The organism is Neobacillus sp. MER 74 (assembly GCF_023714155.1).
On record NZ_JAMAUV010000005.1, the window covers coordinates 1 to 57,671 of the forward strand.

56 protein-coding genes, 1 rRNA gene and 1 riboswitch are annotated in these 57,671 nt (G+C 37.9%); of the genes, 13 read left to right on the plus strand and 44 right to left on the minus strand.

All coding sequences use genetic code 11. The features are described from left to right. A 16S ribosomal RNA gene (locus M3610_RS10570) occupies positions 1-96 on the minus strand; the annotation flags it as partial. A gap of 264 nt (positions 97-360) precedes the next feature. Further along, positions 361-1,236: a nucleotidyltransferase-like protein gene (locus M3610_RS10575; protein ID WP_251459024.1), complete on the minus strand. Its 876-nt coding sequence runs from the start codon at positions 1,234-1,236 to the stop codon at positions 361-363. 151 nt (positions 1,237-1,387) lie between these two features. Between M3610_RS10575 and M3610_RS10580 the strand changes: the two genes are divergently transcribed. Then, positions 1,388-1,729: a YgzB family protein gene (locus tag M3610_RS10580; protein ID WP_098576222.1), complete on the plus strand. Its 342-nt coding sequence runs from the start codon at positions 1,388-1,390 to the stop codon at positions 1,727-1,729. 91 nt (positions 1,730-1,820) lie between these two features. Here the strand turns inward: M3610_RS10580 and perR are convergent, their stop codons facing one another. The 7 genes from perR to M3610_RS10615 form a co-directional block, all read right to left on the minus strand. After that, positions 1,821-2,258: a peroxide-responsive transcriptional repressor PerR gene (gene perR / locus M3610_RS10585; protein ID WP_026564336.1), complete on the minus strand. Its 438-nt coding sequence runs from the start codon at positions 2,256-2,258 to the stop codon at positions 1,821-1,823. A gap of 107 nt (positions 2,259-2,365) precedes the next feature. Next, complete coding sequence (locus tag M3610_RS10590; RefSeq protein ID WP_251459025.1) at positions 2,366-2,920, minus strand: cob(I)yrinic acid a,c-diamide adenosyltransferase; 555 nt, start codon at positions 2,918-2,920, stop codon at positions 2,366-2,368. Between the two features lie 249 nt (positions 2,921-3,169). Then, a complete protein-coding gene (bcp, locus tag M3610_RS10595) occupies positions 3,170-3,640 on the minus strand; it encodes a thioredoxin-dependent thiol peroxidase (RefSeq protein ID WP_251459405.1) in 471 nt (156 codons plus the stop codon). A 79-nt stretch (positions 3,641-3,719) separates the two neighbouring features. Continuing rightward, complete coding sequence (locus M3610_RS10600; protein ID WP_306460612.1) at positions 3,720-4,115, minus strand: ion channel; 396 nt, start codon at positions 4,113-4,115, stop codon at positions 3,720-3,722. Positions 4,116-4,189: 74 nt separating this feature from the next. Further along, entirely contained in the window at positions 4,190-4,975 is a 786-nt protein-coding gene (locus M3610_RS10605) for an ABC transporter permease (RefSeq protein ID WP_251459026.1), read from the minus strand. Positions 4,976-4,984: 9 nt separating this feature from the next. After that, positions 4,985-5,776 (minus strand): ABC transporter permease, encoded by a 792-nt coding sequence (locus M3610_RS10610; protein ID WP_251459027.1) that lies wholly within the window; start codon positions 5,774-5,776, stop codon positions 4,985-4,987. Further along, a complete protein-coding gene (locus tag M3610_RS10615; protein WP_251459028.1) occupies positions 5,777-6,784 on the minus strand; it encodes an ABC transporter ATP-binding protein in 1,008 nt (335 codons plus the stop codon). 158 nt (positions 6,785-6,942) lie between these two features. Here M3610_RS10615 and M3610_RS10620 point away from each other — a divergent pair, with 158 nt between their 5' ends. The 3 genes from M3610_RS10620 (at position 6,943) to M3610_RS10630 (ending at position 14,268) form a co-directional block, all read left to right on the plus strand. Then, positions 6,943-8,238, plus strand: a complete 1,296-nt coding sequence (locus M3610_RS10620) for a glutamate-1-semialdehyde 2,1-aminomutase (protein WP_251459029.1) — start codon at positions 6,943-6,945, stop codon at positions 8,236-8,238. Positions 8,239-8,556: 318 nt separating this feature from the next. Then, positions 8,557-13,026 carry a glutamate synthase-related protein gene (locus M3610_RS10625; RefSeq protein ID WP_251459409.1) on the plus strand — a complete coding sequence of 1,490 codons (4,470 nt, stop codon included), beginning with the start codon at positions 8,557-8,559 and terminating at the stop codon, positions 13,024-13,026. A 168-nt stretch (positions 13,027-13,194) separates the two neighbouring features. Continuing rightward, entirely contained in the window at positions 13,195-14,268 is a 1,074-nt protein-coding gene (locus M3610_RS10630) for an FUSC family protein (RefSeq protein ID WP_251459030.1), read from the plus strand. A gap of 16 nt (positions 14,269-14,284) precedes the next feature. Here M3610_RS10630 and M3610_RS10635 read toward each other — a convergent pair whose 3' ends face one another. From M3610_RS10635 to fabL, 5 genes are all read right to left on the minus strand, one after another. Then, positions 14,285-16,051, minus strand: a complete 1,767-nt coding sequence (locus tag M3610_RS10635) for an ABC transporter ATP-binding protein (RefSeq protein ID WP_251459031.1) — start codon at positions 16,049-16,051, stop codon at positions 14,285-14,287. A 149-nt stretch (positions 16,052-16,200) separates the two neighbouring features. Continuing rightward, complete coding sequence (gene ntdP / locus M3610_RS10640) at positions 16,201-16,731, minus strand: nucleoside tri-diphosphate phosphatase (protein ID WP_098576231.1); 531 nt, start codon at positions 16,729-16,731, stop codon at positions 16,201-16,203. A 203-nt stretch (positions 16,732-16,934) separates the two neighbouring features. After that, the gene (locus M3610_RS10645; RefSeq protein WP_098576232.1) at positions 16,935-17,192 is read right to left on the minus strand and encodes a YgaB family protein; all 258 of its coding nucleotides are present in this window, start codon (positions 17,190-17,192) and stop codon (positions 16,935-16,937) included. Positions 17,193-17,396: 204 nt separating this feature from the next. Further along, positions 17,397-17,723: a gamma-type small acid-soluble spore protein gene (locus M3610_RS10650; RefSeq protein ID WP_251459033.1), complete on the minus strand. Its 327-nt coding sequence runs from the start codon at positions 17,721-17,723 to the stop codon at positions 17,397-17,399. A 74-nt stretch (positions 17,724-17,797) separates the two neighbouring features. After that, a complete protein-coding gene (fabL, locus tag M3610_RS10655; RefSeq protein ID WP_098576234.1) occupies positions 17,798-18,547 on the minus strand; it encodes an enoyl-[acyl-carrier-protein] reductase FabL in 750 nt (249 codons plus the stop codon). Positions 18,548-18,659: 112 nt separating this feature from the next. Between fabL and M3610_RS10660 the strand changes: the two genes are divergently transcribed. Further along, the gene (locus M3610_RS10660; RefSeq protein WP_251459035.1) at positions 18,660-18,884 is read left to right on the plus strand and encodes a hypothetical protein; all 225 of its coding nucleotides are present in this window, start codon (positions 18,660-18,662) and stop codon (positions 18,882-18,884) included. Between the two features lie 23 nt (positions 18,885-18,907). On the opposite strand, the gene mutY is transcribed toward M3610_RS10660, so the two are convergent. Further along, positions 18,908-20,008, minus strand: coding sequence for an A/G-specific adenine glycosylase (gene mutY, locus M3610_RS10665; protein WP_251459037.1), 1,101 nt, complete (start codon positions 20,006-20,008; stop codon positions 18,908-18,910). Between the two features lie 126 nt (positions 20,009-20,134). On the opposite strand from mutY, the gene M3610_RS10670 reads away from it, so the two are divergent. Beyond that, a complete protein-coding gene (locus M3610_RS10670; protein ID WP_251459039.1) occupies positions 20,135-21,115 on the plus strand; it encodes a metal-dependent hydrolase in 981 nt (326 codons plus the stop codon). Positions 21,116-21,212: 97 nt separating this feature from the next. Here M3610_RS10670 and M3610_RS10675 read toward each other — a convergent pair whose 3' ends face one another. Beyond that, complete coding sequence (locus M3610_RS10675; protein WP_026564354.1) at positions 21,213-21,482, minus strand: YfhJ family protein; 270 nt, start codon at positions 21,480-21,482, stop codon at positions 21,213-21,215. 126 nt (positions 21,483-21,608) lie between these two features. On the opposite strand from M3610_RS10675, the gene M3610_RS10680 reads away from it, so the two are divergent. Further along, positions 21,609-21,785, plus strand: a complete 177-nt coding sequence (locus M3610_RS10680) for a small, acid-soluble spore protein K (RefSeq protein WP_098576239.1) — start codon at positions 21,609-21,611, stop codon at positions 21,783-21,785. Between the two features lie 67 nt (positions 21,786-21,852). Here M3610_RS10680 and M3610_RS10685 read toward each other — a convergent pair whose 3' ends face one another. Beyond that, positions 21,853-22,170: a YfhH family protein gene (locus M3610_RS10685; protein WP_251459041.1), complete on the minus strand. Its 318-nt coding sequence runs from the start codon at positions 22,168-22,170 to the stop codon at positions 21,853-21,855. An 89-nt stretch (positions 22,171-22,259) separates the two neighbouring features. Here M3610_RS10685 and M3610_RS10690 point away from each other — a divergent pair, with 89 nt between their 5' ends. Further along, on the plus strand, positions 22,260-22,937 hold the full coding sequence (locus tag M3610_RS10690) for an SDR family NAD(P)-dependent oxidoreductase (protein ID WP_251459043.1): 678 nt from the start codon (positions 22,260-22,262) through the stop codon (positions 22,935-22,937). Here the strand turns inward: M3610_RS10690 and recX are convergent. Continuing rightward, a complete protein-coding gene (recX, locus tag M3610_RS10695) occupies positions 22,932-23,762 on the minus strand; it encodes a recombination regulator RecX (protein WP_251459045.1) in 831 nt (276 codons plus the stop codon). The genes M3610_RS10690 and recX overlap by 6 nt on opposite strands. 76 nt (positions 23,763-23,838) lie before the next feature. On the opposite strand from recX, the gene M3610_RS10700 reads away from it, so the two are divergent. From M3610_RS10700 to M3610_RS10710, 3 genes are all read left to right on the plus strand, one after another. Further along, complete coding sequence (locus M3610_RS10700; protein ID WP_251459047.1) at positions 23,839-24,747, plus strand: TIGR01777 family oxidoreductase; 909 nt, start codon at positions 23,839-23,841, stop codon at positions 24,745-24,747. A 120-nt stretch (positions 24,748-24,867) separates the two neighbouring features. Beyond that, the gene (locus M3610_RS10705; protein WP_081825373.1) at positions 24,868-25,002 is read left to right on the plus strand and encodes a YfhE family protein; all 135 of its coding nucleotides are present in this window, start codon (positions 24,868-24,870) and stop codon (positions 25,000-25,002) included. Positions 25,003-25,118: 116 nt separating this feature from the next. Further along, on the plus strand, positions 25,119-25,307 hold the full coding sequence (locus M3610_RS10710; RefSeq protein WP_251459048.1) for a YfhD family protein: 189 nt from the start codon (positions 25,119-25,121) through the stop codon (positions 25,305-25,307). A gap of 73 nt (positions 25,308-25,380) precedes the next feature. Here M3610_RS10710 and M3610_RS10715 read toward each other — a convergent pair whose 3' ends face one another. The 25 genes from M3610_RS10715 to M3610_RS10835 form a co-directional block, all read right to left on the minus strand. Next, the gene (locus M3610_RS10715; protein WP_251459051.1) at positions 25,381-26,079 is read right to left on the minus strand and encodes a glycosyltransferase family 2 protein; all 699 of its coding nucleotides are present in this window, start codon (positions 26,077-26,079) and stop codon (positions 25,381-25,383) included. A gap of 30 nt (positions 26,080-26,109) precedes the next feature. Then, positions 26,110-27,957, minus strand: coding sequence for a glycosyltransferase (locus M3610_RS10720; protein WP_251459053.1), 1,848 nt, complete (start codon positions 27,955-27,957; stop codon positions 26,110-26,112). A gap of 227 nt (positions 27,958-28,184) precedes the next feature. Beyond that, a complete protein-coding gene (locus M3610_RS10725; RefSeq protein WP_251459055.1) occupies positions 28,185-29,423 on the minus strand; it encodes a homoserine dehydrogenase in 1,239 nt (412 codons plus the stop codon). A gap of 78 nt (positions 29,424-29,501) precedes the next feature. After that, positions 29,502-29,610: riboswitch (SAM riboswitch) on the minus strand. Positions 29,611-29,703: 93 nt separating this feature from the next. Continuing rightward, positions 29,704-30,375, minus strand: coding sequence for a GNAT family N-acetyltransferase (locus M3610_RS10730; RefSeq protein ID WP_251459057.1), 672 nt, complete (start codon positions 30,373-30,375; stop codon positions 29,704-29,706). A gap of 15 nt (positions 30,376-30,390) precedes the next feature. Beyond that, entirely contained in the window at positions 30,391-31,053 is a 663-nt protein-coding gene (locus tag M3610_RS10735; protein ID WP_251459059.1) for a GNAT family N-acetyltransferase, read from the minus strand. Positions 31,054-31,073: 20 nt separating this feature from the next. After that, positions 31,074-31,934, minus strand: coding sequence for a carbon-nitrogen hydrolase family protein (locus M3610_RS10740; protein ID WP_251459061.1), 861 nt, complete (start codon positions 31,932-31,934; stop codon positions 31,074-31,076). A gap of 119 nt (positions 31,935-32,053) precedes the next feature. Then, on the minus strand, positions 32,054-33,430 hold the full coding sequence (gene argH / locus M3610_RS10745; RefSeq protein ID WP_251459063.1) for an argininosuccinate lyase: 1,377 nt from the start codon (positions 33,428-33,430) through the stop codon (positions 32,054-32,056). 60 nt (positions 33,431-33,490) lie between these two features. Beyond that, entirely contained in the window at positions 33,491-34,702 is a 1,212-nt protein-coding gene (locus tag M3610_RS10750; RefSeq protein WP_251459065.1) for an argininosuccinate synthase, read from the minus strand. An 84-nt stretch (positions 34,703-34,786) separates the two neighbouring features. Continuing rightward, positions 34,787-35,764 (minus strand): ornithine carbamoyltransferase, encoded by a 978-nt coding sequence (argF, locus tag M3610_RS10755; RefSeq protein ID WP_251459067.1) that lies wholly within the window; start codon positions 35,762-35,764, stop codon positions 34,787-34,789. Beyond that, positions 35,757-38,984 (minus strand): carbamoyl-phosphate synthase (glutamine-hydrolyzing) large subunit, encoded by a 3,228-nt coding sequence (gene carB / locus M3610_RS10760; RefSeq protein ID WP_251459089.1) that lies wholly within the window; start codon positions 38,982-38,984, stop codon positions 35,757-35,759. Before carB ends, argF begins: the two co-directional genes overlap by 8 nt. Then, on the minus strand, positions 38,971-40,047 hold the full coding sequence (locus tag M3610_RS10765; protein WP_251459411.1) for a carbamoyl phosphate synthase small subunit: 1,077 nt from the start codon (positions 40,045-40,047) through the stop codon (positions 38,971-38,973). The genes carB and M3610_RS10765 overlap by 14 nt, the downstream gene beginning before the upstream one ends. Before the next feature lie 5 nt (positions 40,048-40,052). Further along, positions 40,053-41,252 carry an acetylornithine transaminase gene (locus M3610_RS10770; protein ID WP_251459091.1) on the minus strand — a complete coding sequence of 400 codons (1,200 nt, stop codon included), beginning with the start codon at positions 41,250-41,252 and terminating at the stop codon, positions 40,053-40,055. Continuing rightward, entirely contained in the window at positions 41,252-42,049 is a 798-nt protein-coding gene (argB, locus tag M3610_RS10775; protein WP_251459093.1) for an acetylglutamate kinase, read from the minus strand. Before argB ends, M3610_RS10770 begins: the two co-directional genes overlap by 1 nt. Positions 42,050-42,064: 15 nt before the next feature. Then, complete coding sequence (gene argJ, locus M3610_RS10780; protein ID WP_251459095.1) at positions 42,065-43,294, minus strand: bifunctional ornithine acetyltransferase/N-acetylglutamate synthase; 1,230 nt, start codon at positions 43,292-43,294, stop codon at positions 42,065-42,067. Between the two features lie 57 nt (positions 43,295-43,351). Beyond that, a complete protein-coding gene (gene argC / locus M3610_RS10785; protein ID WP_251459097.1) occupies positions 43,352-44,389 on the minus strand; it encodes an N-acetyl-gamma-glutamyl-phosphate reductase in 1,038 nt (345 codons plus the stop codon). A 236-nt stretch (positions 44,390-44,625) separates the two neighbouring features. Further along, positions 44,626-45,060 carry a DUF4395 domain-containing protein gene (locus tag M3610_RS10790; RefSeq protein ID WP_251459099.1) on the minus strand — a complete coding sequence of 145 codons (435 nt, stop codon included), beginning with the start codon at positions 45,058-45,060 and terminating at the stop codon, positions 44,626-44,628. Positions 45,061-45,190: 130 nt separating this feature from the next. Continuing rightward, positions 45,191-45,955 (minus strand): type I 3-dehydroquinate dehydratase, encoded by a 765-nt coding sequence (gene aroD / locus M3610_RS10795; protein WP_251459101.1) that lies wholly within the window; start codon positions 45,953-45,955, stop codon positions 45,191-45,193. Between the two features lie 33 nt (positions 45,956-45,988). Then, the gene (locus M3610_RS10800; RefSeq protein WP_251459103.1) at positions 45,989-46,507 is read right to left on the minus strand and encodes a shikimate kinase; all 519 of its coding nucleotides are present in this window, start codon (positions 46,505-46,507) and stop codon (positions 45,989-45,991) included. Between the two features lie 146 nt (positions 46,508-46,653). Then, positions 46,654-47,553, minus strand: a complete 900-nt coding sequence (gene nikC, locus M3610_RS10805) for a nickel transporter permease (RefSeq protein ID WP_251459105.1) — start codon at positions 47,551-47,553, stop codon at positions 46,654-46,656. Between the two features lie 16 nt (positions 47,554-47,569). Continuing rightward, positions 47,570-48,577, minus strand: coding sequence for an ABC transporter permease (locus tag M3610_RS10810; protein WP_098576260.1), 1,008 nt, complete (start codon positions 48,575-48,577; stop codon positions 47,570-47,572). A 128-nt stretch (positions 48,578-48,705) separates the two neighbouring features. Continuing rightward, positions 48,706-50,322, minus strand: a complete 1,617-nt coding sequence (locus M3610_RS10815; protein ID WP_251459107.1) for an ABC transporter substrate-binding protein — start codon at positions 50,320-50,322, stop codon at positions 48,706-48,708. Between the two features lie 52 nt (positions 50,323-50,374). After that, entirely contained in the window at positions 50,375-51,343 is a 969-nt protein-coding gene (locus M3610_RS10820) for an ABC transporter ATP-binding protein (RefSeq protein WP_251459109.1), read from the minus strand. Then, complete coding sequence (locus tag M3610_RS10825; protein WP_098576263.1) at positions 51,324-52,337, minus strand: ABC transporter ATP-binding protein; 1,014 nt, start codon at positions 52,335-52,337, stop codon at positions 51,324-51,326. Before M3610_RS10825 ends, M3610_RS10820 begins: the two co-directional genes overlap by 20 nt. A gap of 268 nt (positions 52,338-52,605) precedes the next feature. Further along, complete coding sequence (locus M3610_RS10830) at positions 52,606-53,229, minus strand: GyrI-like domain-containing protein (protein ID WP_251459111.1); 624 nt, start codon at positions 53,227-53,229, stop codon at positions 52,606-52,608. Between the two features lie 32 nt (positions 53,230-53,261). Continuing rightward, positions 53,262-54,026 carry a MerR family transcriptional regulator gene (locus M3610_RS10835; RefSeq protein WP_251459113.1) on the minus strand — a complete coding sequence of 255 codons (765 nt, stop codon included), beginning with the start codon at positions 54,024-54,026 and terminating at the stop codon, positions 53,262-53,264. A gap of 410 nt (positions 54,027-54,436) precedes the next feature. On the opposite strand from M3610_RS10835, the gene M3610_RS10840 reads away from it, so the two are divergent. Further along, the gene (locus tag M3610_RS10840) at positions 54,437-55,921 is read left to right on the plus strand and encodes a peptide MFS transporter (protein ID WP_251459115.1); all 1,485 of its coding nucleotides are present in this window, start codon (positions 54,437-54,439) and stop codon (positions 55,919-55,921) included. A 69-nt stretch (positions 55,922-55,990) separates the two neighbouring features. Next, positions 55,991-57,073 (plus strand): GIY-YIG nuclease family protein, encoded by a 1,083-nt coding sequence (locus tag M3610_RS10845; protein WP_251459117.1) that lies wholly within the window; start codon positions 55,991-55,993, stop codon positions 57,071-57,073. Here the strand turns inward: M3610_RS10845 and M3610_RS10850 are convergent. After that, the gene (locus M3610_RS10850; RefSeq protein WP_098576266.1) at positions 57,055-57,663 is read right to left on the minus strand and encodes a methyltransferase; all 609 of its coding nucleotides are present in this window, start codon (positions 57,661-57,663) and stop codon (positions 57,055-57,057) included. The two genes, M3610_RS10845 and M3610_RS10850, sit on opposite strands and share 19 nt — an antisense overlap. Between the last annotated feature and the right edge of the window lie 8 nt (positions 57,664-57,671).

The window sequence follows — 57,671 nt, forward strand, 5'->3', positions numbered from 1 at the left end:
CCGTCCGCCGCTAGACTCCGAAGAGTCTCGCTCGACTTGCATGTATTAGGCACGCCGCCAGCGTTCGTCCTGAGCCAGGATCAAACTCTCCAAGAAAGTTGATTAGCTCATTTGTTACGTTGGCTTAACTTCTTAAAAGAAGCTAAAATTTATTGTTTGTTTGCACGATTTTGTTTGTTTAGTTTTCAAAGAACAATTTTATCATCGCTCAGAAGCGACTTTATTAATATAACATAAGTTATTAAAAACTGTCAATAACTTTTTAACCGCCACTTACGAAAACATTTTTTCAATGTCTTGCAGCGACGGTTATTAATATACCAAGTATTCCTTATTAGGTCAATACGTTTTTATTCTTTTTTACAATAATTTTTTATTAAGACGATAACCTCTATGAAAAACACCCTGGCCTTTTGTCTCTATATTCACTACATCGATTAAATGTTTATCAATTAAATATTCAAGTAATACTCCCAGGTCAACAGAGTAAGGAATTAATTCCTGTTCACTCATAATTTCATTGAATAACCAAACTTCCCTGCTGCTAAGTACTTCTAAAAAATGACCTGTCCCCATTTTAGTTCTTGAATGAATCATAAACTCACTTGCAAGGAATAATAGTTCGAGTCTTTTTTCAAGCGTTTCTTCACTATACACAAGTTCCTCGTATAATTTATAAATTTCAGGCTCTATCTGTTTTACTTGATTCCAAACCGTTAACTCTGGATGAAGCCCATTTTCTAACACAGCTAACCTTGCAAGATGATGCAAGGAATGAACAACATAATTGTAGGCATCTAAAAACTGATGACTTTCAAATAAAGCTTTTCCATCCACATAGCGTCGAATCAATTTTGCAAATTCTAAACCTATTTTTATTTTGCGCCCATTAAAAGGAAAATCACGCAATTCTGTTTTTAAATTGGCTACATATTCGTTCCGATCAAAAATGATTTTGGCCTCATAAAGCCATTCAAATATTTTCCGATTCGATCCTAATAAAATCCATTCATTCAACTGCTCTTCCGTGATGATATGCATGGCTGCCTTTTTATCGTGGTAGGTATAATGCTTAATAAATAGGGGCTGCTCTGCTTCTTTGACAAGGACTAACAAGATTACATCAAATGAATCTGTTATATGACTTAACTTTTGTTTTTTTTCTACCATCAATACTCCAAGAGTATTCAATTGGCTCGCCCGTTCTTGATAAATAGGCCGAAGGATATCTTCCATCTATTATTCCTCCATTTTTTTCAGGTAGCAATATAACTTCGACAATGATAACAAATCTCCTTCTTTCTTCGGAGACAAATTTCGACATTTCTCATCCTTGCTTTTTCCTTCTTACCATAATTATGGTATAGTTTCTCTAGGAGGGAGTAACATGGCAAGATATTCGAGTAAAATAAATAAAATTCGTACCTTTGCATTATCATTAATTTTTATAGGTTTCATTGTTATGTATGGCGGGATCTTTTTTCGAACTTCTCCACTTATTATGACCATTTTTATGATTTTGGGCCTTCTTTTTATTATCGCAAGTACTATTGTTTATTTTTGGATTGGTATGCTATCAACAAAAACTATCCAAGTAACATGCCCTAACTGCGGAAAGCATACGAAAATGCTTGGTCGAGTGGATATGTGTATGTATTGTCGTGAACCATTAACCCTTGATCCTAATCTAGTAGGCAAGGAATTTGACGAGTCATATAATAAAAAATAAGAAAATAAAAGAGGAAGACTAAACCATTTTGCTAAAAAGCTACTGTGGTTAAGTCTTCCTTCTTTATTCACAAAAATCTGCTACTTTAAGGTTAATGAACCTCTTTACTTGCACATTCCGGACAGGAACCATAGATTTCCATACGGTGGTTTTCAACTTTGAAACCTGTTACATGGGAAGCTAGGTGCTCCACTTCATCTAAGCCTGGATATAGAAAATCAACTATTTTTCCACACTTTTCACAGATGACATGATAATGATGAGATGTAACGAAATCAAATCGGCTTGAAGCATCCCCAAATGTCAGTTCCTTCACAAGACCTACTTCACGAAATACTCGCAAATTATTGTAAACCGTCGCCACACTCATATTCGGAAATTTTCCTTCAAGGGCTTTATAAATATCATCTGCAGTAGGATGTGACATCGAGTTTATTAAATATTCAAGTATCGCATGACGTTGTGGAGTAATGCGTACCCCTGTTTCCTTTAAGGTATCCAACGCTTCTTTTAACTGATTCATCGCCATGCACCTTCTTTCTAAAAAATATTCTTACTTTATAATTGTTATAATTAATTTTACTAAGTAAAATGTACTTTTGTCAATATTGTTATCTTATTAACAAATAATGTTTATTATCCTTTTCCATGTAATGTTTGTTCAGATGCACTTAATTGAAAATTTACATAGCGTGCAGTTACAAACAATAAGTCGGAAAGTCGATTTAAATAAGCTAATACAAGTGGATTAACCTCTTCACCTAATCCAACAGCGCATCTTTCTGCCCTCCTTGCTGTTGTTCGCGCCACATGGAAAGCAGCACCTGCAGGATGTCCCCCTGGCAAGATAAAATTTGTTAACACTGGAATTGCCTCATTCCATTCATCAATCTGTTTTTCCAATTCTTCAACATCTGATAAAGCAAGTGCCCACTTCACTTCCATTCCTTTTGGGGTGGCCAGTTCTGCACCTACATGAAAGAGATTTGTTTGTATTTTATGATATATAGTATCAATTATTTCTTTCCCTTGAAAATTTTCCTTATTTAAATAGCTAAGAGCAAGACCAATCATTGAATTGGTTTCATCACAAGTGCCATATGCTTCCACACGTAAATCGTTTTTCGCCACTCTTTTTCCGTATATTAGTGAAGTTGTTCCTTTATCACCAGTTTTAGAGTAAATTTTCATTTATTAAACCCCCTGTTAATAAGAGCGCCTACAAGGCATTATTATGCGAGCATTTTTTTCATCATAACACCTGTCACTATATTTAGAAAACTCAAAATATAAAAACCCTTTGTATCTCCATAAAAAAAAGGGCCACTATGGACCCAAAATTTATCTGAGGAGGTATGCCCTAATAAAAGGATATTCAATCTGACGTAACTTGCATTGGACAAATGCCTTCCCTTAACAAAATAGGCTTCTGTTAAGGAATTAGCTGAGCTGCTCCCTTATGTATGATAAAGCCTCATCAACATGACCCTTGACTTTGACATTTCTCCATTCTTTCACGAGCTTGCCTTCCTTATCAATAATAAATGTAGACCTTTCAATTCCCATATATTCTTTACCAAAGTTTTTCTTTAACTTCCACACTCCGAAATTTTCTGCTAATTGATGTTCTGTATCTGCTAGAAGAAGAAAAGGCAATCCATATTTCTCGACAAATTTTTGATGACGGTCAACTGGGTCTGGACTTACCCCCAAAATAACTGCATCCACTTCAGTAAATTTTTGAATTTGATCTCGAAAATCGCATGCTTCTGTAGTACATCCTGGCGTCATATCCTTTGGATAAAAATACAAAACGATATTTGTGCCTCGGAAATTTGATAGATTTACTGTCTCGCCATTATTGGCCTCTAACTCAAAATTTGGTACTTGCATTCCAATTTTAACCGTCATCATTTACCACTCCCATATAATAATTCCTTTAGGTAAGCGTAACAAAATTCACCCATATAAAACAACTATCCTGCATCACTTATAATGTTTCCCGGTCAAACATAACTCGAGCTACAAAAGCTGCCGGTAATGTATATCCAATCAACGCCTCTGTTACTGTAATAATCCTGCCTATCCCCTGTGGAATGACATCACCATTTCCGACTGAAAATAAGGTCATCGCACTAAAATAAAAACTAGTCTCAAAAATATTCCTGTTATCTTGATTATTAACTTCCATTAGTAAGGACATGCCAATTAACTCAAAAAGTAAATAAATAAGTCCAAAGCCAAGAATAACCGTCAAATAAACTGAGCCTAAATACAAAAAATTATCAATGGATACTAACTTATCTTTAACTGTATTAGGAATAAAAAGCGTTCTTAAACTCATGAAGATGCAAAAAATAACAATTGGAAGCAAGAAAAAAAACACAATAAACCACCTCAAAATTTTACTTTTTGTAGTTTATTTCTATGCTAGCTTGGACAATAAAATATCTGTTAAAACTAATTCCCTGCTCCTCTATATTTCTTTACACCTTGATTCCAAATCATTACAGCAATGAGGAAGAAAACAACACCAATAACAGGTGTTAAAAATGAATACCAAAACCATTCCTTTTTGCCAAGGAAAAAGGCAGCGGGGTAAACACCAACAAAGGCAAATGGCAGCACCCATGTTAAGACAAATCGAATGAGTTTATTGTAAATATTTACTGGGTACCTGCCATAATTGCTAATGTTGTACATCATGGGCATTAGCGACGTACGAGCGTCTGCCCAAAAACTAATGCAGGCAATCATGATGAAAACTCCTCCATAAACAAGTGCCCCACCAATGACAAAAAGGATAAATAGAAATGGATCAAACCAATGCAATGAAAGATCCAGTCGGTTTCCGGCATAAAACATCACAGCAATTCCTGTAAGAGCTCCTAATAAGGACTCTAGTTCAAGCCTCTCAAGGATGATTTGAAAGAGACTATGGATAGGTCTGGTTAAGATTCGATCCAATTCCCCCTTCACGATATACCGTTCATTAAAATCCCAAATGTTAAAAAATGCAGAAAAAACAGCAGATGGGACGAGAAAAAATCCATAAATAAAGATGATTTCATCCCTGCTCCAGCCATTGAGTAAATTGGTATGACCAAATACAACTAATATAAAAATTAAATTTATCACTTGTGATAATAGATCTGAGAAAAATTCAACAATAATATCGGCTCGATATTGAAGTCTCGTTTTTAAATACTGTGATAGGTATTGAAAAAACATCGAAATATAGAACAACTCTAACTCTTACCCCCCTTGAATAATCAATTGTTTCTTTGCCAAGGACCAAAGAATTTGGATTGGAAAAAATAACAGTATTACCCAAACAAATTGTTGAGTGATTGCATCAATGGCCTGTGCTTGAGAAAAACCTTTGGTCACAATCATACTCGGAAAATAACTAATTCCTTGAAAGGGAAGATATTTCATCACAGCCTGGGCCCAGCCCGGAAAAAAACTAATCGGCAGTAACAGCCCAGAGAACAAATCAATGACAACACGTTTGGCTCGAATCAGCCCAGAATTATTATATATGAAGAAAGTAGTAATTCCTGTTAGTAAATTCAACTCCGTATTTATAAAGAAACTCAACAAAATGGAAATGGCAAACAATCCCCACACACTTAGATCCCACGTAAATTTAACTGGAAAGACAAAATAAACGATGATCAACCCCGGTGCCGAAAAAAAGAATAGCCTGAAAATCCCTTCCCCTAACCCTTGCATAACTTTCATCCCCAAGTAGTTGTAGGGTCTAATTAATTCAACTGCTACTTTACCCTCCATAATTTCCAGGGCCATTTCACGATCAAGGTTGTTAAAGTAAAAGGCACGGGCCATCCAGGAAACAGCAACATATGTGGTCATCTGCGTAACTGAAAGACCAACAATTTGCTCTTTATTCCCGTAAATCGCAGACCATAGAAAATAATAGGCACCAATATTAATACTATAGATTAAAATTCCCGTGTAATAATTGGTCCGGTATGCAAGCATCATTAAAAAGCGGATTCTAATCATCTCAAGGTATTTATCCACTTATACCGCACCCTTTTCATAAATATTTCGAATAATTTCTTCCGTCGACGTTTCATTTATTTTGATATCTTTTATTTTAATAGCAGCTACCAACTTGGCTATGACTTGAGAAATAACTTCATCATTATCTTCCAGCGTAGCCGTAAAGATTTGCTCTTTTTCGTCCAGGTCCCACTTTACAGGAATTTCACTGGTGAGGTGATGTACAGCAGACAGTTCGACATGTTCAAGAAACTGAAATTGAATCTCTTTCCCTTCCCCCCATTTCTCCTGAAGATTCTTTAATGCCCCATCATATATGACCTTACCTTCATCTAACATGATTACTCGCTCGCACAATGCCTCAATATCTGTTAAATCGTGTGTAGTTAAAAGGATCGTAGTCTGATATTTCTCGTTAATCTCTTTTAAAAATTCACGAATTTTCAGCTTTACAAGCACATCTAATCCAATCGTTGGTTCATCCAAAAATAATAATGGCGGATTGTGAATGAGTGCAGCAGCAAGTTCGCATCTCATTCTCTGACCTAGCGATAATTTTCTTACTGGTTTATCTAGCAGCGGTTCGATATCTAACGTGCGAATCACATGACTCATGTGGCTGTTATAATCTTCATCGGACACCTTGTACACTTTTTTCAAGAGGCGAAAGGATTCTTGAACGGCGATATCCCACCACAATTGAGACCGTTGTCCGAACACAACCCCAATTGTCTGGACAAATTTTTCTCGTTCTTTATGCGGGTTCATCCCGTTTACCACGATTTCTCCTGATGACGGAGTTAAAATTCCGGTCAGCATTTTAATGGTGGTTGATTTTCCTGCGCCATTCTCACCGATATAACCTACCATTTCACCTTTTTTCACAGAGAAATTAATATCATTAACGGCAGGAACAATTTTATAATTTCTTGTTAATAAATCCCTAAATGCTCCTTTTAAACCAGTTCGGCTGGAATATGCCTTAAATTCTTTTCGCAAATTATTAACTTCTATTACATTATTCATTTTCTCCCCCCAAAACAATGACCTAGAAATTTAGTTTAGCCAAATAAGATTGATAAAACAACAAGCACGCATTCATGAAATATCCGAATAGTTAAACAGACAAAAATTAGCTGAAAAAGTGCTAAAATGGGATAGAAGTAATTGAAGGAGGGAAATATATGAAATTTATTAATTCAGAAAGATTACATAATGAAGCACTTGAACATATTGTGGGCGGAGTAAACAGTCCATCACGTTCCTATAAAGCCGTAGGCGGCGGAGCACCCGTTGTAATGGAACGGGCTCAAGGGGCATACTTTTGGGATGTGGACGGAAACCAATATATTGACTATCTAGCTGCCTATGGGCCAATTATCACTGGTCATGCCCATCCCCACATTACTGAAGCAATCAAACACGCCGCAGAAAGTGGTGTATTATATGGAACACCCACACCACATGAAGTTAAATTTGCAAAAATGTTGAAAGAAGCCATTCCTTCGATGGAAAAAGTTCGGTTTGTAAACTCTGGGACAGAAGCTGTCATGACAACAATACGCGTTGCCCGGGCTTATACTGGAAGGGATAAAATCATTAAATTCGCAGGCTGTTATCATGGTCACTCTGACCTTGTCCTGGTTGCGGCAGGCTCCGGTCCATCTACATTAGGTACACCAGATTCTGCAGGTGTCCCAAAAAGTATTGCACAAGAAGTAATAACAGTACCTTTTAATGATATTGAACCATTTAAAGAAGCATTAGAGAAATGGGGGGACCAAATTGCTGCTGTATTAGTGGAGCCCATCGTCGGAAACTTCGGGATCGTCGAACCAAAACCTGGATTTCTACAGCAGGTCAATGACTTAACCCACGAAACAGGTGCGCTTGTGATTTATGATGAGGTCATTACAGCGTTTCGGTTTATGTACGGTGGTGCCCAAAATTTATTAGGAATCGAACCTGATTTAACCGTCCTTGGAAAAATCATTGGCGGCGGTCTTCCAATTGGCGCGTATGGTGGACGGAAGGAAATTATGGAAACAGTTGCCCCGCTGGGCCCCGCCTATCAAGCAGGAACAATGGCAGGAAATCCAGCATCCATCCTATCTGGAATTGCCTGTCTCGAAGTCCTAAAACAAGAAGGAATTTATGATTATCTAGACCGTTTAGGTGCCTTTCTTGAGAATGGGATTTTAGAGGCTGCGAAAGAATATAATATCGACATAACAATCAATCGATTGAAAGGTGCTCTAACTATTTATTTTACAAAGGAAAAAATTGAAAACTATGTTCAAGCAGAAAATACAGACGGAGAAACATTTGCAAAGTTCTTTAAGCATATGCTCCATCAAGGCATAAATCTTGCTCCATCCAAATATGAGGCATGGTTTTTAACAATCGCACATACAGTTGAGGATATTGAGGCTACTTTACATGCAGTAAGAAATGCATTTTCTTTACTCTCGAACGAATAAATATACAATTTTTATGCACAAAAGGAAGTGGAAATCACTTCCTTTTATTCTTTTAAACCCTTTGAAAACGTTTACATTAACATATTCACTAATCAAATCAGTGCCTTTTATCCACTATTTTCTTATCCAAAATAATGTATATTTATTTGATTTCTGAAAATTCTTATGATACTATTAAATTACTAATTTTTTAATTTATCCTTTAACTATATACCCCGTTAAAGTGACAAACGAATACACAACCACGAATTTATACTTAAACTTTTAGTTTCATAGGAGGTGAATGGCCTTAGTAGATTACTGCTAAAGCCTAATATGATGACACAAAAATGGACCCCTTCCCTATTTAAAGATTTCCACAATCAAGAACATGATGCTTGCGGAATCGTTGCATGTCTTGAAAAATCTAAGCGTCCAACTAGAAAAAATATATTTGATTGTATAGACGCGCTTGTGACCATGAATCATCGCGCTGGATTTATAAATGGTGAAGGCGACGGTGTCGGCATTCATACCGATATCCCAGTGGAGCTTTGGAAAGAAAAATTGCTTCAAGCAGGTCAAGAACCAACACTTGCTGAAAAAGAAGAATTTGCTGTTGGGCATGTTTTTATTAGTCAAAAAGTAAACTGGAAAACTACCAAACAGGAATTACTTAATAAGCTAGAGAAATACGGCTTTGATGTAGTATTTGAATCAGATCAAGTAACGGATTCTTCTGCACTTGGCCCAATCGCCATCCAGGAAAACCCTATTTTCTGGCAATTTGCCTGTCTTTCTTCAATAACTGGCCAAGAATTAACCAAGAGCCTTTTCGAAGTATTAATTGATTTTGAATCAAATGATCAAGTTCATGTTGCTTCATTAAGTCACAACCATGTCGTATACAAGGTAATGGGTGCAGGAGATATTCTCCCACGTTTCTACCATGACCTTGCGAATCCACTTGTGGCTTCAACCATGACACTTGGACATAATCGTTATTCTACAAATACTTTATCAAGCTTCTTCAGAGTACAGCCATTTAGTGTTCTTGGACATAATGGAGAAATTAATACCATTGCCAAACTTCGAGATGAAGCAAGAATGATTGGTGTACCCCTTGTCAAAGATGGCAGTGACTCTCAAGATTTAAGCCGGACAATGGAAACATTAATTTGCCGCGAAGGTTTTTCATTATTTGAAGCAATCGATGTATTATTCCCGCCAATTATCAATGAAATTAAGGCATATCCTGAAAATCTTCAAGATTTATATACTTACCTAAGAGAAGCATGGGGGCATTTTGCTCAAGGTCCTGCAGGGATTATTTCAAGATATGGTGATGAAGCCGTATTTAGTGTTGATGCACTAGGACTCCGTCCGCTGTGGATGCTCGAGACAGAAAGCTCTTATTTATTTTCCTCTGAACCAGGAATCATTTCTTCGAGCGAATATGTTAACGAACCAAAGCCTTTAGCACCAGGTGAAAAGGTTGGCTTTAAATGGAATGGTGAAACGCTGGAGGTTTTTGAGCAAGATCGTTTTCAAACTGAAGTCTATTCCCGTTTTTCTGAAAAGCTAAATATTAGTGAAGTTAGGGCTCGTTTGCTACCTCCTTCATTAGGAAAAACAGTTACGATGACATATCCTGACAAAATCCATAATGGACAATATAAAGCATTTGGCTGGGAACGAGATCATATTCAATTAATCGAACAAATGGCGGAAAAAGGTGTGGAACCAATTCGATCTCTTGGTCATGATGCACCACTAGCTGCACTTAATCCAGAAAGAAAAAATATTGCTGATTATTTTAAAGAAAGTGTTGCGGTTGTAACGAATCCTGCAATTGACCGGGACCGTGAGACTGAACATTTTTCAACACGTGTCATTATTGGAAAGCGTCCAACTCTATTCAATAAAGAACATAGCGAAACAGTTATTGAATTAACTACCCCTTTATTATTGGAAGGGAAAGCAGGCTATGACTTATCTGAGAGTTTAAATCAACCAAGTTTTGATCAAGTTGTCTCTCATTTTCAGGCACGGAAGCTTGTAACTTTTATTGCTGCTACATTCAGTAAAGAAGAAAAACTAGAGCAAGCGTTAGAAAGACTTGCAAATGAAGCCGTTCAGGCAGTTCAAGCAGGAAAAACTTTACTTGTTCTTGATGATGCAAAAGCACATCAGGAAGATTCTTATTGGATTGATCCGCATTTAGTAACTTCAGTCATTGATCAGGCACTTGTTAAAGCAGAAATAAGAAGAGAATGTTCTTTAGTCCTACGTTCTGCTGCAATTCGTTCACTTCATGACATCATTACGGCATTCGGATTAGGTGCAGACTTAATCAGCCCTTACTATATGTTCCTAACGGTTCTTGACGAGACATCAAAACCTCTAATAAACCTTTATAGTGCACTTACTAAAGGGCTAGAAAAAGTAATTTCAACAATTGGTATTCATGAACTACGCGGATACGGCCGATTATTCTCAAGTATCGGCTTACATGAGGATATTGCCAATCTATTAAACATTGTTAACTTTTTTGGTTCGAAAGAACTTGAAACTGATTTTGAAGCAATGAAACTTGATGCTTTATCAAGAGCCGAAGATTATCACAATGAAAAGGAAAGAGTCGGAAAGACTTTCCATCTCTTCCCACGGATTTGGAAGGCAATTGGTGAAGTAGCATCTACTGGGGATTACGATGTTTATCGTGATAAAATCACCGAACAAGAAACAGAGAATCCAACAACGATCCGTCATTTAATTCAGCTTAAACCAAGTAATAAACAGTTAGTACCAGAAGATGTCGACCTTCGTGTCGGTGACCATGATTTACCGTTCATTATTTCTTCCATGTCCTTTGGTTCTCAGAATGAAACAGCATTCAGAGCCTATGCCGAAGGTGCAGACCGTTTAAATATGGTTAGCTTAAATGGTGAAGGCGGAGAAATTAAAGATATGCTCGGTAAGTATCCAAAAACAAGAGGTCAGCAGATTGCCTCAGGAAGATTTGGTGTAAATGCTGAACTTCTTAACTCTTCTAACCTATTAGAAATTAAAATTGGTCAGGGGGCAAAGCCTGGTGAAGGTGGTCATCTTCCAGGTTCGAAGGTTACAGCAAAGGTTGCTGAAGCACGTAATGCAACCCTAGGTTCCGATTTGATCTCTCCATCTAACAATCACGATATCTACTCAATTGAAGACTTAGCGCAAATGATCTTAGAATTGAAGACGGCAAATGATCAAGCAAAAATTGCAGTTAAAGTCCCTGTTGTACCGAACATTGGAACAATTGCAGTTGGTATTGCAAAAGCAGGAGCAGATATTATCACTTTGAGCGGATTCGATGGCGGAACAGGTGCTGCAAGAATTCACGCACTACAGCATGTTGGATTACCAGTTGAAATTGGCGTAAAAGCTGCCCATAATGCCCTGCTTGAAAGCGGCCTTCGTCACAAAGTAGAACTTTGGGCTGACGGCGGTATGAAAAGTGCAATGGACGTTATGAAAATTATGCTCCTTGGTGCTAACCGTGTTGGCTTTGGGACATTATCGATGCTGGCAATTGGTTGTACGACCTGCCGTGGCTGCCATTTAGATACTTGTCACGTCGGTATTGCCACTCAAATTGAATCAGAAGCACAGGCAAAAGAACACGGTCTACGACGTTTTGTGCCAAGACAATTAGATTTAGCTGTACAAGGAATAATGAATCTCTTTACTGCATTTGCAACAGAATTAAAGAGTCTATCGGCTTCAATTGGAGTTCGCAATCTACAAGATGCAGTTGGTCGTTCTGATTTATTAGAGCAAATGAAAGGCCAGGGTCAACTTAGCCTCTCTTATTTGCTAAAACCATTAGAAATCAGCCAATTTGCTAAAACAGAAGCGTCAAAATCAATTGAAGAGGTGCAAATGCAAGTAGCTGTCGGAGCAGAGTACTTAGATGGCAGTGTGGATCAATTACACTCTTCTCGTGAATTTACTAGTGTTACATCCGAACAGCGAGTACTTGGAAGTCGTGTATCTTGTCACCGTGTCCGCGGCAGACTAGATGGTTCTTATAAGCAGTTACCATCGGTTCAGCTTAATTATAAAGACGGTTCCATTCCTGGAAATGGCTTAGGTGCCTATAATAGTGAAGGAATCGAAATCACTGTTAATGGCGGCGGTCAAGACGGCGTTGGAAAAACATCCTTTGGTGGGAATATCCAAATATTGAAATCAAAAGGTAAGAATGGTCAATACTATAATGGTTCGGTAGGAAAAGGGTTCGGCTATGGTGCTCAAAAGGGACTTCTTATCGCGCAAGGAAATGCAGACGCAAGAGCCGGAATACGACTTTCTGGTGCAGATTTAATCATCGGTGGTACAGTTAAAAAGCCACTTCCGGAAAATGAAGGTGGGAATATCGGTTCAAATGCAAATATCAAAGGGTTTGCCTTTGAATATATGACAAATGGCCGCGGCCTTGTACTCGGTGACCCAGGTCCATGGATTTGCGCAGGAATGACAGGCGGGGTTGTTTATATTCGTCAGCAGCCAGAAATGGGATTAACTAAAGAAGCCATTCAGAGAAGAATTGCTAAAGGTGCAAAAGTTTCAATTGTTGATCTAAATGAAAAGGGCAAACAGGATATTAACGAACTTTTAGGTAAATATACTGACCTGCTCGAACAGAATGGTCAGACAGTGGAAGCACAGCAACTTCGTGCACTACTAACGAATGTTGAAAATCACTTTGTGCAAGTACTTCCTGTCAAAGAACAAGCTGATCCATCTGTATCTACAGAATGATTTATAGAAACAAGTTTAAGGACGTCCGCTTTTTTAGCGGACGTTTTTTATTCCAACTTTTTTTTACAAATATCAAAAAAATTCATTTGATATCTCTTGATAATATGGGGTAATCCATGTATAGTAAAATTTTGCTTAAGAAAACCTTTTGAAAGGAAACCAATTAGAATGAAGTTAGGTGCCCGCATATTAAAAACGGGAATTGCTATTGTACTCTCACTTTACTTAGGTCAGTTGTTACACTCTCCCTCACCGGTATTCGCTGGCATTGCCGCCATATTCGCGATTCAACCAACCATTTATCGTTCCTATTTAACGATTATTGAACAAATTCAAGGAAATCTTATTGGGGCATTACTCGCAGTCGCTTTTGTTCTTCTCTTAGGAAATCATATTATTGTCATTGGATTAGCAGCAATTATTGTCATTGCCATTAATTTAAAGCTTAAACTTGAAAATACAATTGGATTATCGCTTGTTACATTAATTTCGATAATGGAAACCCCGGGTGGAAATTTTATTCCATTTGCTGGAATCCGCTTTTCGACCATTATGATTGGTGTATTTTCTGCCTTTATAGTTAATCTTTTATTTATGCCTCCAAGGTATGAAAACAAACTTTACTTCAAAATGACGAGCACTACTGAAGAAATCATTAGATGGATTCGGTTAAGCACACGTCATGACTTTGATCATAATCTACTAAAATCAGATATTGTAAAATTAAAAGAGAATATTATTCAAATGAATCAGTTTTACACGATGTATAGAGAAGAACGCAGCTATTTTAAGAAAAAGAGCTTAGAAAAATCACGTAAGCTTGTTATCTATAGGCAAATGCATTCAGCTGCCAAGAAGGCACTGGATACATTAAAAAGGCTTCATCGTTTTGAGAATGAATTATTACATCTTCCAGCGTCATTTCAGCAAGCCATACAAGAACAATTGGATTGTCTCATTTACCATCATGAACAACTTATGCTTAGATTCATTGGTAAAATTCCAACCTCTCCCACTGATTCTGAAAATAATGTTTGCTTAAATAAAAAGCAATTATTTGATTTGTTTTTACTCCACCAACAAAAATTTACTGAGCATGACCAGCCGCATTTATTTCATACAATGCAAATCATAGCTTCGATTATCGATTATGGCGAACAGGTTGAACACTTAGATACTTTAATTACAAGTTTTCATTCATATCATCATAATGAAGTATCGATTGAAGAAGACATTCTATAAAAAGAAACCGAAGCAATTATTCTGCTTCGGTTTCTTTTTGTTCTAATTGTTGAACTTGAAAAAGTTTATAGTAATTTCCTTGTTTCGCCATTAACTCATCATGTGTCCCTATTTCTACGATTTGACCATGTTCAATCAGGACAATTCGATTGGCATGAGTTATGGTGGATAATCGGTGTGCAACGATAAAAGTGGTCCTATCCTTAGCTAATGCTTCTAGTGATTCTTGTATTGCATGCTCACTCTCTAGATCCAGAGCAGATGTTGCCTCGTCAAGTATTAAGATAGGCGGATTTTTTAAAAAGACTCGGGCAATCGCCACTCGTTGTTTCTGTCCTCCTGAAAGCTTAACTCCTCGTTCGCCCACCCTTGTATTGTACCCTTCAGAAAGGTTTAAGATAAACTCATCAGCATTAGCAGCTTTTGCAGCCATATAGACCTCTTCTTCAGATGCATCTGGCTTCGCCAATAAAATATTATCCATTACCGATTCACTAAACAAGAGATTATCCTGAAAAACGACACCAATTTTGTCCCGTAGAGATTGAACCTTAAAGTTTCTGATATCTATCCCGTCTAATGTGATTCTCCCACTTGTCACATCATAAAAACGGGGAATCAAACTAACTAGCGTTGACTTCCCCCCGCCGCTCATTCCTACCAGGGCAATCGTTTCCCCCTTTTTCACATGTAAATTAATATCTTTCAAGACTCTCTCTTCGTTCGCCTCGTAGCTAAAAGACACATTTTCAAATGAAATATCACCGTGTACTTGATTACAAACTTGAGCATCTGGGGAATCAACGATATCATACTTCTCATCTAAAAATTCAAACACCCTGTCCATTGATGCAAATGATTGAGTAATTGTTGTAGAGGAATTCACCAATCTTCGCAATGGATTGTAGAGCTTATCAATATAGGCAAAAAATGCAACCATCGTCCCTAATGATAGCTGGTTCTGAATGACAAGATAAGCAGAATAGCCAATCACAATTAATGGGGCAATATCTGTAATGGTATTAACTGCAGAAAATGCCTTTGCATTCCAGCTGGTATGCTGTAAGGCCTTTTCCAAGAAATTCTTATTTTGCTTATCAAATTGACCCTGTTCAAAATCTTCTATCGCAAAGCTTTTAATTACCGGCATACCTTGAACACGCTCATGCAAATAACTTTGCACCTCCGCAAGTGCTTGTGAACGTTGCCGAGTCAGCTTTCGTAGATTCCCAAAAAAATAACTAATCGAAAATGCGTAAAGTGGAAACAACAATATTGATACGAACGTTAGCTTCACACTCATTGAAAACATAAGAATAATGGCGATAATAATTGTGGCAATATCCAGCCAAAGATTCATTAATCCGGAAATGACAAACGTTTTCGTCTGTTCCACATCATTAATGACACGTGAGATTATATCCCCCGCACGATTATTTGAAAAATATTTAAAACTTAACTTTTGAATGTGAGTATACATCGTATCACGAATATCATAAAGGATTTTACTTGAAGTCCACTGGGCAAAATATTGACGGTAATATTCAATCGGCGGTCGCAGGATGACAAAAACAACAAGCATAATAACCAGAATGAATAAGAGCTTTTCAAGCTTCTCGTCGTGAGAAAGAGTATGACTACCTACAATGTCATCCACAACATATTTAATCAATAGTGGTATCATAAGCGGAATAGAAAATTTAATTACCCCAATGATGATTGTCCCTATCACTTGGAACCGATACGGTTTTACAAATTGCAGATACCTTAGAATACTGCTCAAAATAGCCCTCCTTTCAAAAAATAATAAGAAGCATGCTATACCTATTACTTTTTTACAATAATAAAATCACATTGTTTGCTTCCTTTACACAAAAGCAAATAAAAACCTGTTGATTACATCAACAGGCGCGTAATATCCTCTTTACCCATCTAACGTCTGTATGTTAAATAACGTTCATACCAAATATCAATAAAATCTGGTGCAAATGGGCCATTCCGTTGCCGAATCCATTGAATCAGTTTTTCCACATTCCTTTTTAGGATTTGATCAATCGGATCTGGATAATTCATTTCACGGCGATGACGTTCATACTCATCTTCGTCTAGTAAATTAAAAGTCATATCTGGAAACACCTTAATATCTAGATCATAATCAATATACTTTAGTGCTTCGCCATCAAAAATAAAAGGGGAACTGATATTACAGTAGTAATAAATACCATCCTCACGAATCATTCCAATTACGTTAAACCAGTATTGTGAATGGAAATAACAAATGGCAGGTTCTCTTGTTATCCATGTTCTTCCATCTGATTCTGTTACTAGTGTTCGGTCATTGCCTCCAATAACCAAATTCTGTGTCCCCTTTAATACAGTTGTTTCTTCCCAGACGCGATGGATGTGCCCATTGTGCTTATAGCTATGTATTTGCATTGGTTCACCTTCGATGGGTACGCCCATGTTTCTCCCCTACCTTCATTCCTGAACGCTTTGCAACCCTATTTAAACCGTTAGATAAATAATGACAAAAGGTAACAAAGTACAATTCCTATTTATTACTATTATTATAACGGTTGAGAACAGATTTTAAAACAAAAGAGCCATATTTCGATGGCTCTTTGTAAAAATTTGCGAATTTTTTAGGGAATTCTTTGTTTTTCCACCTAAAAGGAAGGTGTTAAGTTCATTTCCCGATAGGAATTGATTACTTCTTCTGTCTGCTTTTCAAAAGTGGACTGGATCCCTTTTAACTCATCTTTCATCAGCCGGATCTCTGATTGGATACTTTCAAGATCCGTTGACTTGTGTAACATTTGAAGCTCTGCTTCGATTTGTTGACAACGCTCAAGTTCTCCTTGAAGAAATAATAATTTCTCCATCGTCACCAATTGCTCGGAAACTAATCTGTTAAAATGATCCATTTCCCTCACCGCCTTCTTATTAGTTCCTAATATGTATTCTTGACCAAGTTGTATTCTCCTTTGAAAATTTATGTAGACATTAGAGAAGTTTTGTCGAAAATAGAAAAGCGGAGGCGCTGGAGCTAGACAGTTTTCTAAGTACAATGACACAGAAAGAAGACACTCTATTCGAATCTAGAGTGTCTTCTTGGTTTTTAACTATTATTAGCTTTGACCAAATTGGCCATTGCCTTGGTTTTTACGGGCTTGAGATTGTTGGTTTTGTTGTCTTACTTCTTGGGCATCTGTTTGACTTGCAAATTCAGTTCCAAATTGGCCGGATGAGCCTTGAGAACCCTGAGCAAAACCAGATTGAGATCTTTGAGCAGATTGTTGGTTTTGTTGTCTTACTTCAGCAGCATTTGTCTCGCTCGCAAATTCAGTTCCAAATGAGCCTTGGGACCCAGATTGAGATTGAGCGTTTTGTTGTCTTACTTCCTGGATGTTAGTTCCAGCTGAAGTTTTGTTTGGCTGTTGATTGAATTTTGCCAAGTTAATCACCTCCACGAATATAATGTAACCATGCTTCGTGGAGATTATCCGAAAAAAATATTATTTAAAAATAATTAAACGAGTAATGAAATTCCACCATCGATAATGATGGTCTGCCCCCTAATCATGCTCGATTCCTCTGATAAAAGGAACATCACACAATTTACCATATCCTCAATTTCCACCATTCGTCCTGCAGGAGTTTTTTCTTTTGCCTCTTGAAGCAGTTCTTCACGATTTGGAAAATGCTTTAATGCTTCCGTATCGACTGCGCCTCCTGAAACAGCATTAACGACGATATTTTTAGGAGCTAATTCAACCGCCAAATATCTTGTAAGTGCTTCTAAGGCCGCCTTTGAAACGCCAACGACCGTATAATTTTCTAAATAGCGAATAGATCCCAGAGAACTAATGCTGACAATTTTACCTCCGCCAGTTCGTTCCATTAATTTTGCAGCTTCCTGTGCACAAAACAGCAAAGCTTTGCTATTAATATTTAAAGTCCAATCCCAGTGATTTTCTTCAAGTTCCATTACCGGCCGTTGTACTCCAGAGGCTGCATTATTTACAAACACATCCAGACGTCCAAATTCTGCATCAATTTGGGTGAACATATCTCTTATTTTCGCCACGTCGCCGACGTTTGCTTTAACAACGAGTACTTTTCTGCCTAATGCCTCTATTTGCTCCGCTGTCTCTAGAGCTGATTTTTTGCTTCTAGCGTAATTTATGACAATATCGTATCCTGCTTCAGCTAATCGAAGAGCTGTCGCCTTACCGATACCCCTGCTGCTTCCAGTGATGAGTGCTACTTTTTGAGTCATCAAACTATTCCCTTCTGTATCAAGTAATGTTTTTATTTTATCTTTTCCACGAATAGAAGACAATTAATATTAAACAATAAGAGTAAATTACCTTGGAAAGGAAGAAGTGCTTATGTATGTTGGACGTGATATGACCGAACTGTCAATGATGGCCAAATCTGATTGGAAAAGCAGTGAACTTGCTTTTTTTCATCATTCTTTGCAGCAAATTGCTCCCTATTTAAATAGTGAGGGACAAACGATTCATCGTGAAATTATTGAGGAAATAGAAAGCAGGGGAGGCATTAATAGACAAGAGGCAGATTATACACATGGAACGAAAACAGTATACGATTGAAAAAACGCCGCATTTTGCGGCGTTCATTCCTTTTGGCGTTCTAGATAAAGCTTAAGCATTTTTTGATAGGATACAGGGAAGGCAAATTCTTTCATTTCTTCTAACGAAACAAACTTCCACTCGTCACTTTCCTGAAAATCAGATTGGAACACACCTGTATATACATTAATGTTCCACACCAAATGAGAAAAAACATGTTCAAGCTGCCCAATAATTTTTTCAAGTTTTACTTTTATATTTAGGGAATGCTCAAATAATTCACTAATCTGCTCCCGATCATTTTGTAAGGGATGATGAATTTCAACATTAGGGAACTCCCATAAATTTGCGAGCAAACCTGTTGCCGGCCGCTTGTGAATTAATACCTTTCCATCACCATTTAATAGGATCGCGGCAGCTAGTTGAACATCTCGTGTCTTAGTTTTTTTGGTCTTTATCGGAAGTTCATTTTGAACTCCCTCTTCGAACGCTTGGCAATGCTCTCGAACAGGACATAATAAGCACGAAGGAGAGGTTGGTGTACAGATTAACGCTCCTAATTCCATTAAAGCTTGGTTAAAAGAGGATGGGTCCTCGTGTGAAATCAATTCTCGAACTGCTTTTTCAAATATTTTCCGTGAGGAGGATTTGGCAATGTCTTCCCATATGGAGAGAACTCTTGAAAACACCCTCATTACATTTCCGTCCACGGCAGGTTCAGGAATCCCGTAAGCGATACTTAATATGGCACCTGCAGTATAGGGGCCAACACCTTTCAGCCCAGCGATTTGCTCAGGACTATTTGGTACGATACCGCTATACTTCTCATTTACTTCCTTAACTGCTGATTGTAAGTTTCGTACCCTCGAATAATATCCGAGCCCTTCCCATGCCTTCAATACTTTATCTTCCTCCGCCTCTGCTAAAGCTTCTATGGTAGGAAACCACTCGATAAAACGATTAAAATAGGGAATGACTGTATCCACTCTTGTTTGCTGCAGCATGATTTCTGATACCCATATTTTATAAGGGTCTTGGTCTTTTCTCCAAGGTAAATCGCGTTGTTCGTGTTTAAACCAGGTAATTAAGTCTGATTGAAAAGCAGATTTGTTGATTTTCTCTATATTCTTTAGTTCAATAATCATAACTTTTGTTCCTCCAGATGTAGTTAAACTGTGTGAAAAAAGGCATTATAATAAGTAATATATTTGTTTTACGATAAATCACTGGAGCATGTTTGACAAGAATTTTATTTGAAGGAGGATTTCCTTTTGGATACAGGAACACACGTTGTTATGGGTATTGCTATAGGTGGTTTGGCAACTCTTGATCCTGTTGTCGCTAGCAGCCATGCCGCCACCACTAGTGTCTTAATTGCTACGATTGCCGGATCACAAATACCTGATATTGATACGGTTTTAAAGTTAAAGAATAATGCCATTTACATTCGCAATCATAGAGGCGTTACCCATTCCATTCCAGCTGTTATTTTGTGGCCGCTTCTCATAGTTGCCGTTATATATCCGTTTTTCACTGGAGCTAATCTATTTCATTTATGGGCATGGACATTTGCAGCGGTCTTTATTCATGTATTTGTTGATATATTTAATGCTTACGGAACACAAGCACTCAGACCCTTCTCTTCAAAATGGGTCGCCTTAGGAGTCATCAATACCTTTGACCCCGTTATCTTTGGAATTCATATTCTGGGGATCATTATTTGGGTATTAGGAGCAGATCCCGGCTATACCTTCTTAGTCATGTATGCCATCATTGTCGGATATTATATCATGCGCTTTAAGGCAAAACATCGTGTAATGGCTGAGATAAGAAAAAAAATACCGGATGCAACAGATATAATTATCGCACCAACAATGAGGTTCCATCAATGGAGAATTGCTGCCATGAATACGAAACAGTTCTTTGTAGGAAAGGCTATAAATAATGAAGTCGAGATATTAGATTACTTTAACCGAATACCTGTCCCAAAGACTCCAGTAATTGAAGCAGCAAAGAAGGATAAGAATCTATCAGCGTTTTTATCTTTTTCGCCAGTCTATCGGTGGGAAGTGGATGAATACACAGATTTTTACGAAGTGCGCTATATTGATTTACGGTACCGGAGCAATGGCCATTATCCATTTGTTGCTGTTGTTCAATTAGATTGTGACTTGAAACCGATTAGTTCCTATACTGGCTGGGTATTTAGCGAAAAGAAATTACGGAAAAAATTAAGCATCATTCCAAGTTAAAAAAGCGCAAGCGCCCTGGACAGCGGCGTATGGCCTCCTCGAAAGCGCCAGCATCTTATCAGTAAAAAAAGCGGTGACGAAAAGTCACTCGCTTTTTCTAGTTTAAGCTATTTTTTTCCTGCTTCAGAAAGTCCTTGTATTTTGGGTTGGTTGCCACAAATTCGTGTAGCTTTTCCCCATAGTTTTCAATCCATTGCTTAACAATTCTCTCAGTCATGTCACTACCCTTATATTCTCTGCCTGCCTTTGCGTAGGTGGTTTCAAAATCTTCCCAAAGCAGTTCCACCCATGTCCTTGCTTGGTTATAGCTTAGTTGGTTATTTTTACTTAATAGCAGATTTGCTAATTCGTCATGGTAACTGTTCATGTTCACACCTCATTGCCAATTTCTTTTAACATAACCTAAATTAATAAAGCAGATACTAATGGTACGTGGTAAGCAATGAGAATGCTTTGCTTTTCACGTGCTCTCATTCCATTTTGGAGGTATAGCATGAGAAATAAAGAAACTGGGTTCCCAAATCAAAATAACAATAAACTCGAGGGAGAACCTCGGGCTAAGGCAGAATATGCTTCAAAAAGAGCAGATGGCACGATTAATACTCATCCACAAGAGCGCATGCGTGCATCTGGAGAGCGCGACGACGAATCGCCGCAAGTGTATAAATAGATAGCCATTAACATTGTTAATAAAGACAAGCCAGAGATTTACTCTTTGGTTTGTCTTTTCATTTTTTCTACTTTTTTAACAAAGAGATTGGCAATGCCTCTTCATGGCCATCCCCCTTAAGACGATACCCCCATGCAAACACACCGTTTAGATAGTCAATTTTAAAATATTGGCCTGGACTACCCTCGATTTCATAAAGTTCTCCTGGTTTAAACTCATTTGGATTCATTAGGTATGCTTTTGCCATTTGAACCTTTCGTTCTAGAACTGCAAACTCACTTACCATTCCCATTTGTTCTGCTTTTCGTGCTTTCTCCTGAAGTATGCCAATTTCCTGACGTAATTCATGTTCTGTCATTGTACTATAGCGTTTGTCCTGCTGCATTGTTCATTCACTCCCTATTAATCCCTTTATTTTAGTATAGTAATTTTTATATAATTAATAAAGTTTGAAATCAATGAAGGAGATTAGATATGAAAACAATCATAATTACTGGGGCTGGTTCTGGATTAGGAAAAGAATTGGCACACCTTTTTTCACAGAAAGGTTATCATCTACTTCTTACTGGGAGGACGGTTGAAAAGTTAACATCTGCTAGGGATGAAATTGTTGCTGATGGGGGAAAGGCTGATATTCTGCTCTTAGATATTCAAAACGGCGATGATGTATCAAAAAAAGTAAAAGAAATAAGCCATACATATACAATTTCCGGATTAGTCAATAATGCAGGTGTTGGGCATTTCGGTCCATTTGTCGAAATAAATGAACAAGACATGGTAGAAATGATTAATACAAATGTTTTGGGTACTCTTTTGATGACCAAAGAAATTTTACCTTATTTACTTCAAACGACTGATGGAAGAATAATGAATATTATTTCGACTGCAGGTTTGCGTGGAAAAGTAAATGAAGCCGTCTATGCAGCAAGTAAATTTGCTGTTAGAGGCTTTACAGAAAGTTTGCAAAAGGAATATGAAGATCACAGCATTAAAATAAATGCCGTTTATATGGGCGGTATGGACACTCCATTTTGGGATCATACCGACCATGTCAAAGACCCTTCCCGTTTCCGTACTCCAAAAGAAGTTGCAGAGATGATTATGGAACAAATCGATCAGGACTCCATTATTATTGAAAGTAAAAAATCATGACTCTTCTTGGTCATGATTTTCCACTTCTGCAAGGTATGATTCAATCAGTTCCATTGGGAAGCCTTTTCGATATAAAGCTTGCTTCATCTTTTGTTGAAATTCAAAGCCGCTAAACTTACTATATTTTCGGAGTGCCTTTTCACCTTGAAATCTGATTGCCTTCATATCCTCATCAGCATCGTTGTTTACTGACGCTTCATTAACGGCAATATTAATGACATCGTATGAATAACCTTTTCTAAGCAACAGATTCTCCAGCTTTTGTTTTTGGATTTTTAATGATTCTTTAGCGTTCTTTTCGTAAAACTTTCTGCTAATTTTTGCAGCTTTTTCAATTTGCTGCTCCAACGGATATTCCCCTAAGGCCAGCATAATTGTGCCTTCATCAATCCCTTTTTCCTTCAGTTCCATTTTGATGTTCGTTGGACCTTTGTCAGTAGTATTTGCTTGGGTTCGTACATAAGCAAAGGCAAATTCCTCGTCATTTATGTATTTCAATGCGGATAGTTTATGGATAATTTCATTAATGACAGGTTCTTCTATTTCCTTTGAAGTAAGGTAATCCTTGATTTCTTTTTCAGACCTCATCCTTCTTGATAAATAATGGATGGCTTTGTTATATGCTTTACGTATGTCGTCTTGATACTGAATTTCCATAAAGGAGAAATCGTCAAGTTCCATCCCTTTTTTTAATTGGAATTTGATCAGAACATCACTATCGACACTGAAGGCGAATTCCTCTCCCTTCCCCTTGCCGTAATCCATAAAAATATTAAAGCGATCCTGATTTTTTTGCTGAGTGGTGATCTTAGTAATCGTAGCCATGTCATTCACCTCAACATTACTTTACCATAATCCTCATAAAATACTGTAAGATAAACGTACTAAGGGGGCGGAAAAATTGAAAATCACCATTGCTGGTGGAACAGGCTTTGTAGGGAAAGCTCTGACGGAGCAATTGTTGAAAAACAATCATGAGGTAATCATTTTAACTAGAGGCAGAAAAAACACAAATGGAACTAATCGAATTCGTTTTGTTCAATGGCAAAGTGAAAATTCAAGCCCCATACAAGAACTTGAGGGTACCGATATTTTTATTAATCTTGCTGGTGAATCGATCAATGGCGGGCGTTGGACACAGCAAAGAAAAGAAAAGATCTTAACCAGTCGCTTAAATTCTGTTAACGCACTGCTAGATATCATTTCTAAATTAAGGACTAAACCAAAGTCACTGATTAATGCAAGTGCTATAGGCATTTATGGAACATCTTTAGAGAAAATTTTTACGGAAAAAGAAAACCATGGGTTCGGGAATGATTTTTTGTCAAATACAGTGCAGCAATGGGAGAATGAGGCGAGCAAGGCCTCTCGGTTAGGAATACGCACCGTTTTTTGCAGATTTGGAATTATTCTGGATAAACACAATGGTGCCCTGCCTAAAATTGCCTTCCCTTACCAATCATTTTTTGGCGGGCCAATTGGGAATGGACGTCAATGGATGTCCTGGATCCATATTGAGGATGTGGTCAATGGTATAATGTTTATTATCGAAAATGAACAAATGGCTGGCCCCATTAATTTTACTGCACCTCATCCTATAACGATGTCTGAATTTGGAAAATCATTATCAAGTGTCTTGCATCGTCCTTACTGGCTGCCTGTCCCAAGTATTGCTCTACGACTGCTTCTTGGTGAAATGAGTACATTGGTTGTTGATGGGCAAAAAGTACTCCCGGAAATGCTTTTAGACAATGGCTATCCATTTAAGTACTCACATCTAAATTCGGCATTAAAAAATATATTTTCATAAAATCCGTATCATTCCTTTCTTAAAAGGTAAAAATGGAAATAAGTACATATAGTGCTTCTATTTTTTACCACATAGCTTGATGACGATTAACTAAAAAAATTGTTGAAAGGAATGAGCAAAATGGCGGAAAAGAAGAAAAAGGATAAGGATCGTGGAAAATACTCTCTAACGAGTATGCAAGAGGTATCTTATCAAAGAGAATTTAAAATGGCAGATCGTGCTGGCGGCTTTCACGACAAGAAAACTAGACTATAGCTATCGAAAGGTTCTGCTGAAGTATTTTCCATTCATGGTTCCCTTTTAAGTTGTAAATCATAGTAAAGGGAGCAATTCTGCTCCTTGGATGTTAACAATGAAAGGGGTTTTTAGTAATGGGTCGTATGCATAATGGAACTGGTAATAGTAATAAAAGTTCACTTCCACAAACACCTAAGAACCTAAAAATTACAGATGGAAATGACGTCGAATATTCTGCAGAATTTGCAGACCATGCAGACCTTGAGGCACAAGCACGAGCGAACGCAGCGAATCAGCGGGTACAATCAAAAAGAAATAAATAAATCTTTATGAAGATGAATTAAAAAAAGAAGCAGGGCATCCTGCTTCTTTTTCGATATATAAGGGGAAAAAGCTTTATATCGAGTTTTTCAAATCCTCATTTGACACTAATGTTTGGAAATCATCTGTAAAGGCGATTATTTCTCCCCATTCCATTAGTTCATTATCGGATATCTTCCACGTATGTTTATCAGCGTCATTTCTGATAACCGCAAAATGAAATCGGTCAGTTGAAAAGACCTTAAATCCCTTCTCCTTACATTGTTCAATGAAAAAGAAATCCTCAGCTCGATTTACTTTTTCAAATGGAACTTGTTGACAGACATCTTTTCTAAACATTAAGGTCGCTCCAGCAACAGTGTCTGTGATTGAATTCTCATTACCTGTTACATGGATCAGCGCTTTTTTATTTTTAAAATAGATAAATACGGAGTTTTTTCCGATAATAGAAATATCTTTATTTTTAAAAGCAGCCATCGAACTTTTAATGTAATCAGGCCCATAATAGTCATCGTCATCAAATTTTGCAATAATATCATAATTTGATTTCATAATCCCAAAATTTAAGCAGTCACCTAAAGTTGCCTTTTCGTGTAGTTGATAAATCTGGACATTGCGATATTTCCTAGCCTCAGTAATCCATCTATCCATATTCATAGAATCCTTATTTAGGATAATGATCAACTCTTTATTCTTCCAGGATTGCTGTTTATAATTTTTAAAAACATTATCGATATTCTCATCTCTTATTGTACAAGTAATAATGGAAACCACACTCTCACTCCTTTAACGCTGAGAATTATTTTATGAGTTCATGACCTTATCTAAAACGGTGGTTAAATTAGTAAACTTTTTAAGGGTTTTAATAGAATTAATTTCTTTTTTCAGCCCATTTATGTCGTCAGAGCCAAAGCCTGCAGCTCCTAAGATATTTATGTGACGGATATCGATTTGAAGTAAAAGGACAATTGTTTCAAGTATGTGCATGAATTTTTCTTGGAATTTTTGAAATTTCCCTGGATAAGATTGAATGAGTAATTTATATTCTTTTAATAGCTTACTCATTGTTAATAAATCAGCAAGACCTGAAATCTCTAATCCGAGTACAAGTACATCGATATCATGATGCTTTGAAATAAACAGTCCAAGGTTGTTAATTGCCTCTTTCCATTTGCTTTTGCCTACAGGGTGTTCTTGATGATAGGTAATCAAATCATTTCCAACAATATATGTGGCCCCCATTTTATATAAACGATATCCTAGTTCCCAATCTTCGTAACCGTACAGGACAAAGTCTTCATCGAACAATCCTGCCTGAGTAATAAACTCTTTTTGAATGGAAACATTCCCTGTAAGAAATGCCATCCATGGAAAGGAAAACCCTTCTAAGTCAGCAGCAAAATTGTCGGTTATCGTTTGGAACCATGGGTATGTTACAACCCCAATATCCTTGAAGGCTTTTCTTGCAATATCACTTTTTTCCAACAACGGGTACGGTTGTTTAATTGAATCTTTATATTTATTAAACCTAGAATTAAGCAAATTATCTTTTTTTGTTAAAGTTGCAATCGTGCTAATTTTCTCTGGAGCAAATTCAGGAAAGATGCATGAATAGATGATTTTTGAATGCATTACCCCTGACAAAATATGCTTATTTTTTGATTGATGGAACTTATGATGTTTTTCAACAAAATCAGGTTCTGTTATCATTTCTGCATCAAGAAAAATAAGAGTGCTCCCTCTTGCTGTACGAATGCCCAAATTTCGTACGCTTGCTCTTCCTAGATTCTTTTCATTTCGTACATATTTGAAATGATAGGGAGGCTTATAGCCTTTTAGCTTTTCTTCCGTTTGGTCAGTTGAAGCATCATCTATAAAAATAACTTCCATTTTTGAAGGATTGAACGTTTGATATTCTAGTGAGAAAAGAGTCAGGAGATTTAGTGGATATTTATTTAGGGAAGGAATAATTATACTTACTTCAATATCTTGGCTATTATTTACTGGGATTTCTTTAGTAAGTTTCTCTTTGGTGCTTGTGTCCTTGTTATTTGAGGACTTTTTGGTTTTTGGATTTACTTTCTGTGGTTCTTGTTTATTTACAGTTGGAATTGGCCAAACACCATATAGCCCTTTTTCGTTTCCTGTAAGCTTTTTATTCATAAAATTATTAAGATTTTGTTCTGTCCTGCAATGATCCCACAGTCTGATTTCGTTAATATCACCATTAAAGAACAGACCTGGCAGTCCGCCAATCATCCCAGATGGGTAGACAAAGTCTTTAGGGCTTCTATCACCTTTTTTTACAAACTTCCCATTAATAAATAGCTGCGGCTCTCTTTCATCATAGACAACCGCAATGTGAATTAGATCATTAATACTGGCTTCATGGACTAACACCGCATATATATTCTCATTCGTATGTTCATAAATCGTTATTCCATTTAGTCCAATTGAAACACTAACTCCCGCATCATTATCGGTCATCCCTTGTCCTGGCCCAATCACATAATTCGTTCCTGTACCATCCACTGACTTTTCCCGAGATTGCTTATCGATATGATGAACATTTTCGGGTAATACCCAAAACTCATAGGTAAATGTATTTTTCAGATTCGTTAATAAACGACCATTTAGGCTATTCCATAACATGACGCACCTCTTCAATTTACTTTTATAAGTAACTAGTCCATTTGGGTTTTGCTTTTACACAATATGTATACCATATGATTTTGACTAGACTTATCCCCATTTATAGGTTGCTTTGTATATATTTTTTTGCTATTTGTCGATTCCCTCCAATTAGGAGCATAGAAATTCACAAAAAAAAGAGCTTATGCGCTCTTTTTACGGAATAATTGCTTATGATTTCATTCAAACTATATGGCGGCTAATGATACTTCTTTATCATTGCTTTCTATTTCATACTCCCCTAAAATTTGAAAGCAACATTTTATGTTCTGTTCACTCATTAACTGTTTAATTAACTCCGTATTTGTCCGGATAATTGCTGTCTCCTCATTAGTTTGAGTAATCCATGTGATCAATGGGTTTTTAAAATCCTTTGTGAGACCTTGAATTATCCATAATTCGTCTGCATGCTCTTTTTTATCTCCTAAATGAAATGCTGGCGTCTTTGTGAAATACTTATTTATCCGCTTATTTTGACAGACATAAACTAAATCTTCGATTGCTGCACTTGCTGTTGGAAACATGCCGGCACCTGGTCCTTGTAATGTAATACTACCAACAAGATCCGTGTAAACATTAACGGCATTTTCTACCCCTTCAATAGAATAAAAAGGATGAGACTTTCCAACAAGGACTGGTCTAACAGCGGCCTTAATTTGATCACCTTTCTTACTTATACTTGCAATAAGTTTAAACCTAAGTCCAAGTCTTTCAGCTGCCTCGATTAATTCACTTGTAATTGAAGTAATCCCTTCTCGTTCTACATCCTCCCAATTTGGTTCCTCACCAAATGCAATTCTGCTTAGAATCATTGTTTTATAAAAAGCATCAAAGCCTTCGACATCATTGGTTGGGTCTGCTTCAGCAAACCCCTTTGCTTGTGCTAAACTTAGAGCGTCAGCAAAGGACTGCTTCTTCTCACGCATTTCCGTTAAGATGAAATTCGATGTTCCATTTAGTATGCCTTGCACGTGATGAACACGGTTTACGTTTAATAGCTGCCTTAAGGTTTGAATAACAGGTATACCACCCGCAACTGTCGCTTCGTAACCTACTGAAACATTATGATGCTTTGCTAACTCGAGCAGGTCATTCCCGTGGTGTGCAAACATTTCTTTATTAGCTGTAATTATGTGACATCCTTTTTGAATCGCTTGTTTTAAAAATGTAAAAGTGGGTTCTTTATTGACGATTGCTTCGACAATAACATCAAGTTGAGGTAGACTTAAAATTTCATTGAAATCTGCAGTGACTAATACATCTTCATTAATATTTCTCTTTTTATGCTTATTTCTAATTAGTACAGCTGCGACTTCGACCCTTTTTCCTAATACTCCCTCAAGTTCTTCTGCATGGGATTGAATCGTTCTATAAACACCTTCCCCGACTGTTCCGAAACCTAGAATCGCTACTTTTATCACAGACATATTGATCCACCCTTCATTTATAATAGACATGGCTAAATAGAAAAAAACCCTCTTCATAAGAAGAGGGTTAGTTTCCTCCTCTTATCTGTCAGGCAAATAACCTGCAGGAATTAGCACCTTTTCAAGATTTACCTTGATGGTTGCCGGGCTTCATCGGGCCTAGTCCCTCCGCCGCTCTGGATAAGAGTTTTATGTAATTGTTTGATTAAATTTCCAAGTTATAAAGAGAATTCTAGTTGAATCCTTTGTAGATGTCAATATTATTTGAAATTTCTTTTTTTTACAAAGGTAACAGGGTTACTTCTCCCTTGTCTCCTAGACGGTCTATCATTTCTAACCATTCCTTCGGTTTGTTTGAAAGTATGGAGTAATAGGTTGTTAGGAAATCCTTTACAAGATTAGTTGGGAGAGATTTAAGCTCATCGTCTAATGGCATGAAACATAAATCTAGCCCAGTTACGGCTTCCCCATTATTTTCCCAGGATGGATGAACATATGAGAAATCTAACCGCTTGTAACCCAAATGGGAAAGCACTTCACGTCGCACATAAGGGTCCATAACCTTTACGCCGCCAAATTCGTGATGTTCAACTCTGTAAGGATCGTATATTTCTGCAAACATTCCGTGAAGCTCTTTTCCATTTTTATTTGCTAATTGTTGTAAATCCTTTAACCGGTTTTGAGCTAAAAATCGACCAAGGCTTAGGCCAGGTTTACCTATAATCGTAAAATCTGTCATGGCAATATTCCAATCAGGATAATAACGGTATTCAGTTGCACCTAAGACTTTATCGCCATCGACTGCCACGAATACCCGAATACTCGGATCTTCTAATGGCTCTTTCCATAGCTCATATGCCAGGACTTCTTCTGGCGGGAAAATTTCTCCCATTAAGTTATGCAGTTTTCTAAAATTCGGATCATCTATACTTGTGATTCTAATATAATCCATAAATATCCCCCCCAATTATTTAAAAGGATTTTTCCATTCCATTAATACAGCATTGTTACAGGATTCCTCATCCTCTAGATAGTTTTCAATAATTCCTACCGGGACACGGCCGCAGCGCAGCAAAAATGTAATGACAGGATCCTTTAATTCTCCCGTTATAATTGATGCTAAATATTGCTCCGGTGTCATGTTATCAGCTACTCTATAAAAACCTGGCATTCTACCCCCGCCTAGTAAGCGCTCTAAACCTCTCTCAATAACAACATGGTACATAGCATGCATCATCAATTTTCCTAGCCCTAGTTTACGGTACCTGGGTCGGACACTGATATCAACGATGTACAAGGTATTCCCCCTTGGATTATGGTTTCGGATGTATCCATGGTCAGTGATTTCTTCCCACGTATGGTTTTTATCGCTGGGATCAAAATCGATAATTAAGGCGGTTAACGAACCGGCTAATTCACCATCAACCTCAATACATAATGCACCTTCTGGAAACAGGTCCACATGATTGGTTAGTTGCTCTTTATTCCACCATAATTCTGATGGAAAAGGAGGTGGGAAGCACTCGGATTGAATCTTGATAAGATCGGCAAAATCCTGTTTGGTATAATTGCGAATGATAACCGGAACAGGCCGCTCTTGGTCAAAAACGTAAAATTCACTTCGATACATACTAAACCCACCCCTTCTGTTTACTTTTCCCAGTCTGTGTATAAATCAGTTCTGCGATCACGCCAGGTTGTAACAGATCCTCGTTCACTTACTTCATATAACAAATTTAAATCCAGATCACCCGTTACAATCATGTCATTATTAATTTCACCTTCAACCAATATGCCCTTAGGAGGAAATGGAATATCATTTGGAGTAATAATGACAGCTTGACCAAAATTAGCACGCATAAAGTCAACCGTCGGCAGTGAACCCACTGTTCCTGTTAAAACCACATATACTTGATTCTCAATTGCCCGTGCATGGCTGGTATAGCGAACACGATGAAACCCATGACGATCATCTGTACACGATGGACAGAAAATGACATCAGCACCCTTAGCCTTTGCCATCCGCACGATCTCTGGGAATTCAATATCATAACAAGTAAGCAGGGCGATTTTCCCTTTTTCTGTTTCAAAAATCTGAAAGGAATCCCCTGGTGCCATATTCCATTCATTGACTTCGGTCGGTGTAATATGAAGTTTGGCCTGCTCGCCAACCCTGCCATCTGGATAAAATAAATGAGCGGTATTATACAGCTTGCCATCCTTTTCAATCACATGCGTTCCCGCAATAATATGCATGTTTGTATTTTTTGCAAAATTAGAAAATAGTTCTCTATATTGTTCAGTAAATCTCGGGAGATCGTTGATGCTTAGACTTTGCCCTTGTCCATTCCCAATCGATAATAGCTGGGTAGTAAAGAACTCTGGAAAAAGGACAAACTCTGCCCCAAATTCTTCTGCAGTTTTTATGTAGTGTTCACATTGTGACGCAAACTCTTCAAAGGATTGAATCGTATGTAACTGGTATTGCACGACAGATACACGAATTTTCATTATTTTCCTCCACTCAATTGTAAAAATTTCTCATAAGGAGATTATCTAATATTTTCGTTATTATTACAATTTATTCAAACTAAAAGCCTGCCAAATGGCAGGCTTCTAGAATTTCATCTTTATCGCTGCAGTTTTCCCTCTGCAAGCTTGATTTGTTTCTCGACTTGCTCTGGTGATGTTCCACCAAAGCTATTTCTTACACTAACCACATGCTCTGGAGCCAATACCACATAAATATCTTCCTCAAATAAAGAACTGAAGCCTTGATATTCTTCAAAGCTCAAATCGAGCAAAAATTTATTATTCTGAATCGCATATAAAACAATTTTTCCAATTACTTCATGAGCATCACGGAAAGGCAGACCTTTTCTTACCAAATAATCAGCAATATCTGTAGCATTAGAAAAATCATTGTTGATCGCCTTACGCATGATATCTTTATTAACAGTCATGGTTTCAATCATCGGTGCTAATAACATTAATGAACCTTCCAGCGTTTCAACGGTATCAAACATACCTTCCTTATCCTCTTGTAAATCCTTGTTATAAGCTAGAGGTAAGCCTTTAAGAACGGTCAGCAAGCCGATTAAATTGCCATAGGTACGGCCTGTTTTACCGCGGAGAAGCTCAGGTACATCTGGATTTTTCTTTTGCGGCATAATACTTGATCCTGTGCAGAACGAATCGTCCAGTTCAACAAACTGAAACTCCTGACTTGACCAAATGACAAGTTCTTCTGATAATCTGGAAATATGAGTCATAATAATCGAACCGATGGATAAAAATTCAAGAATAAAATCACGATCACTAACAGCATCCATACTGTTTGGATAAACCGTTTCAAACCCCAATAACTCAGCGACACGTTCACGGTTTATCGGAAAGGTTGTTCCTGCCAATGCCCCTGAACCAAGCGGGAGCCAATTGATGCGCTTCAAACTATCAATCAATCGCTCTTTATCACGTTCAAACATCCAAAAATACGCCATTAAATGATGAGCGAAGGAGACAGGCTGAGCTCTCTGCAGGTGTGTATATCCAGGTATTAAGGTTTGGACATTCTCTTTCGCTTGCTTAATTAATGCCTGTTGAACATCTTCAACTAACTTAATAAGTTCCGTCGTTTTTGTTCTTAAGTACAGATGCATGTCGGTAGCCACCTGATCATTACGGCTGCGCCCTGTATGAAGCTTCCCACCGACCGGACCAATTTTTTCAATTAATAGTTTTTCAATATTCATATGGATATCTTCGTCTTCTACTAAAAACTCAACCTCATGATTATCTACCAGGTTTTTTATCGAGAGAAGACCATCCTTAATTTTCTCGGCATCCTCTACGGGAATGATACCGCACTCTCCCAGCATTTGCACATGAGCGAGACTTCCTGCGATATCCTCCTTAGCTAGCTTTTGATCAAAAGATATTGAGGCTGTAAATTCCTCTACTAGCTTATTGGTTTCTTTTGTAAAACGGCCGCCCCATAACTTCGACATGTAATGTTCCTCCCTACCCTAATAACAGAGCCCTCGAAAAGGACTCGAGGGCAATCCGAATTATTTTAAAATAGATTCCTTTTTATTCACTTCTGAATAGACTTTCGTCGGTAAGCCCCAAATCTTAATGAATCCTACGGCTGCATTATGATCAAACGCATCGCCTTTAGAATATGTTGCAAGTTCCTCATTGTATAAGCTGAATGGAGACTTTCTGCCAACAACTGTATGATTCCCTTTATGAAGCTTGACGCGAATGGTACCTGTCACTGTCTTTTGCGTTTCATTTATAAATGCATCAAGGGCTGGCTTAATAGGAGAATACCAAAGTCCTTCATAAATGATTTTAGCCATTTGCTGTTCCACTTGGGCCTTAAATTGAGATACCTCACGAGTTAATGTTAAAAACTCTAATTCTTTATGAGCATTGATTAAAATGAGTGCAGCAGGGTTTTCATAGACTTCACGAGATTTGATCCCTACTAATCTATTTTCAATATGGTCGATACGGCCAACACCATGTTTGCCGCCAAGCGCATTTAGCGTTTCAATTAATTGTACAAGCGGAAGTTTTTCACCGTTAAGAGCAACCGGTACCCCCTGTTCAAATTCGATTTCAACATATTCTGCTGTATCAGGAGTTAATTCAACTGGATTCGTCCAATCGAAAGCTGCTTCTGGTGCCTCAGCCCATGGATCTTCCAACACGCCTGCCTCACATGCACGGCCCCAAATATTGGCATCAATTGAGAATGGATTATCTAAATCAACGGGAATTGGAATACAGTTTTCCTCTGCATATTTGATTTCTTCGTCACGAGTCATTCCCCATTCACGAACTGGTGCAACGACCTTTAGGCTTGGGTTTAAAGCTTGAATAGAAACTTCAAAACGAACCTGGTCATTTCCTTTCCCTGTGCAGCCATGGGCTACAGCAGTTGCTCCCTCTTTTTCTGCTATCTCCACTAATAATTTAGAGATTAATGGACGAGAAAGAGCAGATGATAATGGATACTTTCCTTCATATAAGCAATTAGCTTTTAAGGCTGGTAAAATATATTCCTTCGCTAATAATTCTTTCGCATCGATCATATAGGCTTTTACTGCACCAACATTAAGTGCTTTATTTTTAATTGCTTCTAGGTCTTTTCCTTCTCCAACATCCAGACCTAATGCAATCACATCGTAACCATATTTTTCTTGAATCCACTTTACTGATACGGATGTATCTAAACCGCCTGAATAGGCTAGAACGATTTTTTCTTTTGTCATTTTATAATTCTCCTCTTACTAAGTCTGTATTTTTATCCAACTGATAGAATTATTATACAACAAGTTTCATAGAAAAAGAAACTATTATTCTAGTAAAAGTTTTAAAATTGCTTTTTGAGCATGCAGGCGGTTCTCTGCTTCATCAAAAACAACTGAATGCGGACCATCAATAACCTCTGCTGTTACTTCTTCACCACGGTGTGCAGGCAAACAATGTAAAAAGATAAAATCATCTTTTGCAAACTTGCACAGTTCATTATTTACTTGGAATCCTTTGAATGCCTTCAATCTCTTTTCTGTTTCTTCTTCCTGACCCATGCTGGTCCACACATCTGTGACTACCACATCAGCGCCTTTAATCGCTTCTTGGGGATCATTTGTAATGTTCAGTGAACATCCCGTTTGTTTCCCCACTTTGATGGCGTCCTCGGTTATTTTACCATTAGGCAAATAGCCTGGTGGACTAGCAATGCTAATATCCATGCCGACTTTCATGGCACCCTCCATTAACGAGTGGGCCATATTGTTATTACCGTCCCCGATATAACATAGCTTTAAGCCAGCTAATTTCCCTTTATGTTCTAGTATTGTTAATAGATCTGCCAACACTTGAGTTGGGTGTTGAAGATCGGTTAAGCCATTAATGACCGGTACTGTTGCATGTTCAGCTAATTCCTCCACTGAATCATGTGAAAATGTTCGAATCATTAATCCATCCACATAACGGGATAACACTTTAGCCGTATCTGATATGCTTTCTCCTCTTCCTAATTGGATATCCTTTGAACTAAGGAATATCGCATGTCCTCCGAGCTGCAACATTCCTACTTCAAATGATACTCTTGTACGGGTTGAGGATTTTTCAAAAATCATTCCTAAAACCTTACCGGCTAAATACGGATGTGGTTTGCCTTGTTTTTGGAGTTTCTTCATCTCTACCGCTTCATTTAATAGATAAAGGATTTGATCTGTACTGAAATCAGAAAGCTGTAGGAAGTCTTTTCCTTTCAGCTTCTGAACAGTTTTTTTACTAGTTTCAAATAAATTAATCGCCTCACCCATGAATAGCACCTCTCTCTTCTAACTTATAATATTCATTCACAGATCGTACCCCAAAATCGGATCGTGGACCTTTTTCAAGATCGATAATCGCCTCAATTGTATCTAAGTGTGTAAATACAGGTACCTTGTAGCGAACAGCATGCTCGCGAATCTGGAATCCAAATTTAATTTTATTTCGACCTTGATTCGGTATGTTAATAACAGCCTTCATGGACTGGTTTCGGAAAAGATCGAGGACCTCATCATCGCCCTTAATTACTTTTTCAACAGGAATTCCATTGTCTTGAAAATAGGCAGCTGTTCCTTCCGTTGCAGCAATCTTGTATTGTTTTTTTACAAGTTGTTGCATGATTGGAAGTGACGATTGCTTATCCCGATCGGCAATAGAACAAAAAAGATAATTTTCCTCAGATTGACCACCTAGGGATGGAATAGATTTTTCAAGAGCCTCTTGATAGGTTACTCCCATACCAAGTGCCTCACCTGTAGATTTCATCTCAGGCCCGAGTACATGGTCTACACCTTTAAGTTTACTAGATGAAAACACCGGTGATTTAACCGAAAAATAATCAGGTTCGTCCATTAGTCCCTTTGTTGAACATAAATCGGTAAGGGTTTCTCCTAATTGAACACGTGTTGCCCATTCAATCATCGGTATTCCTGTCACCTTGCTCATAATTGGGACCGTTCTGGATGAACGAGGATTGACTTCAAGTACATACACCTGTTCTTGATAGATGACAAATTGAATGTTCATGATTCCAATTACCGGTGCTGAGTTAGCTATTTTCCCAGCGTAATCAATTAATGTTTCTTTCACTTTTTCTGAAAGTGACACTGGCGGGAACACTGAGATACTGTCGCCAGAATGAACACCAGCTTTTTCTATATGTTCAAAAATCCCTGGTACGACGATATTTTTCCCATCACAGATGGCATCGATCTCACATTCTAGTCCAGGTATATATTTATCTACTAATAAAGGCCACATGGAGGCTTGCGAATTTTTCTCAAGCTGCGCTATATATTGGTTCAATTCCGCTTCTGAAAATATCGTAAACATCGATTGGCCGCCTATGACATAGGATGGTCTTACTAAAACTGGATATTCTAACGCAGCCGCTGCTCTTTTCAGTTCTTCGGGGTGTGTTACGGTCTGCCCTTCAATATGTGGAATATTTAAATCCTCCAACAGCTGATAGAATTCTTTCCTATCTTCTAAACGATCGACATTTTCCACGGTCGTGCCTAAGATATTTACTCCCTCTTCTTTTAATGCATGGGCTATGTTAATTGCTGTTTGCCCCCCAAACTGGATCAATACACCATCGACCTTTTCTTTATCGATGACATGAAGCACATCCTCAGCGGCGAGTGGTTCAAAATAAAGGCGGTCCGCAACAGAATAATCGGTACTAACTGTCTCAGGGTTATTATTAATAACCACTGCCTCGTATCCTTTTTTCTTAATTGCTTTTGCTGCATGTACCGAGCAGTAATCAAATTCAATTCCTTGCCCGATTCGAATCGGACCTGAACCAATAACAAGAATCTTTTTCTTGCTTGTTACCTCAACCTCGTCAAATCCATGCCAGGTAGAATAATAGTAAGGAGTGACGGCATCAAATTCTGCTGAACAAGTATCAACCATCTTATAGCCTGGTTTCCAGTTCAGTTCTTTCCATTTGCTTCTTACTTGTTTCTCTGGAATGGCATATATTTGAGATATTAGCTTATCGGCGATATTATTTCGTTTTGCCTGTTTAAGCAAGGAAACAGGCACATCACTCCAGTTATAGGACGCCAATTCCGCTTCTAACGTAACGATTGAGCTAATTTTGTGTAAAAACCATGAATCAATCTCGGTGATTTGTTGAACTTTTTCAAAAGAAATTCCTCTTCTAAAGGATTCTGCAATGATGAAAAGTCTCTGGTCATTTGCTTGTTCAAGAAGTCCAATTAAGTTCTTTTCATCCATTGTTTTATTTCCCTCAAGACAAAGCCCATAAACATTCATTTCCATCGAGCGAATTGCCTTGTTTAAGGCTCCTTCAAAGGTCCGATCAATCGCCATTACTTCCCCAGTCGCCTTCATTTGCGTTCCTAAAGTTCGATCTGCTTCAGGAAATTTGTCAAAAGGGAAGCGAGGTAGTTTCACCACAATATAATCAATCGCTGGCTCAAATGAGGCAAACGTATTACCTGTTATTGGGTTCACAATCTCATCCAAATGATACCCAATCGCACATTTCGCTGCCATCCGGGCAATTGGATAACCAGTTGCTTTAGATGCAAGTGCTGATGAACGGCTCACCCGTGGATTTACTTCGATAATGTAATACTGATTCGATGCTGGATGCAGTGCAAACTGGATGTTACAGCCGCCGATAATCTTTAATTCTTTAATTACTTTTATTGAAGAATCACGAAGCATTTGATACTGGACATCTGTTAATGTTTGCGATGGAGCGACGACAATCGAGTCACCTGTATGAACGCCAACTGGGTCCATATTTTCCATATTGCAAACAATGATGCACGTATCATTGGCATCTCTCATGACCTCATATTCAACTTCTTTCCAGCCTTTAATACTTCTTTCTACTAATACTTGATGAATAGGACTAGCTGCTAAGCCTTTTTTTAGAACAGTTTCAAATTCTTCTTCATTGTAAGCAAAGCCGCCGCCATCGCCTCCAAGTGTATATGCGGGACGAATAATGACTGGATATCCAATTTCTTTAACGAAAGATACCCCTTCCTCGAAGCTGTGAATAATAGCTGATTCAGGAATGGGCTCTCCAATTTCAAGCATCAAACTACGGAATTTCTCTCTATCCTCGCCATTTTTGATGGACTCGACAGATGTTCCTAATAATTCCACATTGTATTTACTTAAAATGTTTTGTTCGTAAAGTTCAACGGTTAGATTCAAGCCAGTCTGGCCGCCTAAGGTGCCAATAATTCCGTCTGGTTTTTCTTTCTTGATGATTTTTTCAATGGTCTCCACATTAAGCGGTTCAATATATACCTTATCGGCAACTGCTTCATCCGTCATGATGGTTGCCGGGTTATTATTAATTAAAACAACTTCTATTCCTTCTTCTTTCAAGGCAATACATGCTTGTGTGCCTGCATAATCAAATTCTGCGGCCTGCCCAATGACAATGGGGCCTGATCCAATCACTAATACTTTTTTTAAGGATTTATTTAATGGCATATACTGTCTCTCCCATTGATGCTATCTGACTTACGAAATCTTTTAAGATATACTCTGTATCACTTGGCCCCGGATGGGCTTCTGGGTGAAATTGTACAGTTTGAATTGGAAAATTCTTATGCTTCAAACCTTCAATCGAACGATCATTAACGTTTCTGTAGCTGATATCAAATACTTTGCTGTCAATACTTTCATCAACTACAACATATCCATGGTTTTGAGCAGTGATTTTCACTTTTCCAGTCATTAATTCCTTTACTGGATGATTGCCGCCGCGATGTCCATAGGCTAATTTAGTTGTTTTAGCCCCATATGCAAGGGCTATTAATTGATGCCCTAGACAAATTCCGAGTGTAGGATAATTTTGGCTTACCTTTTTTATTTCAGGAAACCACTTTTTCAATTCCATCGGGTCCCCAGGGCCGTTACTCAATAGGACACCATCTGGATTTAAGGCTTGGATTTTTTCATAAGGTGTATTGTATGGAACAATGGTAACCGCACAGTTTTCATCCAGCAGGGCGTTAAGAATTGACTTTTTGTATCCAAAATCCATTAGCACCACATGCGGACCGCTGTTTTTGAAAAATTGAATTTTTTTGGTTGATACCTTCTCAACCCAAAATGAGTTAGTATCTGATTCTAAATTTTCATTATTCTTTGTTTTGCTTAAATAACCTTTAACCGTCCCGCGGCTGCGAATGGTTTTTACTAAAAGTCGAGTATCAACTCCCGCAATCCCAGGAACTCCTGCTTCTTTAAGAGTTTCAGAAAATTTATTGATGGATTGATAATGGCTTGGTGTTTCACATAAATCACCAATGATAACCCCAGACAAAGCTGGTGTGACACTTTCATTGTCCATTGCATTTATTCCATAATTTCCGATGATTGGATAACAGAATGTAATGATTTGTCCAGCGTATGATGGATCGGTGATAATCTCTTGATACCCAGTCATGCTAGTATTAAAAACCACTTCTCCGAGAGAGTCTTTTTCGGCACCAATTAATATTCCTTCAAAGACTTCGCCCGTTTCCAAAGTAAGGTATCCATTCCGCAAATTACTCACACGCCTTTCTCAATACTTTGGAAAGTTTTTTCCAATGCTTTAATAAATTCATTTATTTCTTCCGATGTAACAGTTAACGGTGGTAAAATCCTTACCACATTTGGACCGGCTGTAAGAATCAGAAGGTTGTTTTCGAGTGCTTTTTGAACAATTTCTAGAGCATTCGATTCAACAACAATTCCTTTTAACAGACCGAGTCCGCGGATGTCTTTTATCAATGAAAACTGTTCCTTCAAGACATGCAGTTGTTTATCTAAGTATGTTGCCATTTCGTTTGCTTGATTTAATAGGTTCGTGTCATGTATATGTGTAACCGTTGCGACTCCAGCAGCTGTGGCTAATGGGTTCCCTCCGAAAGTACTGCCATGACTGCCTGGGTCGAAACCTTTGGCTGCTTCCTCATTAGCGATAATCGCTCCAATCGGAAAACCTGAGCCAAGACCTTTGGCAATACTAATGATGTCGGGTTCAATTCCGTATTGTTCATAAGCAAAGAGGGTACCAGTTCTTCCAATCCCTGTTTGAATTTCATCAACCATTAGGAGTATTTCTCTTTCCTTACAAATCTTCGCTAATTTTTTGACCCATTCTTGGTTTGCCGGGATGACTCCACCTTCACCTTGAACAAGTTCTAGGAGAACAGCTGCAGGCTCAATCGTATAAAACAGCTCCAACGCTTCTTCATCATTAAATGGCAGATAACTAAACCCCGATACTAATGGAAAAAATCCCTGCTGAATTTTTTCTTGTCCTGTAGCCGATAAGGTTGCTAGGGTTCTTCCATGAAAGGATTGCTGAAAGGTGACAATTTCAGGTGCTTCTTTTCCCTTCACTTTGTGGGCATATCTTCTAGCTAATTTAATCGCTGCCTCATTAGCTTCGGCTCCACTATTACAAAAGAAAACCTGGTCACCGCAGCTTTTACCCGTAAGAAGCGCTGCCAGCTTATCCTGATTTGGAATATTATAGAGGTTTGAACAATGCCACAAGTTTTGCAATTGCTCCTCAAGTGCAGCTTTTACAACATCTGGGACATGCCCTAGGTTACAGGTTGCTATACCGGAAGTGAAATCTAGATATTGTGCTCCCTGTTCATCCCATACATAGCTCCCTTTCCCTTTAACTAGAGTAACAGGGAAGCGGCTGTATGTTGCCATCACTGGCGAGGTCAGGGAGGTGGAATTATTGATAGACATTACGCGATCCCCTCTTCTAAGACAATTTTTGTGCCGGTCATTTTACCGTTCGTATAATCTATTAAGCTGCTTTTTTCCGATCCATTGATAATACTAACTTCAGGAATTTTGTGGACAAGGCCATCAATGGCGGCTTTTACTTTAGGTATCATTCCACCATAAATGGTCTTATTATCGATCAGTTCCTCGATGGTTGCCTTTGAAACTTTATCAAGTTTTGTCTTGGCACCATTTTTTTCAACCAAGATTCCAGGTATATCACTAATGAAGCAAAGATTTGCACCCAATGCTTTGGCAATCGCTGAAGCAGCAATATCGCCATTAATGTTATATCGCTGCCCGCCAGCATCGATGCCGACCGGAGAAATGACTGGAACATTACCTTGGGCAATGATTCCTTTGATTACTTTATGGTTCACACCAATTACTTCACCAACGAATCCTAATGTATCTGCATTTTCAGTTGGTTCAGCTTGTAATAGGGAACCATCTACACCACTAATGCCAATCGCCTGGCCCCCAACTTCGATAAGGTTACGGACAACTTGTTTGTTGACAGAGCCGCTCAATACCATTTCAACAATATCTAATACTTCGTGATTGGTTACTCTTAGACCATTCACAAAAGTGGTGTCAACGTTTAGATTTTTTAATAATGATGTAATTAGTGGACCCCCGCCATGGACGATGATGGGCGTCCATTCGCCTCCTTTATGAAGTGCGACAATATCTTCATAAAAGGACCTTGGGAGATTATCTAACACACTTCCGCCGCACTTAATGACTATATATTTCATTCTTTCGTCCCCCTCTTATGTGCGGTAGGATGCGTTGATCTTCACATAATCATAAGTTAAGTCGCATCCATAAGCTGTAGCGCTATATTCACCTTGGTTTAATTCAACACTCAATTTAACAATTTCGGATTCTAAGTATTCTTTTACTTCTTCTTCAACAAAGTGGCTTGGCAAACCATTTTCAAATACTGTGAAAGGTCCAATCGCCACTTTTACTTTGTTAGGTTCAACCGCTACACCACTGTAGCCAATAGCAGTAACTATTCTCCCCCAGTTTGGATCTGTTCCATAAATAGCAGTTTTAACAAGGTTTGAAGATATAATTGCTTTGCCGACTGCACTTGCTGCGTTTTGACTGTATGCGCCATTCACTTGAACTTCTACTAGTTTTGTAGCACCTTCACCATCTCTTGCTATTTTTTTAGCAAGTGACTCACAAACAATTTTTAATCCTTGTTTGAAAATTTGCCATTCTGGGTGATCTTTTGTTAGTTGAGAATTCTCAGCTAATCCATTCGCCATAACGAGAACCATGTCATTTGTACTTGTATCACCATCAACGGTAATCATATTGAATGTTTGATTCGTTACATCTCGAAGTGCTGCAAGCAGATCTTCTTGTGCAATGTTTGCATCTGTTGTAACAAATCCAAGCATGGTGGCCATGTTTGGATGGATCATTCCAGAACCTTTAGATGCTCCCCCAATGGAAACAGTTTTTCCATCAATTTTAAATTGAACTCCGATATGTTTGACACATGTGTCTGTTGTTAAGATCGCATTTTTAAAGTGATTTTCATCTTGATTCTCTGGATTTAAGAGTTGTTTTATTCCTGTTAACACTTTTTCCATCGGTAAAAGTTCTCCGATAACACCTGTTGAAGTAACAGCTACGAGATGGTCTTGTAATCCCAACTCGTTTGCAAAACTTTTTTGCATCGCGAATGCATCCATTAATCCTTGTTCCCCCGTACATGCATTGGCATTTCCAGAGTTCACGATAATGGCTTGAACCTTGTTTTCCTTCGCGATACTTTCTTGGGTGACTAATAATGGAGCGGCTTGAAAGATGTTGGTTGTATATACTCCTGCAGCTGTGGCAGGAACCTCTGACACGATGTATCCTAAATCAAGTCGTTTTCTTTTAATTCCACAGTGCATTCCGCCCGCTTTGTATCCCTTTGGTAAGGTTACACTACCTTCTTCTATAACAACGATTTCGTTTGTAGATGTTGCTTGTGTCAATTTAATTTCCCCCTTCAAAATTCCCTTCGTTCTCCAATTTAACAAGGTAGTATTTTCTTATGGATACATCGGAATGTCAGTGAGCCCCGTTCGCTCATCCCAGCCATTCATCAAATTCACATTCTGGATGGCCTGCCCGGCGGCCCCTTTAACCAAATTATCGATAACTGATATGATTGTAAGTCGGTTCGTTCTTTCGTCAACATGAAGACCAATATCGCAATAATTTGAACCGGATACTTCTTTTGTCGAAGGGATATTCCCTTCAGGCCGCACTCTTATAAAATGGGACTCTTGATAAAAATGTTTATATAAATCTATAACTTTTTTCGTTGAAATTTTTTCTTTAAGATTCACATACATCGTGCACATAATTCCCCTGGTCATTGGTACAAGATGTGTAGTGAATGAAATCGTTAGTGGATTTCCACTTTCATCTGAAAGTACTTGCTCTATTTCAGGAATATGTTGATGTGCACCTAGTTTATACGCTTTTAAGTTTTCATTGATTTCGGAGTAATGAGCTGGTAAGGAAAGTCCTCTTCCTGCTCCGGATACTCCCGATTTTGCATCAACGATGATTGATTTTTCATCTATTAAATTTGTTTGTAATGCTGGTATAAGGCCTAGAGTTGTGGCAGTTGGATAACAGCCAGGATTAGCTATTAAGTTAGCAGTCTTTATTTTTTCTGCATAAATTTCACTTAATCCGTAGGTTGCTTGTTGCAAATATTTATCTTCTGCTGGTGAATGCTTATACCATGATTCATATATATCACCCGACCTGAGCCGGAAATCTCCAGATAAATCAATACATTTAATTCCAGTCTCTAAAAGCTGTGGAACATACCTGCTGCTGACTCCCGAAGGTGTAGCCAAAAATACAATTTCGTTCTTTTCAGACAATCTATCAACATCAAATTTTTCAAGTGGTTGATCATTAACTTCAGATAGGTGAGGATAAATTTCACTAAAGCTAGACCCTGATTGTGAGTTGGAAACAATTGAACCAATCTCCAAAAAAGGATGTTTATTGATTAACCTCACTAATTCAATTGCTCCATAACCAGTACCACCGATAATTGCAGCCTTCAATTTATCCAACTCCTAAGTTGCTTTTATAATGAATTATTATACATATTTACATATAAATATTCAATGAAAAAATAGCTTAATTTTCTGTTTTAATTGAAAATTACCCTCTTTATTTTTGTAAACGCTTTCATTAATGGGAGTAAAATTATACATTTTTTATGCATTCTTATGTATATTAAAAAGACAGTGAACGGTTAAGTTCACTGTCCTACTAAAACTGCATTAAAAATTAGCATTTATTTTAATTGAGACATTTTCCGTCGATGTTTATATTGGTTCCATTGGAAGTGGATGAAACATCCAACACAAAAACCTAAAATGGCTACAAACGCCGCAACAGTAACAAGAATAGTGACCACGTAACCTAGGGCAGTCCAACCAAGTAAGAAACTGATAAAGCCTATTCCAAGGCACGATACGGCCAACTTCTGATTAAATTGCTGCTGCTCCCAATCTTCTGGGATATAGGACTTCGAGTCTTTTCTTAAGAATAATTTAGCAACATACATTACCGGATTAAATCCAACTAGCAACCCAAGTAAACCCGAAATTAATGGTATCAATAATAACCACTTACTACCTGACAACCAAGTTAACACAACACTTATGACAATAACCCACTGGTTTGTTCTTACAAGTGGACGAGGTATAGAACGAGTATTTTCTGTCATGACCTTTTAATCCCCACTTTTCCTATTGGCTTTATATACTTAGAGTCATACTAACCTGAATGAATTCAATTGTAAAGTAATTTTTTCTCTCAAATCTAAAAAAACACTCAACAGAGTGTTTTTTTTAGATTTATAGACTTTCATGCAGAAGATTTAATACGCTTCTTAATTCCTTAACTCCTACTTGTCCAGGGGCAGATGCTTTTTTCACTGCTCCAAAAGTTAGAGCTGACCCAAATACTTCGCCGGCCAATCGACTAATGACTCCCTTACCTGCCATAGACATCGTTATAAACGGACGATTCGCATATTGCTCCTTCATTGTATTGGTTGCATCTAGGAGAGTGAGCACATCAGCCGTACAATTGGGCATCACAGCAATTTTCGGTAAATCACCACCTAATTCTTGCGCTTTCCTTAACCGAGAGATAATTTCTTCTTTTGATGGCGTTTTATGAAAATCGTGGTTTGAAATAATCACCAGGACATTTTTGGCATGAGCCTTACCAATTAAGTCTTTTACTGTCTTTTCATCATTGAATAATTCAACATCTATGATATCAACCAGGCCAGTTTCTACAATAATCTTGTTTAATTCAAAGTAGAAAGAAGTCGAAATTTCCTTATTGCCGCCTTCCTTATGACTTCGAAAAGTAAAGAGGAGTGGTGTATTAGGAAGGATTGAGCGAATATCAATCAGTGCCTCTTTCACTTTCTCGGTATCTTCTACATACTCAAAAAAGTCGACACGCCACTCGACTAGATCTAAGTCGATATCTTTAAGAAAATTTGCTTCTTCCTTTAATTGTGCAGCGGTCTCTGCCACCAAGGGCACACAGATTTTTGGGATTCCCTCCCCAATTGTGAGGTCTCTTACAGTAACAGTTTTAGGCATTTTCTCCGCTCCTTATTGATCTTTTGAACTAGTTTAGTCCACATAAGAAATTAATTCATTTACAATTAAGTCGGCAATTTCTTCCGAAGTTTTGTAATTGGTGGAAATCCTTAAATGATGGTTCTTATAAATATCTTGTCTTTTATAATAAAGCTCTTCCATTTCTTTCATTGACTTTCCTTGTAAAACAGGGCGGCTGTCGATAATCAGCTCAATTCTATCTTTCCAGGCTTCCAATGATAGTTCGAGAAAAATCACAATACAAGAAGCTAAGCAAGTTTCTCTTATCTCTGTTTGGAGAAAGGCCCCTCCACCAACAGAAATAACTTTTTGCTTTTGTTCCGCTAGACTCACAATTAAGCTTTTTTCTCTATCTCTAAATTCAGTCTCACCAAATTCAGTAAAAATCTGGGATACCGGCATGTTATACTCTTTTTCGATTTGTTCATCAATATCAATAAATTCACGATTGAGTTTTGTAGCAACCTTCTTGCCAATCGTAGTTTTCCCAACACCCATAAACCCAATAAACACAATACTCTTGTCACTCATCTCCAAATTACTCCAGACCTCCCGTTGCTTAAAACAAATTATTAAGCATAATTATAATGCTATTTTGAGATTTTAGACAATTTTTTAGGATTAATTTATCGGTGCCTGACACCAAAAGAAAGAGACCCGCACAGGAGTCTCTATATCTATTGTTTCATTTTCGGGTCTAGGATATCCCTTAGTCCATCACCCATTAGGTTAAAGCCAAGGACTGTCAGCATAATGGCTACCCCTGGGAAGAATAATGTCCAAGGTGCCTGCGTGATATAGTTTTTGGAATCAGCAAGCATTTTTCCCCATTCAGGCGTCGGAGCCTGTGCCCCCATTCCAAGGAAACCAAGGGCTGCTGCCTCTATAATAGCGGTGGCAATCGCCAAAGTAGCTTGGACGATTACTGGTGATATACTATTTGGTAAAATATGACGAAGTAGAATTCGTGTATCCTTCATTCCTACTGCACGGGCCGCCATAATATATTCTTCCTGTTTAACACTTAATACTTTAGAGCGAACGAGTCGTCCAAAGTTTGGGATATTAATAACCGCAATTGCGATCAGTGCATTTTGTAAGGATGGTCCCAAAATTGAAACAACCGCAATCGCCAAAAGAATACTTGGAAAGGCTAGCATAATATCAAAAATGCGGGAGATAATTGCATCTACCCAGCGGCCGTAGTAACCAGCAACAATTCCAAGGGATGTCCCTGCCACAACAGACCCTAAGACGGAGAAAAAGCCCACCCACAAAGATATCCTAGCACCATAAACAATCCGAGAAAAAATATCACGTCCAAAGTCGTCGGTCCCAAACCAGTGATCACTAGAAGGAGGGAGCATTCGATCAGTTAAGACTTGAGCTTTATAGCTATATGGAGCAATAATCGGGGCAATTATTGCAATAATGATAAAAAAGACAACAATCCCTAACCCTATTAAGGCTAATCGGTTTTTATAAAATGAAATCCATGCTTCCTTCCAGGGAGGTGTCAGCTTTTCTTCAACAATTACCGTCGTTATATTTGCCGGTTTTTTTGCAAGTTCCGCCACTCTTCATTCCCCTCCTCTATTTCGTATATTTAATTCGTGGGTCAACAAATACATACAATAAATCCACGATTAAATTAATAAGAACAAAAATTGCCGCAATAATTAATATCCCTGACTGAATAACCGGATAATCACGGTAGCCGATAGCATCATATAGATATCTTCCAATTCCTGGCCAACCGAAGATGGTTTCCGTTAGAATTGCTCCTCCAAGTAAAAGGCCCGTTTGCAGCCCAATAATCGTAAGAACAGGGATGACAGCATTTTTTAAGGAGTGCTTATATACGACCCAAAACATGCTCAGTCCTTTTGCTCTCGCTGTACGGACATAATCCGACTTCATCACCTCAAGCATGGTCGCCCGTGTCATTCTTGCGATAATCGCCATTGGAATGGTGGCAAGTGCAATGCTTGGCAAGACCAAATGCTTTAGGACCGTGATAAATTGATCGGTTCTTCCTTGTATTAAAGTATCTATTAAATAGAAATTAGTAATGGCTGAAACAGGGTCTCTTACATTCTCTCTTCCCGTCGTTGGCAGCCATCCTAATTCAATGGAAAATACCCATTGTTCCATTAAACCAAGCCAAAAAATCGGCAGTGACACTCCTATCAGTGCAAGCACCATCGCAACATAATCAAACCATGATTTTGAGAACCAGGCACTGACGATCCCTGCATTGACCCCAACAACGATGGCAATCAACATAGCTACAACAGTTAGCTCTGCTGTTGCTGCTAAGTAAGGCCATATTTCTTCGTTGATTGGCCCCCTTGTCCGTAGTGACTCACCTAAATCCCCATGAAGAAGGGCATTAATATAATCTACGTATTGTATGTACCAAGGCCTGTCTAGCCCTAATTCCTTCGTTAACGTGGCAATTGATTCTGCCGTTGCTCTTTGACCAAGAATTACCTGAGCGGGATTTCCTGGAATAGCATGGATAATAGCAAATACAACAAGCGTCATCCCTATTAATACAGGTATTAATGAAAACACCCGGCGAACTGTATATGTTAACAATTTATTTCACCTCACTGTATAGCATAAGCGCCTGGCTAGACGCTGCCACTCAACCCTTTTCTTCATTAATTATGAATATGCATAGCTAACAAAAGGGGAGGCTAAAATTCCTCCCCTTTCAGCCATGATTATTTAAATTCAACTTTAGTTAATGCTTCTGATCCAGTTGGGTGCGGTAAGTAATTGGCCACATCTTTCCCTGCTGCTAACAGCGGTGTAGAGTGAACAAGTGGTACCCATGGAGCATCATCGTGGATAATCACTTGTGCTTCTTCGTAAAGTGCATTACGCTTAGCTTGATCTATTTCTGTTTGTGCTTTAATTAAGACGTCATGTAACTTGTCATTGCTGTATTGGGAATAGTTGTTACTTCCAATACTATCTTTATCAAGCAATGTGTATAAGAAGTTATCAGGGTCTCCATTATCACCTGTCCAACCGAGCATGAACATATCAAATTCACCTTTTGCTGCTTTATCTAGGTAAGTAGCCCAATCCACAGATTGGATTTTGGCTTTGACGTTGATTTTGCTTAGGCTCTCTTGAATAACTTCAGCCACTTTTTGTGCTTCTGGCATATAAGGACGTGCAACAGGCATTGCCCATAAGTCGATTTCAAATCCTTTTTCATATCCAGCTTCTTTCAACAATGCTTTAGCTTTCTCTAGATCATATGGATATGGCTCAACTGATTTATTGTAGCCTTCGATGGAAGGAGGCATTGGATTAACAGCCTCTAGAGCCTTCCCGCCATAAAATGCATCAATAATTGATTTTTTATCGACAGCATAGTTAATCGCTTGACGAACCAATTTGTTATCAAATGGTTTACGAGTAGTTGTTAAACCGATATAACCAACGTTCATAGAAGGACGTTCAATTACTTGGAGGTTAGCATTTCCTTTAACCGTAGCTTCATCTGAATTATTTAGTCCATCCATTACGTCAATCTCACCATTAGCAAGAGCGTTCAGACGTGCAGTATTTTCAGGAATCACACGGAAAATAACTTTGTTTAACTTAGGCAGGCCTTCTTGCCAATAGTCAGGGTTCTTTTCAAGTGTAATAGTATCGTTTTCTTTCCACTCCACAAATTTAAATGGACCCGTACCAACTGGATTTTGTCTAAACTTGTCACCGTATTTTTCAACAGCTGCAGGGCTTGCAATTCCAAACGGAGACATTGCTAGATTCTTTAAAAATGGAGCCTGTGGACGTTTTAGTACAAATTGAACCGTATTGGCATCTAGGGCTTTTACTTCTTTAATTACATGGCCCTCATCCTTTTTATAACCACCAAACATAGTGTAATAAGGATATTTATCGGCATCTCCATTCATCCAGCGATCAAAGTTAAAAACAACCGCATCTGCATTAAAATCAGTACCATCATGGAACTTAACGCCTTGACGAAGCTTGAAGGTGTAAGTTAAGCCATCAGGTGTCACTTCCCACGATTCAGCAAGACCTGGATTAATTGTGGTATCTTGATCACCATATTGGATTAATGTTTCAAAAATGTTTTCTGTTACTTTAAATGCTTCGCCTTCAGTTGTTGTAATTGGATCTAGTGATGTAGAATCTCCACCACGGCCATATACTAGAGTATCCTTTTTCGCTCCGCCACTTGTGGCAGGATCTTTCTTGCCGCCTGCTTCTTCATTCGTTTTGCTGCTGCAGCCAACTAAAAACATACTGATGGCTAGTAGAGAAATCAATAGCAGTTTAAAAGATTTCTTCTTCATAAGCTTTTTTAACCCCCTATATTTTTGTTTTCTTTATCATAAATGCAGCAAATCACTTGTTATATAAGTGACATGCGACAAAATGACCGTTCAGGTTTTGTTCCGCTGGTCTAGTATTTTTACAAATATCCATCACCTGTGAGCAGCGTGTATGAAAGGCACAGCCTGAAGGAGGATTTGCTGGACTGGGAAGTTCTCCTTCAATTAAAATAGTTTCCCTCTTAATATCTGGATCTGGTATTGGTACAGCTGAAAGTAGTGCTTTTGTATATGGATGCTTTGGATTCTCGTAAAGCTCCTCACTTTCAGCTAACTCTATTAATCTTCCTAAGTACATCACGCCTACGCGATCACTAATATGGCGTACAACTCCTAAATCATGAGCGATAAAAATGTATGTAAGCTGGAATTCTTTTTGAATATCCTTCATCAGATTGAGAACCTGGGCTTGAATGGACACATCGAGTGCTGACACAGGCTCATCTGCAATAATCAGTTTCGGTTTCGTCATTAACGCTTTTGCAATTCCAATCCGCTGACGCTGACCGCCACTGAATTGGTGGGGATATCTTTTGGCATGATAGCTGCTTAAGCCTACGACTTCAAGCATGTCTCTCACTTGCTTATTACGTTCCTCCTTTGTCCCAATTCCATGAACAATCAAAGGCTCTTCTAAAATCTGTTCGATAGAATGTCTTGGATTAAGCGATGCATAAGGATCCTGGAAAACCATTTGGATATCCCGGCGCGTTTTTCTTAATTCCGCTTTTGACATACTAGTAATCTCTTTATCTTCAAAGACAATCTTTCCGTCGCTAGCTTCAATCAAGCGCATAAGGAGCCGGCCCGTGGTAGATTTACCGCAGCCGCTTTCACCAACAATGCCCAATGTCTCTCCTTTTTTAACGTAAAAAGATACATCGTCAACCGCTTTGACCTCTCCTTGTTTCCTTCCAAACAGGCCGCCTGTAATCGGAAAGTACTTTTTTAAACCATTAACTTCAAGAAGTAATTCTGACATGGTTGTCACTCTCCTTCTCCAATGTATGTAGGAAACAGCGCACAACATGTCCGTCTTTTTCCGTTTTAAATAAATCCGGTGTTTCTTCTTGGCATTTAGTGAATGTCTCTGTGCATCTTGCCGCGAATCGACATCCCTTATGAATCGTCCCTGGAGTTGGGACTGCACCCGGAATACTATACAGCCGTTCTGTTTTCCCTCTTAAATCGGGTACAGATTTTAACAGGCCCTTCGTATAAGGATGCTGTGGATTTTTGAGAATCGTTCGAACATCACCCTGCTCCACGATTTGCCCAGCATACATGACAATGACGCGTTCACAAATTTCAGCCACAACACCTAAATCATGGGTAATGAGAATGATCGTTGTATTTGTCTTCCTATTTAAATCCTTCATCAATGCTAGGATCTGTGCTTGAATTGTCACATCGAGTGCTGTTGTTGGCTCGTCCGCAATCAATACCCTTGGATTGCAGGCCATTGCCATGGCAATCATAACCCGCTGTCTCATTCCGCCCGAAAGCTGGTGAGGATGGTCTTTAATTATTCCTTCTGCCCTTGGGATTCCAACAAGCTTTAATAATTCAATACTTCGTGCCATTGCTTCTTTTTTTGAAAGGTCTGTATGTAAGCGAATCGCTTCAATTAATTGATTGCCAATCGTAAAGAGCGGATTTAATGATGTCATGGGTTCTTGGAAAATCATTGAAATCTGATTCCCGCGGATGTTGCGCCACTCTTTTTCAGATATATTTTTCAAGTCTTTTCCTTCGAAAATAATTTCGCCATTCTCGATTTTCCCGGGTGGTGTAGGAATCAGCCCCATGGCTGTTAGTGAAGTAACACTTTTACCACTACCAGATTCACCTACAATCCCTAGTATTTCGCCATCTCTTAAATCAAAGCTGATACCATCTACAGCTGGAACGAATTTCTTCCCTGACTGAAATGACACCTTTAAGTCTTTAATTCGAAGAATAGGATCCTTTTCCACATTTACACCTTCCTGTTCATTCGTATGTGTTTATGTTTTCTTATTTATCAGAAGTATAACAATATAGTAAATTTTAAAATAATTATGACATATATAACTTTAGTGGTACGATCCATATTTGTCAATTACGTGAAAAAAGTTCAAAAGATTCCAGTTCTACAGAGCCGCGTCGATGCAATAAAGTAGATTTGGCTTTTTTTGCCAAAACTCTAAATTTAAATACTAAAATACTAAAAGATCCTAAAAATTAATAAAAAACCCTGCAAGACTATTGCTGTCTTACAGGGAATCTTAATACTGTTTTTAGCTTTTGTGCATCCGTCCTGCGAGGGTCAGATAGATAAATTTCCCGGTGGATTTTACTTGTTCGAATATAGCCATTTTCCTTGCAAAAGAACTCCATTTTGTTGAAACTTTCCTTTTCATTCTCAAAAGGTCCGATATGCATAATTTGGCAAGAAAGACCGTCTGTTAGCTCACCAAATATTGCTTTCTCAAGGTATGGATTTGGTTTTTTCTTTTTCGTTTGCTCCAAAAATTTTTCAAATAGATTCTCGGTTAGAAAATCAGGTTGTCTGATCATAATCGTATATTTGTAATTACTTTTGTCTTGTACAGGCTTTGACTTATCAATTAAATCCCAAATACCTTCAAGTGGAAAAACCGTATACTCATAGTAACCTTCAGGCACTTCATTACTTTTATAGGACATTTTTACAGCATAACTAAGACTGTATAATGCCTCAGTTGCTAGAGCAAATTCGTCTCCGTTTGGATCTCCTGTTCCACTTATCATAATATAAGACATCTTTGGTACATCAATAATTACAGGGACAGTTTTTGGCAGGTACATGTGCTTATACGTTTTCTTATACTCAACTTTTGTGCCCATAGTTTATATAGCTCCTGTTTCTTTTATAAAAATTATTTTTTCTTACCGGTATAAATATGAATGGCATCTCTTAGAAACGCTGCCGTACCGGGCTGTTCTTTATCATAATAGGCGGTAAATCTTTCATCATCCACGTACATTTGTGCAAGACCTGCATGAGCTTCCTTATTATATTCATTCCAATAGCAGCATAACCATTGTTTATGGAGATCAGCAGCTTTTTGAGCTAAATCTCCGGCAGGGTCTCCTGTTTTATAAGCCTCAGCTAGTGTTTCTGTTATCAATTCAGCTAACTTAGTAACCTCCTCATATTGCTCTTGTGTCATATTTTGAAGTTTTGCATTGGATTTATTTACAGTATCATCCCCATACTTTTCACGAATCTCTTTTCCATATCTTTCTTCATTTTCATCCACCATTTTTTTCTTAAAGCCCTCAAACTTCTCTTTATTTGACATTTTCATTCTCCCTTCCGTAACTGCAATTGTCTTATCCACATTTGCGATTAACAATTCTAATTGTTCCTTTTTCTCAAGGAGTTTTTTTCGATGCTCTTTCAGTGCAGCTGCCCCGTCAAAGGAAGGAGCCGTTACGATTTCTTTGATGCTTTCTAAGCTAATTCCTAATTCCCTGTAGAATAAGATTTGCTGCAGGCGATCCACTTCTGCTTGCCCATAGATTCGATATCCTGATGAATTTATTCTTGCCGCCTTAAGAATCCCTATTTCATCATAATACCGTAGTGTTCTGGTGCTAACTCCTGCTAGACTCCCAAGCTTCTGTACAGTATATTCCATCCGCTTTCACCTCCTTGTAAAACTAACAATACACCTTTACGCAACGTCAAAGTCAATCATAATATCGCCTATATTTTTAGAAAAAGGTGCCTGACACCAAAGATGGACATTTGTCCATCTTTGGTGTCAGGCACCCAATTAATTTGGAGGATTTCTTCTCATTAGTATAGTTTGCACTTTTTTAACCAAAATTAAAGATAAAGGATTATCTATCACTCTAGTAGAGTGAAAAGTCCCTCTTCTCTGAATGTATTTACTATTTTAAAAAAACTTTCTTTTTCGATCTAAATTAGTTAAAATTCAGTATTATCAATGTTCACAACTTTCTTTTACTCCTTTTACTAAAAAATGTTTTTGACAATTCAAAACTTAAGAAAGTATTATAATATAATATAAAGGGAGGTAATAACATGTCAAACATCAATAGACAGAAAATTGTGGATAGTGTACCTCAAACAGGATTTTTCGGACATCCTAAAGGACTATCTACCCTTTTCTTTACTGAATTCTGGGAGCGATTCTCGTACTATGGAATGAGAGCCATCCTTGTTTTCTATATGTATTACGAAGTCTCTAAAGGCGGATTGGGCATTGATCAAAATCTTGCACTTTCGATCATGTCCATATACGGATCACTTGTTTATATGTCCGGAATCATTGGCGGCTGGCTGGCTGACCGGATCTTCGGTTCTTCGAAAGCCGTGTTCTACGGTGGAGTCTTAATTATGTTTGGACATATAGCGCTTGCTGTTCCTGGCAGTGTTGCTATGTTCTTTGTATCCATGGTATTGATTGTCCTAGGTACTGGGATGCTTAAGCCGAATGTTTCTTCCGCTGTAGGTGAATTATATAGCGAAAAAGACGAACGTCGTGATGCAGGATTTACTATTTACTACATGAGTATTAACCTAGGCGCATTCATATCTCCATTAATCGTTGGGTCGATAAGCAACTTCCACATCGGTTTTTCGATTGCAGCAGTAGGTATGTTCTTAGGGTTAGTCGTGTTTAGTGTAACAAAGAAAAAAAATCTTGGCCTTGCTGGAACGATGGTGGCGAATCCACTGGCTCCTGCAGAAAAGAAAAAGGTTTTCACCATTATTGGACTAGCAGTAATTATTCTTGCTGTTCTATGTGCCGTATTAATTCCAAACGGTCTTTTAACTTTTGCTAGCTTTATTAATATTGTCACTTTCCTTGGAATCTTAATCCCAACGATTTATTTCGTTGTCATGTATCGCAGTCCTAAAACTACTACAGTTGAACGTTCAAGAATTATTGCCTATATTCCGTTATTTATTGCAGCGGTTATGTTCTGGGCCATTCAAGAACAAGGCTCAACCATCCTTGCCAATTATGCGGATAAGCGGACTCAATTAGACTGGATGGGAATTAAGATTTCACCAGCATGGTTCCAATCTTTAAACCCATTATTCATTATCATCTTTGCACCAGTATTTGCTTGGATCTGGGTTAGATTAGGAAAGCGTCAGCCATCGATTCCACAAAAGTTCTCATTATCATTATTATTTGCTGGTTTGTCATTCCTAGTTATTCTTATCCCGGCTTATTTTGGAGGTACGGATTCTTTAGTAAGTCCACTATGGCTTGTTCTTAGTTATTTAATCGTTGTATTTGGTGAGTTATGTTTATCACCAGTAGGACTATCTGCAACAACTAAATTAGCACCTGCAGCATTCTCAGCACAAACAATGAGCTTATGGTTCCTAGCAAGTGCTGCTGCACAAGCATTGAATGCACAAGTTGTTAAATTCTACACCCCTGAAACAGAAATGACCTACTTTGGTGTGATTGGCGGAGCGTCCATCGCCCTAGGTATTATCCTATTAATGTTATCACCTAAGATTCAAGGTTTCATGAAAGGGATCAAGTAATAATAAAAAAGGTGCCAAACGGCACCTTTTTTATTTGTGATAAGATATATAGTGATAGGAGGTTATTGTATGTACTTAAAGGATAAAGTAAAACACCTTCCTTCTACCCCTGGTGTGTATTTAATGAAGGACTCCAATGGACAAATTATTTATGTGGGTAAGGCAAAAAATCTTAAAAATCGCGTGCGCTCATACTTCCAAAATTCAAAGGCCCATACACAAAAAATCATCAAGCTGAAAGCCAGCTTAAAGGATTTCGACTATATCCTTACTGATACAGAATTTGAAGCCTTTATGCTCGAATGTGAATTAATAAGGGAAATGAAGCCTATTTTTAATCGGATGATGAAAAATCCTCAATCCTATATCTACATCAGAATTGACAGGGATGGAGAGTACCAAAGAATAGAAATTTGTAAAGACGCAGATAAGCCCGATAGTCTTTATTTTGGCCCATATAAAAGCAAAAATTCAGTAGAAAAGGCGCTACTAGGGATGAAAGACTTCTATAAGGTGAACTGCAGCAGCCCTTCTAACAAGAATACTCCATGTTTAAACTATTCCTTAGGTTTATGTCTCGGGATGTGTATGGGAGGGGCAGCACTCATTGAGTACAATGAAAGAATGAACAAAATTATTGCTTTACTACAAGGTTTTGATACAAGTCTACTTAGCATTATGGAGCAAAAAATGATCGAAGCCTCTGAAAAATTTGATTTCGAAGCGGCGGGAAAGTATAGAGATACCTTGAATGCCATCCACTCACTTCTTAATAAAGAAAAAGTCATTGAATTTACGGGAAGAAATAAAAAGATTGCTGTTATTGCCCCATTAACAGACAGGACTTATAAACTATTCCTGATTCAGAAAAACAAAATTCTTTTCTCAGAAAAGTTTAACTGGTCCGATCCAGAATCTGTTCATAAAACCATTAAGAACAGTATATTAACTATTTTTAAAGCAACAGCAAATAATTCTTTTAATAAACTTAGCCGAGATGAAATTGATGCCGCTCAGATTATCTATAGCTATTTAAAAGGAAGCAACTGTACTTATATTATTATTTCAGAACATTTGCTTAAGCCCTCATATACCTCTAAATTAGATGGTCAAATATACAAGTTAATGCAAACCTATATGGTTAATCGATAGATTAAAAATCGCTCATTTGGGTTATGTTCATGAATGTAAGGAAGAATAATTTCTTTATTTAATTCAAACATGGTGTTATTTTCTAAATAATAAATATAATCCTCTGATGGATAATATAAAATAATTTCAACATCCCGTTTCTCCATTTCAACCGAAACTAAGATATTATTAATGATTTTCATAAAAATTTGAATGGAAAAAGGATTAAAAAAATAAAAACGATTATCTAAGGAATCAATTTGATACTCTTCCGCAAGACAACAATGAAAAAAAATATCATCATTAATAGAGTGAGTCATTTTTTGATATTTTTTTCGATTTTCAATTGCTTCCTGATAAAAATCCCTATTCATTTCAATTCCAATAACTGTTGCATGAAAATGATAATGGATAAAGAAGTTTAATCGTCCTTTGCCACACCCAAAGTCAATGATTCGGTCCTTGCGGCTTACTTGATAGTGTGTAAATAATTCTTCTAGCGCACTATAAGGAGTGGGCTCATAACGATGGTAATGAAATGACTTATGAAATCCCTTTTGGTCCCCTCCCGTTTTTATCCCCATCAATTTATCATAATAAAATTCTTTCATCTGATACT

Coding starts and splice junctions, on each gene's coding strand:
- M3610_RS10575 (WP_251459024.1), bottom strand. CDS start 1,236: ATGGAAGATATCCTTCGGCCTATTTATCAAGAACGGGCGAGCCAATTG.
- M3610_RS10580 (WP_098576222.1), top strand. CDS start 1,388: ATGGCAAGATATTCGAGTAAAATAAATAAAATTCGTACCTTTGCATTA.
- perR (WP_026564336.1), bottom strand. CDS start 2,258: ATGGCGATGAATCAGTTAAAAGAAGCGTTGGATACCTTAAAGGAAACA.
- M3610_RS10590 (WP_251459025.1), bottom strand. CDS start 2,920: ATGAAAATTTACTCTAAAACTGGTGATAAAGGAACAACTTCACTAATA.
- bcp (WP_251459405.1), bottom strand. CDS start 3,640: ATGACGGTTAAAATTGGAATGCAAGTACCAAATTTTGAGTTAGAGGCC.
- M3610_RS10615 (WP_251459028.1), bottom strand. CDS start 6,784: ATGAATAATGTAATAGAAGTTAATAATTTGCGAAAAGAATTTAAGGCA.
- M3610_RS10620 (WP_251459029.1), top strand. CDS start 6,943: ATGAAATTTATTAATTCAGAAAGATTACATAATGAAGCACTTGAACAT.
- M3610_RS10625 (WP_251459409.1), top strand. CDS start 8,557: ATGACACAAAAATGGACCCCTTCCCTATTTAAAGATTTCCACAATCAA.
- M3610_RS10630 (WP_251459030.1), top strand. CDS start 13,195: ATGAAGTTAGGTGCCCGCATATTAAAAACGGGAATTGCTATTGTACTC.
- ntdP (WP_098576231.1), bottom strand. CDS start 16,731: ATGGGCGTACCCATCGAAGGTGAACCAATGCAAATACATAGCTATAAG.
- M3610_RS10645 (WP_098576232.1), bottom strand. CDS start 17,192: ATGGATCATTTTAACAGATTAGTTTCCGAGCAATTGGTGACGATGGAG.
- fabL (WP_098576234.1), bottom strand. CDS start 18,547: ATGACTCAAAAAGTAGCACTCATCACTGGAAGCAGCAGGGGTATCGGT.
- M3610_RS10660 (WP_251459035.1), top strand. CDS start 18,660: ATGTATGTTGGACGTGATATGACCGAACTGTCAATGATGGCCAAATCT.
- mutY (WP_251459037.1), bottom strand. CDS start 20,008: ATGATTATTGAACTAAAGAATATAGAGAAAATCAACAAATCTGCTTTT.
- M3610_RS10675 (WP_026564354.1), bottom strand. CDS start 21,482: ATGAACAGTTACCATGACGAATTAGCAAATCTGCTATTAAGTAAAAAT.
- M3610_RS10680 (WP_098576239.1), top strand. CDS start 21,609: ATGAGAAATAAAGAAACTGGGTTCCCAAATCAAAATAACAATAAACTC.
- M3610_RS10685 (WP_251459041.1), bottom strand. CDS start 22,170: ATGCAGCAGGACAAACGCTATAGTACAATGACAGAACATGAATTACGT.
- M3610_RS10690 (WP_251459043.1), top strand. CDS start 22,260: ATGAAAACAATCATAATTACTGGGGCTGGTTCTGGATTAGGAAAAGAA.
- recX (WP_251459045.1), bottom strand. CDS start 23,762: ATGGCTACGATTACTAAGATCACCACTCAGCAAAAAAATCAGGATCGC.
- M3610_RS10705 (WP_081825373.1), top strand. CDS start 24,868: ATGGCGGAAAAGAAGAAAAAGGATAAGGATCGTGGAAAATACTCTCTA.
- M3610_RS10710 (WP_251459048.1), top strand. CDS start 25,119: ATGGGTCGTATGCATAATGGAACTGGTAATAGTAATAAAAGTTCACTT.
- M3610_RS10720 (WP_251459053.1), bottom strand. CDS start 27,957: ATGTTATGGAATAGCCTAAATGGTCGTTTATTAACGAATCTGAAAAAT.
- M3610_RS10725 (WP_251459055.1), bottom strand. CDS start 29,423: ATGTCTGTGATAAAAGTAGCGATTCTAGGTTTCGGAACAGTCGGGGAA.
- M3610_RS10730 (WP_251459057.1), bottom strand. CDS start 30,375: ATGGATTATATTAGAATCACAAGTATAGATGATCCGAATTTTAGAAAA.
- M3610_RS10735 (WP_251459059.1), bottom strand. CDS start 31,053: ATGTATCGAAGTGAATTTTACGTTTTTGACCAAGAGCGGCCTGTTCCG.
- M3610_RS10740 (WP_251459061.1), bottom strand. CDS start 31,934: ATGAAAATTCGTGTATCTGTCGTGCAATACCAGTTACATACGATTCAA.
- argH (WP_251459063.1), bottom strand. CDS start 33,430: ATGTCGAAGTTATGGGGCGGCCGTTTTACAAAAGAAACCAATAAGCTA.
- M3610_RS10750 (WP_251459065.1), bottom strand. CDS start 34,702: ATGACAAAAGAAAAAATCGTTCTAGCCTATTCAGGCGGTTTAGATACA.
- argF (WP_251459067.1), bottom strand. CDS start 35,764: ATGGGTGAGGCGATTAATTTATTTGAAACTAGTAAAAAAACTGTTCAG.
- carB (WP_251459089.1), bottom strand. CDS start 38,984: ATGCCATTAAATAAATCCTTAAAAAAAGTATTAGTGATTGGATCAGGC.
- M3610_RS10770 (WP_251459091.1), bottom strand. CDS start 41,252: ATGTCTATCAATAATTCCACCTCCCTGACCTCGCCAGTGATGGCAACA.
- argB (WP_251459093.1), bottom strand. CDS start 42,049: ATGAAATATATAGTCATTAAGTGCGGCGGAAGTGTGTTAGATAATCTC.
- M3610_RS10790 (WP_251459099.1), bottom strand. CDS start 45,060: ATGACAGAAAATACTCGTTCTATACCTCGTCCACTTGTAAGAACAAAC.
- aroD (WP_251459101.1), bottom strand. CDS start 45,955: ATGCCTAAAACTGTTACTGTAAGAGACCTCACAATTGGGGAGGGAATC.
- M3610_RS10800 (WP_251459103.1), bottom strand. CDS start 46,507: ATGAGTGACAAGAGTATTGTGTTTATTGGGTTTATGGGTGTTGGGAAA.
- M3610_RS10815 (WP_251459107.1), bottom strand. CDS start 50,322: ATGAAGAAGAAATCTTTTAAACTGCTATTGATTTCTCTACTAGCCATC.
- M3610_RS10820 (WP_251459109.1), bottom strand. CDS start 51,343: ATGTCAGAATTACTTCTTGAAGTTAATGGTTTAAAAAAGTACTTTCCG.
- M3610_RS10830 (WP_251459111.1), bottom strand. CDS start 53,229: ATGGGCACAAAAGTTGAGTATAAGAAAACGTATAAGCACATGTACCTG.
- M3610_RS10835 (WP_251459113.1), bottom strand. CDS start 54,026: ATGGAATATACTGTACAGAAGCTTGGGAGTCTAGCAGGAGTTAGCACC.
- M3610_RS10840 (WP_251459115.1), top strand. CDS start 54,437: ATGTCAAACATCAATAGACAGAAAATTGTGGATAGTGTACCTCAAACA.
- M3610_RS10845 (WP_251459117.1), top strand. CDS start 55,991: ATGTACTTAAAGGATAAAGTAAAACACCTTCCTTCTACCCCTGGTGTG.
- M3610_RS10850 (WP_098576266.1), bottom strand. CDS start 57,663: ATGAAAGAATTTTATTATGATAAATTGATGGGGATAAAAACGGGAGGG.